At 35.9% G+C, this 57671-nt stretch carries 60 protein-coding genes and 1 pseudogene (1 of these 61 running past the window's edge); 59 read left to right on the forward strand and 2 right to left on the reverse strand.

Features of this window, described 5'->3' with window-relative positions:
* Positions 1-582: 582 nt before the first annotated feature.
* From ACQKN4_RS15265 to ACQKN4_RS15365, 21 genes are all read left to right on the forward strand, one after another.
* On the forward strand, positions 583-1509 hold the full coding sequence (locus ACQKN4_RS15265; protein ID WP_427484089.1) for a serine/threonine protein kinase: 927 nt from the start codon (positions 583-585) through the stop codon (positions 1507-1509).
* Positions 1510-2047: 538 nt separating this feature from the next.
* The gene (locus ACQKN4_RS15270) at positions 2048-4216 is read left to right on the forward strand and encodes a transcriptional regulator (RefSeq protein ID WP_079562898.1); all 2169 of its coding nucleotides are present in this window, start codon (positions 2048-2050) and stop codon (positions 4214-4216) included.
* 229 nt (positions 4217-4445) lie between these two features.
* Entirely contained in the window at positions 4446-4871 is a 426-nt protein-coding gene (locus tag ACQKN4_RS15275) for a membrane-associated protease 1 (RefSeq protein WP_079562899.1), read from the forward strand.
* Between the two features lie 92 nt (positions 4872-4963).
* Entirely contained in the window at positions 4964-5398 is a 435-nt protein-coding gene (locus ACQKN4_RS15280; protein WP_079562900.1) for a J domain-containing protein, read from the forward strand.
* A 37-nt stretch (positions 5399-5435) separates the two neighbouring features.
* The gene (locus ACQKN4_RS15285; protein WP_427484090.1) at positions 5436-5993 is read left to right on the forward strand and encodes an FHA domain-containing protein; all 558 of its coding nucleotides are present in this window, start codon (positions 5436-5438) and stop codon (positions 5991-5993) included.
* Between the two features lie 40 nt (positions 5994-6033).
* A complete protein-coding gene (locus ACQKN4_RS15290) occupies positions 6034-6561 on the forward strand; it encodes an FHA domain-containing protein (protein WP_079562902.1) in 528 nt (175 codons plus the stop codon).
* Between the two features lie 6 nt (positions 6562-6567).
* Positions 6568-7407, forward strand: coding sequence for a PP2C family protein-serine/threonine phosphatase (locus tag ACQKN4_RS15295; protein WP_079562903.1), 840 nt, complete (start codon positions 6568-6570; stop codon positions 7405-7407).
* Between the two features lie 49 nt (positions 7408-7456).
* Positions 7457-9103, forward strand: coding sequence for a serine/threonine protein phosphatase (locus ACQKN4_RS15300; protein ID WP_427484091.1), 1647 nt, complete (start codon positions 7457-7459; stop codon positions 9101-9103).
* Position 9104: 1 nt separating this feature from the next.
* On the forward strand, positions 9105-10382 hold the full coding sequence (locus ACQKN4_RS15305; RefSeq protein WP_427484092.1) for a normocyte-binding protein: 1278 nt from the start codon (positions 9105-9107) through the stop codon (positions 10380-10382).
* The gene (locus ACQKN4_RS15310) at positions 10373-11068 is read left to right on the forward strand and encodes an iron-dependent peroxidase (RefSeq protein WP_427484093.1); all 696 of its coding nucleotides are present in this window, start codon (positions 10373-10375) and stop codon (positions 11066-11068) included. Before ACQKN4_RS15305 ends, ACQKN4_RS15310 begins: the two co-directional genes overlap by 10 nt.
* A gap of 23 nt (positions 11069-11091) precedes the next feature.
* On the forward strand, positions 11092-13740 hold the full coding sequence (locus ACQKN4_RS15315; protein ID WP_427484094.1) for a molecular chaperone: 2649 nt from the start codon (positions 11092-11094) through the stop codon (positions 13738-13740).
* Positions 13741-13774: 34 nt separating this feature from the next.
* The gene (locus ACQKN4_RS15320; protein WP_427484095.1) at positions 13775-14548 is read left to right on the forward strand and encodes a DNA and RNA helicase; all 774 of its coding nucleotides are present in this window, start codon (positions 13775-13777) and stop codon (positions 14546-14548) included.
* A gap of 292 nt (positions 14549-14840) precedes the next feature.
* Entirely contained in the window at positions 14841-15485 is a 645-nt protein-coding gene (locus ACQKN4_RS15325) for a hypothetical protein (RefSeq protein ID WP_427484096.1), read from the forward strand.
* Positions 15482-17017: a phage baseplate assembly protein V gene (locus ACQKN4_RS15330; protein WP_427484097.1), complete on the forward strand. Its 1536-nt coding sequence runs from the start codon at positions 15482-15484 to the stop codon at positions 17015-17017. Before ACQKN4_RS15325 ends, ACQKN4_RS15330 begins: the two co-directional genes overlap by 4 nt.
* 15 nt (positions 17018-17032) lie before the next feature.
* Positions 17033-18130, forward strand: coding sequence for a pentapeptide repeat-containing protein (locus ACQKN4_RS15335; RefSeq protein WP_427484098.1), 1098 nt, complete (start codon positions 17033-17035; stop codon positions 18128-18130).
* Between the two features lie 39 nt (positions 18131-18169).
* A complete protein-coding gene (locus ACQKN4_RS15340) occupies positions 18170-18667 on the forward strand; it encodes a hypothetical protein (RefSeq protein ID WP_079562910.1) in 498 nt (165 codons plus the stop codon).
* A gap of 79 nt (positions 18668-18746) precedes the next feature.
* On the forward strand, positions 18747-19145 hold the full coding sequence (locus ACQKN4_RS15345) for a DUF4280 domain-containing protein (protein WP_427484099.1): 399 nt from the start codon (positions 18747-18749) through the stop codon (positions 19143-19145).
* 30 nt (positions 19146-19175) lie between these two features.
* On the forward strand, positions 19176-24725 hold the full coding sequence (locus tag ACQKN4_RS15350; RefSeq protein ID WP_427484100.1) for a DUF6531 domain-containing protein: 5550 nt from the start codon (positions 19176-19178) through the stop codon (positions 24723-24725).
* A gap of 38 nt (positions 24726-24763) precedes the next feature.
* Positions 24764-25204 carry a hypothetical protein gene (locus ACQKN4_RS15355; RefSeq protein WP_427484101.1) on the forward strand — a complete coding sequence of 147 codons (441 nt, stop codon included), beginning with the start codon at positions 24764-24766 and terminating at the stop codon, positions 25202-25204.
* Between the two features lie 265 nt (positions 25205-25469).
* Entirely contained in the window at positions 25470-27497 is a 2028-nt protein-coding gene (locus tag ACQKN4_RS15360; protein ID WP_427484102.1) for an RHS repeat-associated core domain-containing protein, read from the forward strand.
* A 4-nt stretch (positions 27498-27501) separates the two neighbouring features.
* The gene (locus ACQKN4_RS15365; protein WP_427484103.1) at positions 27502-28128 is read left to right on the forward strand and encodes an Imm43 family immunity protein; all 627 of its coding nucleotides are present in this window, start codon (positions 27502-27504) and stop codon (positions 28126-28128) included.
* A 185-nt stretch (positions 28129-28313) separates the two neighbouring features.
* On the opposite strand, the pseudogene ACQKN4_RS15370 reads toward ACQKN4_RS15365, so the two are convergent.
* Positions 28314-28514 (reverse strand): annotated as a pseudogene (locus ACQKN4_RS15370) (IS3 family transposase); the annotation flags it as partial.
* A gap of 1084 nt (positions 28515-29598) precedes the next feature.
* Between ACQKN4_RS15370 and ACQKN4_RS15375 the strand changes: the two are divergent.
* Both ACQKN4_RS15375 and ACQKN4_RS15380 read left to right on the forward strand, forming a co-directional pair.
* The gene (locus tag ACQKN4_RS15375; RefSeq protein WP_427484165.1) at positions 29599-30531 is read left to right on the forward strand and encodes an RHS repeat domain-containing protein; all 933 of its coding nucleotides are present in this window, start codon (positions 29599-29601) and stop codon (positions 30529-30531) included.
* Positions 30531-31127, forward strand: coding sequence for a hypothetical protein (locus tag ACQKN4_RS15380; RefSeq protein ID WP_427484104.1), 597 nt, complete (start codon positions 30531-30533; stop codon positions 31125-31127). Before ACQKN4_RS15375 ends, ACQKN4_RS15380 begins: the two co-directional genes overlap by 1 nt.
* Positions 31128-31688: 561 nt before the next feature.
* Here ACQKN4_RS15380 and ACQKN4_RS15385 read toward each other — a convergent pair.
* Positions 31689-31895 (reverse strand): hypothetical protein, encoded by a 207-nt coding sequence (locus tag ACQKN4_RS15385; protein ID WP_427484105.1) that lies wholly within the window; start codon positions 31893-31895, stop codon positions 31689-31691.
* A 12-nt stretch (positions 31896-31907) separates the two neighbouring features.
* Between ACQKN4_RS15385 and ACQKN4_RS15390 the strand changes: the two genes are divergently transcribed.
* The 36 genes from ACQKN4_RS15390 to ACQKN4_RS15565 form a co-directional block, all read left to right on the forward strand.
* Positions 31908-32990 (forward strand): RHS repeat domain-containing protein, encoded by a 1083-nt coding sequence (locus ACQKN4_RS15390; RefSeq protein WP_427484106.1) that lies wholly within the window; start codon positions 31908-31910, stop codon positions 32988-32990.
* Between the two features lie 118 nt (positions 32991-33108).
* Positions 33109-33621 carry a HEAT repeat domain-containing protein gene (locus tag ACQKN4_RS15395; RefSeq protein ID WP_427484107.1) on the forward strand — a complete coding sequence of 171 codons (513 nt, stop codon included), beginning with the start codon at positions 33109-33111 and terminating at the stop codon, positions 33619-33621.
* Between the two features lie 435 nt (positions 33622-34056).
* On the forward strand, positions 34057-35238 hold the full coding sequence (locus tag ACQKN4_RS15400; RefSeq protein ID WP_427484108.1) for an RHS repeat domain-containing protein: 1182 nt from the start codon (positions 34057-34059) through the stop codon (positions 35236-35238).
* A 356-nt stretch (positions 35239-35594) separates the two neighbouring features.
* Complete coding sequence (locus ACQKN4_RS15405) at positions 35595-35915, forward strand: hypothetical protein (RefSeq protein ID WP_427484109.1); 321 nt, start codon at positions 35595-35597, stop codon at positions 35913-35915.
* 27 nt (positions 35916-35942) lie between these two features.
* The gene (locus ACQKN4_RS15410; protein ID WP_427484110.1) at positions 35943-36203 is read left to right on the forward strand and encodes a hypothetical protein; all 261 of its coding nucleotides are present in this window, start codon (positions 35943-35945) and stop codon (positions 36201-36203) included.
* Positions 36204-36553: 350 nt separating this feature from the next.
* Positions 36554-37756 carry an RHS repeat domain-containing protein gene (locus ACQKN4_RS15415; RefSeq protein WP_427484111.1) on the forward strand — a complete coding sequence of 401 codons (1203 nt, stop codon included), beginning with the start codon at positions 36554-36556 and terminating at the stop codon, positions 37754-37756.
* Complete coding sequence (locus ACQKN4_RS15420) at positions 37734-37928, forward strand: hypothetical protein (RefSeq protein ID WP_427484112.1); 195 nt, start codon at positions 37734-37736, stop codon at positions 37926-37928. The genes ACQKN4_RS15415 and ACQKN4_RS15420 overlap by 23 nt, the downstream gene beginning before the upstream one ends.
* Before the next feature lie 6 nt (positions 37929-37934).
* Positions 37935-38192: a hypothetical protein gene (locus tag ACQKN4_RS15425; RefSeq protein ID WP_427484113.1), complete on the forward strand. Its 258-nt coding sequence runs from the start codon at positions 37935-37937 to the stop codon at positions 38190-38192.
* 522 nt (positions 38193-38714) lie between these two features.
* Positions 38715-38969, forward strand: a complete 255-nt coding sequence (locus tag ACQKN4_RS15430) for a DUF7660 family protein (protein WP_427484114.1) — start codon at positions 38715-38717, stop codon at positions 38967-38969.
* Positions 38970-39567: 598 nt separating this feature from the next.
* Positions 39568-39993 carry a hypothetical protein gene (locus ACQKN4_RS15435; RefSeq protein WP_427484115.1) on the forward strand — a complete coding sequence of 142 codons (426 nt, stop codon included), beginning with the start codon at positions 39568-39570 and terminating at the stop codon, positions 39991-39993.
* Between the two features lie 36 nt (positions 39994-40029).
* On the forward strand, positions 40030-40566 hold the full coding sequence (locus tag ACQKN4_RS15440) for an RNA 2'-phosphotransferase (protein ID WP_427484116.1): 537 nt from the start codon (positions 40030-40032) through the stop codon (positions 40564-40566).
* Positions 40567-40742: 176 nt separating this feature from the next.
* Positions 40743-40988 carry a hypothetical protein gene (locus tag ACQKN4_RS15445; RefSeq protein ID WP_427484117.1) on the forward strand — a complete coding sequence of 82 codons (246 nt, stop codon included), beginning with the start codon at positions 40743-40745 and terminating at the stop codon, positions 40986-40988.
* A 45-nt stretch (positions 40989-41033) separates the two neighbouring features.
* On the forward strand, positions 41034-41819 hold the full coding sequence (locus ACQKN4_RS15450) for an RHS repeat domain-containing protein (protein ID WP_427484118.1): 786 nt from the start codon (positions 41034-41036) through the stop codon (positions 41817-41819).
* A 208-nt stretch (positions 41820-42027) separates the two neighbouring features.
* Complete coding sequence (locus ACQKN4_RS15455) at positions 42028-42801, forward strand: macro domain-containing protein (RefSeq protein WP_427484119.1); 774 nt, start codon at positions 42028-42030, stop codon at positions 42799-42801.
* A 421-nt stretch (positions 42802-43222) separates the two neighbouring features.
* A complete protein-coding gene (locus tag ACQKN4_RS15460; protein ID WP_427484120.1) occupies positions 43223-43861 on the forward strand; it encodes a hypothetical protein in 639 nt (212 codons plus the stop codon).
* Between the two features lie 15 nt (positions 43862-43876).
* Positions 43877-44899: a hypothetical protein gene (locus tag ACQKN4_RS15465; RefSeq protein WP_427484121.1), complete on the forward strand. Its 1023-nt coding sequence runs from the start codon at positions 43877-43879 to the stop codon at positions 44897-44899.
* Positions 44893-46149, forward strand: a complete 1257-nt coding sequence (locus ACQKN4_RS15470; RefSeq protein ID WP_427484122.1) for an HNH/endonuclease VII fold putative polymorphic toxin — start codon at positions 44893-44895, stop codon at positions 46147-46149. Before ACQKN4_RS15465 ends, ACQKN4_RS15470 begins: the two co-directional genes overlap by 7 nt.
* Complete coding sequence (locus ACQKN4_RS15475; protein WP_427484123.1) at positions 46150-46542, forward strand: hypothetical protein; 393 nt, start codon at positions 46150-46152, stop codon at positions 46540-46542.
* A 319-nt stretch (positions 46543-46861) separates the two neighbouring features.
* Positions 46862-47134, forward strand: a complete 273-nt coding sequence (locus ACQKN4_RS15480) for a hypothetical protein (RefSeq protein ID WP_079562917.1) — start codon at positions 46862-46864, stop codon at positions 47132-47134.
* Positions 47131-47412: a hypothetical protein gene (locus ACQKN4_RS15485; protein ID WP_427484124.1), complete on the forward strand. Its 282-nt coding sequence runs from the start codon at positions 47131-47133 to the stop codon at positions 47410-47412. The genes ACQKN4_RS15480 and ACQKN4_RS15485 overlap by 4 nt, the downstream gene beginning before the upstream one ends.
* Positions 47413-47772: 360 nt before the next feature.
* Positions 47773-48102, forward strand: a complete 330-nt coding sequence (locus tag ACQKN4_RS15490) for a hypothetical protein (RefSeq protein WP_427484125.1) — start codon at positions 47773-47775, stop codon at positions 48100-48102.
* 175 nt (positions 48103-48277) lie between these two features.
* Positions 48278-48985, forward strand: a complete 708-nt coding sequence (locus ACQKN4_RS15495; RefSeq protein WP_427484126.1) for an RHS repeat domain-containing protein — start codon at positions 48278-48280, stop codon at positions 48983-48985.
* Between the two features lie 10 nt (positions 48986-48995).
* Positions 48996-49415: a hypothetical protein gene (locus ACQKN4_RS15500; protein ID WP_197143624.1), complete on the forward strand. Its 420-nt coding sequence runs from the start codon at positions 48996-48998 to the stop codon at positions 49413-49415.
* 147 nt (positions 49416-49562) lie between these two features.
* A complete protein-coding gene (locus ACQKN4_RS15505; RefSeq protein ID WP_427484166.1) occupies positions 49563-49643 on the forward strand; it encodes an RHS repeat-associated core domain-containing protein in 81 nt (26 codons plus the stop codon).
* A 267-nt stretch (positions 49644-49910) separates the two neighbouring features.
* Positions 49911-50213, forward strand: coding sequence for a hypothetical protein (locus ACQKN4_RS15510; protein WP_427484127.1), 303 nt, complete (start codon positions 49911-49913; stop codon positions 50211-50213).
* A gap of 234 nt (positions 50214-50447) precedes the next feature.
* Entirely contained in the window at positions 50448-50798 is a 351-nt protein-coding gene (locus ACQKN4_RS15515) for an RHS repeat domain-containing protein (RefSeq protein WP_427484128.1), read from the forward strand.
* On the forward strand, positions 50735-50971 hold the full coding sequence (locus tag ACQKN4_RS15520; RefSeq protein WP_427484129.1) for a hypothetical protein: 237 nt from the start codon (positions 50735-50737) through the stop codon (positions 50969-50971). Before ACQKN4_RS15515 ends, ACQKN4_RS15520 begins: the two co-directional genes overlap by 64 nt.
* Complete coding sequence (locus ACQKN4_RS15525) at positions 50949-51194, forward strand: hypothetical protein (protein ID WP_427484130.1); 246 nt, start codon at positions 50949-50951, stop codon at positions 51192-51194. Before ACQKN4_RS15520 ends, ACQKN4_RS15525 begins: the two co-directional genes overlap by 23 nt.
* Before the next feature lie 11 nt (positions 51195-51205).
* Entirely contained in the window at positions 51206-51523 is a 318-nt protein-coding gene (locus ACQKN4_RS15530) for a hypothetical protein (protein WP_427484131.1), read from the forward strand.
* Between the two features lie 146 nt (positions 51524-51669).
* On the forward strand, positions 51670-52248 hold the full coding sequence (locus tag ACQKN4_RS15535) for an imm11 family protein (RefSeq protein ID WP_427484132.1): 579 nt from the start codon (positions 51670-51672) through the stop codon (positions 52246-52248).
* 278 nt (positions 52249-52526) lie between these two features.
* Entirely contained in the window at positions 52527-53567 is a 1041-nt protein-coding gene (locus ACQKN4_RS15540) for a CAP domain-containing protein (protein WP_427484133.1), read from the forward strand.
* A 360-nt stretch (positions 53568-53927) separates the two neighbouring features.
* Positions 53928-54335 carry an immunity 22 family protein gene (locus ACQKN4_RS15545; protein ID WP_427484134.1) on the forward strand — a complete coding sequence of 136 codons (408 nt, stop codon included), beginning with the start codon at positions 53928-53930 and terminating at the stop codon, positions 54333-54335.
* A 281-nt stretch (positions 54336-54616) separates the two neighbouring features.
* Positions 54617-54898, forward strand: coding sequence for a hypothetical protein (locus ACQKN4_RS15550; protein WP_427484135.1), 282 nt, complete (start codon positions 54617-54619; stop codon positions 54896-54898).
* A 218-nt stretch (positions 54899-55116) separates the two neighbouring features.
* A complete protein-coding gene (locus ACQKN4_RS15555) occupies positions 55117-55476 on the forward strand; it encodes a hypothetical protein (protein WP_427108132.1) in 360 nt (119 codons plus the stop codon).
* 587 nt (positions 55477-56063) lie between these two features.
* Positions 56064-56726, forward strand: coding sequence for a hypothetical protein (locus tag ACQKN4_RS15560; RefSeq protein WP_427484136.1), 663 nt, complete (start codon positions 56064-56066; stop codon positions 56724-56726).
* A 341-nt stretch (positions 56727-57067) separates the two neighbouring features.
* Positions 57068-57671, forward strand: partial view of a hypothetical protein gene (locus ACQKN4_RS15565; protein ID WP_427484137.1) — the 5' portion only. It continues 263 nt past the right edge of the window; 604 of the gene's 867 nt are visible here — the first part of the coding sequence; it begins with the start codon at positions 57068-57070; its stop codon lies beyond the right edge, outside the window.

Consider the following 57671-nt stretch of genomic DNA (forward strand, 5'->3'; position numbering starts at 1 on the left):
ATTAGGGCGTTTCCTGTTCAAAATTGAACAAGAAGCGCCCTATCTTTCTCTATAACGAATTTATTTATAAAAAACGCAAGTTTTTCAGTGCCCTCATAATATATCGGGCTCATGCCTCTTCATTTTGCCTTAAAAAGGATAGGACCACAAGAGTGCCACATAGAACCGTCAAAGTGCCGGATAGGATAATCGCCAAAGCGATGAATAGAACCATCAAAGTCCTGAGAAGAAACAAGCATATCGCCGACTTCAAATTTTGCCAAACCTCAGCATTTGATGTAGAACTACTTAAGAGAACTATTTATAATAAAGGTGTATATTGATATACTTACATTAATTTGTATTTTAGTTAAAATAATGGTCATAACCAAAAATTGCGGATGACATTTGTTAAAACTTATGCCATTTATCTTTTATTAGTAGAAGACTCCTATCTCTAAAGTGGTGAGATGTGCGGATGCGGTCCCCTATCAGTGGGTGTCCAAACACCCACTAAATGACAGGCGAAATCAACCACAAGTTATGGTGATGATGTAACAGAGTGTTCGGAGTTTATGTGTTGAAAGGGATGATTGATCGAAAATGCAAGCGACGACTCAAGTTGAATTGAGCTTACCGATAAACAGTGTTTTGAAAGATACATATAAAATTAAAGAAATACTTGCAACTAGTAAATTGTCTTTAGTTTATATCGTGGAGAATATCAATGAAGGGAATCAGCTAATTATTAAAGAGTTCTTTCCAAATGACATAGCTTTACGGGATTTAGATAATAAAACAGTCGTTAATCGTTTGCCTTCAACAAAGCAGATATTCGAGGATTTAAAAGCTATTTTTCTAAATGAAGCATGTATTTTGCAGCAAATAAATCATCACAATGTCGTCAAATACATAGACCATTTTGAGGAAAATGAATCGATTTATATCGTGATGGAGTATTATGAAGGAACTTTATTAGATAAATATTTAAAAGATTTTCCAATTGAAGATAGGGAGCATGTGTACACGAGTATATTCCTTCCTCTAATTGGTGCTTTAAGCTATTTACATAAAAAAGACATACTCCATCGTGATATTAAACCAAGTAATATAATAGTAGATTCTGAAGGTAATCCATATTTACTAGATTTTGGTTCGGCTATTTTTAATAAAACTGCCGAGAATCATCAAATATTCACTAGCCCAGGGTATTCTCCTTTAGAGCAATACTCGAATAAATCTGAGCAAGGTGTATATACAGATATTTATAGTTTAGCAGCAACATTTTATTATTCTTTAACAAATATTATCCCAATGGATAGCTCACAACGCATTATCGAGGACAAAATTGAGAATGTGAGAAAATATAATGAGAAAGTGAGTATTGTTTTATCTCGAACTATTATGTGGGGGCTGGCAGTGCAGGCAAAAAAACGATGCTCTTCACTTAAGTATTTAGAACTTGCTGTTATTATTGAAAATACTGCCAATAGGATAAAAAGCTATTTTAAACACGGTAGTTCGAAATAACTAGCCTATTTAGAATTGTGATTCTATATAACTATTTTTGATTTAAAATTCATATCTTTTCAACAGCTTATAGACTAGGAGTTTCTACTCAATAAGCTGTTTTTTTTAGTAAAAATAAAGAAAAAATACATTTATTTCTATAAAAAATATCATAAATTTTAACATGTTTATTTTTTACTAAATATACATTTATGGAAATTATTTAACATAATATCCTAATGTAAATATTGACAATAAAAATAAATGTTGTATAGTTACTTGTGATACATAATGTCATCAGTGAAGTGCGCATGTAAAAGAATTATCAGTAATTCTAGATATGAGTGCATGTTGTAAATAAATAATTACATACATACTCATATAGAAAAAAAACTACTGATTTTTTCGTTCGAAATTACCATTTTATTACTTAATAGTATCATATTAGGTTGTTTTGTGAATTACGATCATATTTTATTTGCTAATCACTAATTGACTATGCTTACTCGAAATCTGTTACAAAAAGGAGGGATGGCTGTATAATCATACGGCCGACTGAATGGAGATTATTAGTCAAACGAACAGAACCATGCTCTTTGAGGAAATTAATCCGGAAAAAATGGATTTAATTACGCTTGTTGGAGATGTAAAAGGAATTGACAGTCTTAGTGATGAAAAAATCAAAGAGATTAATGAAAATCTTCTTGTCAAAAGCTTCGACGAGTTTTTAGATAAGTTTTCTCCGACGGTTTACTCATTCTACAATGCTGCTAACCAAAAGGTTATGTATACATTAAAAAAACCTGAAGGAATTCAAGATGACTGTATTTCTGAAATAGCAATTGACCAAAATAATGATTTTTTAAAGATGTTATTTACCCTCATTGATACGAAAAGAAGTCAGGGCATTGCGAACGTTGACTTTAAGTTTGAAAATTTGCTCGATATGATCTCTCCTAAAAAGGTTATGGACGACATTCGACAAGTCCGAAAAGAAATCCATTATCTATATGGTGAATATGACAAATTAGATGAAGGCGATCCAAAAAAATTGGATACAGGGGACAAGCTAAACCTGATGTTTGAAGTGGCAAGTAGAAATTACAACAATGTCATGGCGATGCTTCCTTTAGCAATTGAAGATATTAAAACGAGACTATTGTTAGGTGCTAATCAGGATGAAGACGAGTCCGAAAAATTACAAATTGGGACACTTTCTATTGGCGACAGTGGTGAATTAAAAATCATTGAGGCACCACAAAATAATAGCTCGGAACTGATGGTTATTGAAGAAAATAGTAACTATGGTTTAAGCACAGTTTTTGAAGAGGACTATGAGGCGATTACAGAATCACCATCCTCTTATGTCAAAGATTTAGTCGTAAGAACGTTCTCTCCATTGCCAGCTGTGAGAGCTGAATTGGATGTAGAGACAGAGGTACAAAACTACAATACTTACTTAGAATTCTATAAGGATGCTAAGGATGAATTTGTAAAAACAGTGAAGCCATTAGTTGAAAAACTATTAGGCGTAAAAATGTACTTTGATCAGTATGCAACTAAAAACAAAGGTATGCAGCCCTCGTTACTTGTAACGAACACAAAGTTAGATATGCTCGTTAAAAGTAATAATCTACCACGATTACGCACGTATTTAAACACGGTTAACTCCAAAAATGACTTTACAGATACGGTATGGTATGGAATTGTCCCTGCACTAGAACTAGAAGCTTCCGGAAAAATGAAAGTAAGTAGAGCTAGATTTAAAGGGAACGATAAGGTTGCCAAGCAAGATGGCAATACAATGGAATCGTTATCCATCCTTCTTGATACTGTGAAAGATTATAAAATACAGATTTTCTTCAACTTCATGGCAGAAGAAGAAACGACATTCAATGGAATTGCTACTGCAGGTATTGATCGCTTGATCGATAAATGCTCAGTGCTTATTCGAAAAGATTATAGTGAGTTTGCTATACCATGTTTACCAAACTTCACTATTATTCCTAAAGATAAATCAGGTGTAATCATTGATACAAGAATGCAGACAACAGAAAATGGAGCTCGATTATCTAAAGAAAAAGAGGATATTTTAAAACTTTGGATAGAGGGCGTTTATGTTGGTGCTAGCTATGTAGCGGCAGGTATTGTCTCAGCTTATCAATGTCCGGAATATTTGAAAGACTCTTTCAAAAACGTTCAGAGAAATAATCCTGGCGTACGCTTCGATATTGAAGCTGGTGATAACTCACTAAGAGCCGTTACAACGATGGCAAAAGAAATCTCAGGATTTACTAATAATATTAAAGATGCCATTAACAGCAGAAGTTTTGGCTTTGTATTCTCATCAGAAAATGCACAGCTTCAAGATAAAGACATTAAACGAATTACAGTGTATAAAGCTAGAAGTTTAGCGATGGAGGAAGATGGATTCGATTCAATCTACAAAACTCAAGTGAGTACGTATATTGAGAGAATTTTACGATTCCAATCTGGTGACTTTAAACACGAAAATATCGTTCGATTCTTTAGTAATAATCCAAGTAGTCAAAAAAGTAAATGGATTAATGATAAAGGCTATGTAAACTCCATTATTCACGATGGAGATGACATCGGCTACATTATCGATGAAAAAACAAGCACTTGTCAGATTGACCTAGTGTTTAACGGTAATGTGAAGAATCTTGAAGTTATGATTACAAAGGCAAGTAGTGCTGTTAAGGCCTAACAAGTTTACACATACACTAAAAATTTTTTTAAGTCGTATGTTTAAGATTTTTTCATAAATCTTTTAACATAAATAGAATCCTCCATTAATTGTAAGGTGAAAACATTACATATTTCTCCATGCTTCATGTATTTGCATTAGGCATAGAGGAATGTATACAACAAGTTATACATTTTCACCCAAAACGATTTTTTGAGACGATTCAAACAAATTTCAGGAGGTAATGAGAATGGGTTTTGTATTAAAAGTAGAAGGATCAGAAGCAATTGAATTAGGGTTAGATAGCATTATGACTGTGGAGTATGAAACAGATACACCAAATGACTCTAACGCACGTTCTACAGATGTAGGAGCAACTTTAAAAGTAAAAGGTAAAATTCTTACTGCAACTGATGGTGATAATTCTGATGACACGATGAAATTAGGATTATGGTCATTAGTACCAGCTGAAAAAGCTGACTGTTACCGTAAAGTAACGTTAGAAGTTATTTCTGCTGATCAAGTAGTAAGAAAAATTCACTTCCCAAATGCTTTCGTTGTTGACTATTCAGAAAAGTATGGTGACACAGAAGGTATTGGTGAATTCTACTTATTCATTAAGCAAAAGAAAGACAAAACAGACTTGGCGAAAATCGAAGGCGGCTACGCTGTTTAAGATTGCTGCTTGATAGCTACTCCACATTATCTAAGGGACTTTCATAGTTCCTTAGATAATTTTGAATAATCCTAATATTGGGGATGAAAAATATGAAAACGCATTATGAAACTTTAGGTGTTAGTAGAGACGCCACGCAAGCACAAATAAAACTAGCTTACAGAAAACTATCAAAAAAACATCATCCAGACGTGAGCGGTGGAAATAAAGAATCAGAAAAGATTTTTTTAGAAGTGACAGAGGCATACAAAGTATTAAAGGATCCAGCTTCAAGAGAAGCATATGATGCTCGACTAGATGGAGCTAGTCAAAGTTGGGGCAGTGGACAGACATCTGAAAAACAGTCTTCACGCCCACAGTCTACTGAAAAAAAGCCAGATTTTAATATGAGCAATATTGAAAAGAACTTTGAGCATTTTTTTGGTTTTAATCCTAAAACAAAGGAAACGGGATCGACCCTTAATAAGAATGCAAAGAAGAATCCACTAGATACAACTGATTTATTTGAACGTTTTTTTAACAAGTAAACGAAGCCATAGCTAGTATGGAGGAGTGTGATACCCAATGGATGCATACACTGAAAATGCAAAGAAACAAAAGGTTATAAAAATTATCGATATTATTATTGTCATAATCACCTTCTTTTTCATTCTATACGTATTTGTCATGAATCAGGATTTTATTTTAAAAACAATTATTGGACTAATGCTAGGCATACTAGCAATAATTTATGGCTCTATAAAGTATGAAGCTAGAGATGAAAATAACAATGTGACAAACAAGAAAATTCGAAAATTAGTTCTCCTCAATGATCGAGGAGCTGAAATAGATGAATGGGAAATCGGTGATTCAACGTCATTACTTATTGGGAAAAGTTCCGCTGACAATAAGGCAGATATCGATTTAAATGGTACTGAATATGAATCGCTTATCAACTATGAACATGCCGTATTAAATAATGTTTCAGGAGTATGGTACATAGAGGATATTGATTCGGTAAATGGTGTTGGTATAAAAAAAGCTCATAAGCGCGTTAAAAACAGAATAAAACACGAAAATCCTTACCCAATAGGTAATGGAGACACGATATACATAGCCAATACACGGATTTTAGTGAAATAGAGACAAGTAAATTCGTAAAAATAGACGGGGGATAGCGAAAATGAGTTTGATTAGATGCACAAATGGTCACATGTTTAGTTCCAGAAGACATAGAAATGTATGTCCGTATTGCAACGTAATGGTAGAACAGGAGCAAAGGCCAAGTAGCCAGCAAACAGCTGTAGCAGAGTTAGATGATAAAACAATGCCATACCTTGGAGAAATGGATGGAATTGATCCAGTAACAGGATGGCTTGTTTGTATTGAAGGACCTCAAATGGGTCGAGACTATCGAATTTTATCGGAAAAAAACTTTATTGGTAGAGCTGAGGATATGCACATTCGTATTGTTGGAGACAATTCGATTTCTCAACGTAACCATGCTGTGATTGTCTATGATCCTAAAAAAAGGAATTTCTATCTTCTTCCTGGAGATGCATCAGGCTTAGCTTATCTTAACAATGAAGCGGTTTATACGCCAACAGAGCTAGCAGCGTATGATGTAATTCAGTTAGGCGGAAGTATGTTTCTCTTTATTCCCTTATGTGGTGTTCATTTTGAATGGGAAAACAACAACAGTGAGGGATGATGACGGATGGATCAGAAACTACTGCCATACATAATTGCACTTATTTTTATCGTTGTACTCTTTGCATTATTAATTGTTAGAAACATGCTTGCGCAACAAAATGAAAAAACAAAAATAGCAATCGGAAATGGTCAAACGATTGGCAGACGTGATGAGCAGGATGATTATTTCTCTACAGCAGAAACGAAAGATGGAACAATCGCTGTACTAGCAGATGGCATCAGTGGTTTAGCAAACGGTAGGATGGCAAGTACGGTTGCTGTCAATACATTTATTGAAGAATTTAAAAAGCTTAGCGGTCTAAATGCCCTAGAAAAATTTTTTAAGGAGGCCGCTTTTGCAAGTAATCATATGATTGTCGAAAATTTAAATGGCTCGAACGGTGGTACTACATTAGTGGCAGCCGTTATTGATGATAACGGATTTCTTCATTGGGGAGCCGTTGGAGATAGTGTCATTACCATTTTCCGCAATGGAGAATTTAAGGCCATCAATCAAAAGCATATTTTTGAATCAGTGTTAACTGAGCGATATATATCTGGTGAAATATCTCAGCTTGAGGTGCAGGAAAATCCTTTGAAAAAGAGACTTATCAATTATTTAGGGTATGAAGGCTTTAAAAATATGGATATCGGAAAAAGTCCGATTCAGCTAAATAGAGGGGATAAAGTATGTCTATTTAGTGATGGCGTCTATGATACTTTAACAGAGGTTGAAATGGAGAAAATTCTCTCTCAGCAAGCTACTCCCTATGATATTGCTCAAGACATGATAAAAGCCGTTGAACAAAAACGCTTAAAAAATCAAGATAATGCAACCATTGTTATTTTAGAAAAAACATGGTAATTATTTTACATGTGTCTTTAAATGAGTCAGTAAATGAGGAGGAGTAATCATGAGAAAGGAAAATAGCAACTTTAAAACAAGCTTTTTATCCGAAGCGGGCTCATTTTTGCAAAATAAAGATTACTTTGCCTATACAGAGCTGGACGATGTTGCCTGCTGGGTAGCTGTAAAAGGGTTAGATTCTGATCAGGAAATTAGTAGTGCAGAGCTTGCTGTAAAGGCAATTTTAGAAAAATTCATGGAAAAGCCATCCATGTCCAGACGGAAAATTAAACATTACTTAAAATATGCACAAGATATTCTTCAAGCTCAAAGCTTAAGGGTGAGATTGAAGGCTAGTATTGTCATTGTCGTCTCGGATTACTCAAAGATGATTGTTGCCGTTGCAGGAAATTCGAGATTATATCATTTCCGTAATGGGACTTTAACGTTTAAAAGCACGGATCAAAGCTTAGCACAAGAGCTAGTGAATGATAGGAACCGTTCGCTCGATATTAGCCAGCACGAGGAAAGAACCAATTTACTAAACTATTTGGGCAAACCAAAAGAGTTCCAGCCTTTTGTTTCAAAGAAAATGAAGTTAATGGATGACGATGTACTAGTGCTTTGTACAGCCGGCTTTTGGGAAGATGTCAATGAAATTGAAATGGCAGATGCGTTGGAAGATGCAAAAGAGCCTGAGAAATACATTGATGTATTAGAAGAGGTCCTGTTAAGCAGGCAAAAGAAAGTGGTCAATAATTACACAGTCGCCGCTATATTTGCTAACAAGGTTTACCAGGAAACAAATAAGAAAAAAATGAAATACATCAAAATGATTGTAGCTGCATTAATCCTAGCTTTGGTCGTAGGTGGAGGCACGATTTTTTATCAGGCAAAGCAAGCTAAAAAAATGGCTGAATTAACCGTTGAGATGAAAGATCATGAAAAGAGCGGAAACCAGTATTTTCAAGATGGAACTTATGATAAGGCACTGCTGGAATATAGTGAGGGCAGAAATGCTGCTAAAAAATTGAAGGATCCAATACATAGAAATGTACTAGCGAGAAAATTAAGAGTTACCGATCTGATTATCAGTGGAGATAAAGCAGCAGAAGAAGGTAAATTTAACGATGCCCTTGAGCAATATGAAAAGGCTAAAAAAGAAGGAAAGCTTATAAAAGACTTTGGGAAAGCAGTAGTTGAACAAAGAATCGCTAATATGGATACCATTGTACAAATTGCTGAAGCTGTGAAAGATGGAGATTTCCGATTTGAGGCAGAGGATTACAATGGAGCTCTTGAAACGTATCAAAAGGCAAGAAAAAAAGCGCTGACAATTGCCTTTACTGGCGAACCTGAAATAAAGACAAAAATAGAAGAAACAGAGGCTAAAATTGCTGAATTGAAAAAGGCCCAGAAAGAATTAAAGGCAGAAGGCTTAGAAAAAAGCGGAGATCAGAGCTATGCACGCCAAGAGTTTGGGAAAGCAATTGAATATTATACACTTGCACAGGAAATTTATCAGGAGACAGAGTTGCTGTCCAAGGTTTTAGGTCTTGAGCGAAAGGTTATGAACGCCAATGATAAATTAAATCCACCTCCTCAAGCACCAGCCGCCGATACAGCGCCACCTGATCAGGCAGCCCCGCCTACGAATGGAGGGACAGCTGCTAGTGAGCCATCTGATGCTGAAGTGATGAAAGAGGGAAAATAAATTGATAAAAGAGCTCATGATTGAACGGTTACGCAAAATAGAGGATTTAGAGCAACGTCAACTGCTAAAGGATATTGTAAGTGGCGTTTTTGTAAATTTAATCGACTATCAGGATGAAATGAACAAAAGGCTTGAAGACCGCGTATTCAATGAAATAGATGATGCTGAGAATAGGTTTGATATTTATGTGACGTTAAGTTCTAGGGAGGATGTTGACCCTATTCATGAATGCTTATTCCCGATGCGACCAGCTGATTTAGAAAGTAAATCAATCAATAAAAAAAAACTGCTTGAATCATTTAAAAACAATGAACCTGCAGTGCTGTTCACCTTATTTTTAGCGTGTGATTCCATGCAAATTCAACAGTTACTTGCTGAGCAGCGACGCTTTAATGGAAGGCTAGTAACGACAGAAGGACAAGTAGAGATTAAAGTCAGCCTTACTCAAAATCTGGACTATTTACAAGAGATAAACAAGCTATATCCGCTCTTCCAAATAAACGGCTTACCATGGAAAACTATTAATCATCCATTCGTCTATAAATTTTTTAATGTCAATTTAGTAGATTGCCCATCTTTAGATGAGAATGCTGAAATTACTGAAATAATCGTTGATTTAGAAGAGTATGAGGACAAAAAACGCCTAAATATCGTTCCGCTATGGAATATTGAACGCCATGAGGTCAAAAATGTCGGGTTTCCCGTCCCTGCTATCGATAAGGTGAATTTTGAACATGTACTTTCCGTACGTAAAATCGGAAACGAGCATGGCTATCTTGTTGAGGCCGAAGAGGATAATGTTCGTTACGTTAAACGCTCAGACAATGAATTAACCATTGTTTCACCCCAGGATAAGTCAGGGGTATGGCAGCTTATCAAAATTGCAAAGATGGAAGATGAGAAGATCGGGAAATTAAATTACGAGCTTGTATCAAATCGAAGAATCGAGCATTTTATACACAAATTCGCTAACAAATATACGGCTACTGTTAAAACGAAGGGTGAAATTACTCGTATGATTAACTCCTTTGAGGCAGCTAATCAATTTGAGCTTGTAGATGTCGAAATAGTGGAATCTTTCTCGGGAACAAGCTTTACGCACTCCGCGAACACGTTCTTAACGGAAATGATAGGAGAAAATAATCATAGAAAAACGATGCTATTAAAGTTTAAGGCGAAAGAGGAGAGAAACTTTATCGCAAACGATATTTTAAGCTTCCTCGTATCAGAAGTGCAACGACATTTCTTCGAATATGAATGTGTAGGTGTGTGGCTATGAACTATATTTGGGATTTGCTCATTAAAGCTGAGGATGAAGGACTTTCTAAAAAGGATATTTATTTTCACCTTGCCGAAGCCTATTCACCTTATATGGAACTAAGTCCACAACTATTAAATACACAGTATGTTGACCAGCACGTTGAAGTAAATCCGTATTATCGCTATTACGGAATTTTTAATGGTCTTTTCCATCCTGATAATAATTCAGATATAGAGTTTAGGGATTATCTTTTAGATACAGGATTGCATTTCTTAGCTGAAATTGATCGTATGCAGGGCATGAATAAGAGAGAGTTCTATATTCGCTTTATCTTACGGGAAATCGAGGCCGATGTATTTGGTAAATTGGTGCGGGACAATATTCACGCCTTTACGAAAAAGGAGCAAGAAATAGTTGCACTCAATATGATAAGACTGTACAGGACTGGTGAAGAGATTTACTTATTAAAGGATACGCTGAAAAGGCTCTTTAAAAATTGCATGATTTATGTAAAATCGGAGGACCAGGATGAGCTGCTTTTATACATCCGTCAAAAGCAGACAGAACAGAATGAGCGAAAGGTACAGCTTGTACAAGAAATTTTTCTGCCAATAGGCTTTCATATGGAGGTTTATTGGCAATATCATTTTGGCATTATTGATGCTGAGGAAACGATGAAGCTAGATCGAATAGCTCTTTACTAAATAGGGGAAGAGGAGGGATTCCAATGACAACTAAATATTCATATAAACTGTATGCCAATAAGCGTAATACAGAAAAGAAATATATGACCTATACACGAGTAGAACTAATGGAAATGACAACCTTCCAGCTTAGAAATATTTGCTATAAGGAAAAGCTTGTGACTGGGCTTATTAATACACTGACAAGAGACGAGTTAATCGACAAAATTTTAAGATACCGTGGCTCTGAAGAAAACCCTCTTATTAGAGAAAAAAAGGATGGGGGCTTTGAACGAGTAGAAGCGGCCATGCAAGAGTATTTAAAAACACCGATGTCTGACAATGGTGACATTAAAATTCCTGCCAAAATGAGCTTATATAGCGGAATGAAGATTGATAAACCCGATCAGTATTTCTTGGAAACAGGCGGTTTTCTTGTTGAATCTAACGTACTGCTAGTCAATGAGCAGCTGGAACTTTGCGGCATTCTTAATATCCTTAAAGACGACGAAGTCCCAAATCAATACTATTTCGCTGCTGACCAAGCAATTGGAATTCGGAAGACAAACAATAAAAACTACAGCTTTATTTTTTTAAGAAAGCAAGATTCTGAGTATATCTATAAGACGTATTATCAGGAGACCCCACTTCCGCCAACAAATCTTCATTATTACAAAGTTCCAATACCAGATTTAGAGATGAAACAGCTGGAAACAACGAATGCCATTCTTGCGATTGACTTTGGTACAACAAATACAACGGCTGGAGTTTATTTAGAGAGTGATTATGTGTCCTCTCCTTGCAGTCATGATTTATTAAATGACAGAATTCAGCTAAATAGCATCAATTTTGTGCAATTTCCAGACCCACTTCATCAAAACGAATGGATCGAAGTAGTGCCGACGGTCATGACTGTCGCAGATTGCTCAAATGCAGACCAAGTAAACTATCACTACGGCTATGAAGCGTTAAAAATGATGAAGAAAAATAGCTATACATCATTGGCTACGAAATTCCAAGGTATTAAGCGATGGGTTAGTAACTATGCCAAGCTGGAAGAGGTGATGGATGCTAACGGGAATACTGCACTTGTTCCACGAAGCCAAATTTTAAGAGAGTTTATGCTTTATATTATTCGAATGGCGGAGCATCAATTTAAATGTCGCTTCAAGCATTTACATATTTCCAGTCCTGTGAAGCTGAAAACACAATTTTTAGATATGTTTCGTGCGATTTTACCTGAATACCAAATCGAAACTGAGCATGCTCTCGATGAAGGGATGTCGGTTCTTTATAATACAATCGCCAATCAAATAGAGAACGATAGTTTTCTCGATGGCAAGGAATATAAAGCGCTTGTGATCGATTGTGGAGGCGGAACAACAGACCTTTCTTCTTGTAAGTTTCGCATAGAGGACGGCCATATTTCTTACAAAATTGATATTCATACTACCTATGAAAATGGAGATACGAATTTTGGTGGCAACAATATTACGTATCGTATTTTCCAATTTATGAAAATCGTTTTTGCCAACTATTATAGTCGAGGAAAAAATGATTATGATATCGATGCATTAATCGATATTCCTGGTAAGGATATTTATCGATATGTAGACGATCATGGCGTAGAAGCGGTGTACGAGCAATTCGAAAAAGCCTTTGTAGATGCCGAATTTATTATCCCTACACGCTTTAAGGAATATGAAAATCGCACACGTGATGAATACCTACGTGTACGCAATAATTACTATTTCTTATGGGAAATGGCAGAAGAGATGAAGAAGGAATTTTTCCGCAAAACAGGTATATTAAGAAGTCGTTTCTATGCGGATAACGATATGCAGCACGATAGTGATTTAAATGTCACAGCAGTAGATCGCTGGTGCCTGTCGTTGGTAGAAAACAATCAATTTAAAGAAGTTTATGACTTCCCAAACGTCTTTTTCAACATTAAAGAAATCAATCATCTCATAAAGGCAGATATTTATGATATCGTGCGAGAGTTTTTAGAGGAGTTTTATGAGAGTGGCATCCTGAGTGACTATTCCATCATTAAGTTGACGGGACAATCCTGTAAAATAGACGCATTTCGCGAGGCTTTAAAGGAATTTGTACCAGGACGCAGCATTGAGTTTAGACAAAAGGCTGAAAATATCGGTAAAGTTCCAGAGTTAAAGCTTGCTTGTTTAAGGGGAGCGCTTCGTTATTTAAATGCCAAGAAAATCGGCATGATTGAAACAGAAGTGACGAACCATGCACCAGTTGTCCCTTATGCTGTCAGTGCCTTTACACATAATCGTCAGGAAAAATTACTGATTAGTAGCTTAGAAAGATTGAATCAAATTCACGGTACGATTTCTCGTCCATGGGGAGTAAAAGAGGTGGAGTTCTTCCTCACAGGCAACGACGATCACTCATCGTTTAAATACACTTACTTAAATCGTCAGGAAGATTATGCACCTGTTCTTTATGAGAATATTGCCATGCACTATCAAGATAAAATTCCGCAAGACGAGACGGATTCCATCACGAATGGAGAAGTGAAGTTCTTTGTCTTTGCAGGCGAAGATAATTGGGGCTTCCATGTAGTTCCAGTAGCGAGAAAAGACGAACAGTTGTTTATCGGAAGCAAGGAATTCTTTGCCTTTGAAACCGATTTGTCTGAGCTGGATTTCTTTGATGGATTAAAGTAAACAGTGAAAAACAAGAAAAGAGGTGGGTGACAGCTTGTTTGCCAATCAATTTCCACATTTTCAAAAGGGCCGCATTTTAAAGCGAGAAATGCTAGAAAATTTGCGAGATTTCCCAAGAGAATTTTTAGATTTATATTTCCAAGATTATTCTAATGGCATTATTGCTGGTGCCAATATTATCGTAGCAGATAAAAGCCTCATAATAGCGAAAGGCATTATTAAGCATAACGGAAAGCTCTATATGCTACATAGTAGCTACGAGCTTCCTTATGAGGCAACAGGAAGCGAAACGATTCTAAAAGTACGATTTGCTGAAGAAGTGAATGAATTAGATTTTAGAAATTTCACAACAGAAATAGTCCTAGATGATTCATTAGAGCTTGCGAATAATGAGCTAGAGTTGGCGCGCTTTAAATTAAAATCGGGTGCAAAACTTCGTTCGGAGTATATTGATTTTTTCGATATTGCGACTGAATACAATACGGTTAATTATCTTCACAGCCAGTATGCAGGTTTTCAAAAAAGCACTTACCATCCAATCATTTTGCACTATTTTGCACGAGAGCTGTTAAAAAATCGCCCAGCGAATCCATACGATATAGCTTTTGCTTTTGAGTGCATAAATCAGGAACGGGTTCAACGAGATGCAATCGATTTTTATATTTGCAATCGACTAGAGCTAGACTACCAAACATTTTCTAATAGTCAAATTCATAAATACTTGAACCGTATTTTATTGGAATCAAAACGAGGTGGTCGTATGACAGGTCACAGTCAAGGGCGACCAAAGCGCATGATTGTTGACTAGCTGATAGTCTACTGATGAAGAAATGTTCAAGAATGGACAACGTGAAATAGCTCAAAAGGAAGCGGTTTTATAAGAAAGATAAACATCGTATGAGGAGCATTCCCTAGGACTTTGTAATATAGATGAGCAGGAAATACCGGTCATTGATTCAGCATGTCATGGAAGGAAAGATTTCGTTTCGTATGCCGAAGCTATTTTCAATCATGTCAGCTGAGTTAGCCTTAATAGGAAAGCAAAAAATGACAAGGCTATGAGATAGAGAAAAAAGAATCGAAACAAAGGAGCGAAAAAAATGAATTTCATGGATGAAGAAGTAATCGAGATGACGAAACATGCAAGGCAGAAGAAACGAATGGAGAACATCGAAAACCAATTATTAAATACTGATATTGTGAAAGCGATTAATGATGGTCAGCTCATAATTGAAGATGAAACGATTGAGTTTAAAGAAATGAGTTTTTATGAGGATCAAATCCGGATGTGTATGCCTGCAACCTTTGACGTGATGGAGCCTGAATTAATGGATATTAAATATCCATCCAGTCGTAGACCCGATTATATTTATACAAGCGAAAGTACGTCCATCAATGTCACGCTGAAAATCATGGAACAACAGGTAAAAGAAGAGGAATTAGAAGACTTCACAGAGGCCATGAGGAACATCCTTCAAAAAACGCAGCCAACTACAAAAATGTTGGATACCGCCATGATTGAAGTTAACGGTCTACAAATTGGTTACTTTGACTTCATTTCGCCAGCACTAGATAACAAGATTTATAATTTAATGTTTTTGTTTATAGTAGGCGAGAATGTGACGATGGGCTCGGTTAATTGTTTGAAAAAAGAGATGGATATTTGGAAGCCCATTGCTTACGGCATGATGGAATCTATCGTTGTTGAAAACAAATTATTAGATGGGGAAGGTGTTGTCGAATGAGTAAGGAAACGGCCTTGACGTATAAAGATATCATCGTGATGCCCTATAATATTCGCGTCGATCAAATCGAAATTACGCAACAAATGAATGAGCATGCTACATTGCATTTAACGGGTGTGATTCCAGATGAATTCGAAGATTCCTATGTATATATGACGGATGCAGAAACGGCTATTGAAGTCGTGCAAATCGGCAGTGGTGGACAAACTATTCCGATCTTTAATGGGCTGGCATTAGATGTACAAGTAAAATCAGTTTTGGGCACCTATTATTTGGAGGTTAAAGCAGTTTCGCATACGTATTTGTTGGATGTGAAGAAGAAAAATCAAACTTATCAAAATGCGAGTATGCCCTATAGTGAATTAATTAATGCATGTATTGCTGATCAAAAAGGTGCAGATTTCATGGATTATGCCTCAAAGGGCTCTACTATTGCGCGCTTTACGATGCAATATATAGAGACAGATTGGGAGTTTCTTAAACGAATGGCATCACGATTCCATACAGGTCTGGTGCCAGATACGGTTCACCCAGCCGCAAAGTTTTACTTCGGCGTACCGTTTCAAGCCGGGGGCACGCAGAAAATGGAGGCCATCAATTATCGAGTTAAAAAGGCGATTGGTAATTTCCTAGTGTCCAGTAAAAATCATCTAGACGGTATTACTGATAGTGACTACATGTACTATGAAGTAGAATCGTTCCAATCATTCAAAATCGGCAATGAAGTTACATTCCAATCAAAAAAATTGTATGTCTATAAAATCTACTCAACTTTAAAAGATGGCTTGTTCAAGCATATTTATACGTTAACACCTCAGAACGGCTTCAGTGTCCACACTACTTATAATCAAGCTATTATTGGTGCCTCCATTCAAGGGAAAGTAATTGATGTTGCGGGGGACAAAATTCGTATTCATGTTGATTTCGATGAGGGTCAAGAAAAAGACACAGCTTATTGGTTTCCATATTCAACGATCTATGCATCAGAAGATAATACAGGATGGTACTTCATGCCGGAGCTATCTGATAACGTTAGAATCTATTTCCCAGGCAATCGTGAGGATGAAGGGATTGCGATTAGTTCCGTATCAAAAGCACCACCACAATCTGGTTCGATGTTAGCAGCGACGAATCCGCCTAGTCCAGGAGGCGGTGGAAGTGCCAGTGCTAGTGGCGGTGGTGGAGGTGGCGGGTCAAGACCTGCACCACCAGAGGATAGTCGCCAAGACCCAGCGCGGATGGCCGATCCAGATGTCAAAACACTCAGAACGAAGCACGGTAAACAAATTCTACTTGCACCGGATCGGATTGTCATATCTGGTGGAGGATTAATGATTTCGCTTATGGATGATAATGGGATCTCCATCATAAGTGATAAAAATATTACCTTGCAAGCAACAGATAAAGTCGCCATCAATGCGAAGCAAATTATGATTAATGCGACCGAGAAAATAGAGATGACTTGTAAAGACAGTTCAATCAAGATGGAAGACAAAATGGAGATTAAAGGAACAGAAGTACGAGCAAATTAATGAGGATGTGGACGCATGAAACGAGAAGAAGCATTACAGCATTTTATGGATGAATGCGTGTCAGTTCATGTCAGCCGATTGCAAGAGAAGGTTGATCGACAGTTTCGCCAAGAGAAGGAAGTCTTACTAAAACCAATCATTCACTCGCTTGAACAATTGTTTGCAAATATTGGAAATCGGCAGGGGCAAGGGAAGTTGGCACCAGTTGCCTTTATTCATTTTTCATTGTTACGAACATCGTTACTAGATAACAAGTGTACGTATTTGCTAGAAGCGTATGGAGAAAAATGGTACTACGATTGGGGAGAATGTACGGCACAGTATGAAGCGGAATGGCTTAGTGAGGCGATTATAGATCTACACAAAACGCTTGAAAAAGAAAGAAAACCATATCTCGCTATCCAAGCAGCTGACGTTCGAGGAATTATTCAACAAACTGTGATTCTGTTTCATCAGTATATCATTCAATTGGTACGCTATCTTTTTCGCTATCAACAAGAAAGCGTACCTGAAATAGACTTCCAGCGAGCTGCGTGCTTGCGATTTCGTGTCGGTGAATATAAAGGATTTAGTGAAGATGTTGCGATGTTCGACGAACGGGAACGGGTGGAACAGAATCTTCTCTCGTGGTTAGGGAAAAACGAGATGGATAAATCATATACGTTTGAAAATTTCTCAAGCCTACAGTTACAGCAAAAACTTTTCGACCAAATGGACTTTTCTTATGCGAATTTCAATGGCAGTGACTTAGAAGGGGCTTCAATGAAACAAAGTGTTTGCGTCGGTACTAGTTTTGTAGATTGTAGCTTAGCGAATGTTGATTTTTCATACGCAGCCATTCAAGATGCAGATTTTCGAAATGCCAATTTAGCAGGCGCTAATTTTACACATGCACAAGGAAAAACGCTAATGCTTCCCGATGACGAAGTTGCCTGTTACCTAGGCACTGATTTCAGTCATGCGAATTTGGAAAATGCAAAATTTGAGTTTGCGCAGATTGCAGGCGCTAATTTTACAGGTGCTAATTTAAAAGGAGCTACCTTTTTTAAACGCGATCAAGAGAAGTGTCTATTTAGCCCAGACCAGATAAATGACATTCATTGGATTCATTAACTTTGAAATCGATAGAAATGATAGTTACAGGAGGAAAAGATGGAGTATTTTATTGTTCGGCAAGATCAAAGCATTACAAATCCAATTATTCCTTTCAAAACAGACCTCGATGATAACTTTGTCTGTTCATCTGTATTCGGGGAAGTAATAGAAAAAGAGAACGCGGTATATCTCGATTATTTAGAGAAGCCTCGAAGAATCGTGTCGGATGATTTAAAAGGGTTATTAGTGAAATATGAGGATAACTTAGAATTTACAGCCATTGTCTTTACAGATGTGAAGAAAGGAACACAGCGTGTGCATTGGCTTATGGACATTGTAAAGAAGAACTGTATTTCCGATGAGACGGCTTATTATCCAGATGGACAAATAAAGGAGCTCGTAATTGACCCGAAGAAAGTGGAACTGGATTGTATTTTTCAAGTCGACGGCAAAAAGGAATCATTCACCATCGTCAATTTAGATGTGGCAGAAAGTATGCTACGACGACCATATCTCGGGATTCAGCTGCAACGAGTAAAACTACAAAGTCGATAGATCATTCTAATAAATCATTCCAAAACACTGTCGTAGTTTGAAACAGTGTTCAATCGATAGCCGAAAGGAAGGATAGTTAATGGCTCAAGTTGTAGAAAGTTTGGAAACAGAAGGTTCAGAACAGGAGCAATTTAGTTATGTCGTACATGGAGCAATCATTTCATGTGAACATGGTAGCCATCTCAATTATTTAAATTTGCCGCAAGACCATGGCGTTTATATTAAAGAGAAAGCCGTAATGAATATAGGGGATCGAAACCCTGACAACATTCCAACCTTTGGTGTTTGTTTACAGTTGCAAAAGCCATGTACACCAACATGCTCCATTGATTGGATGGAAGGCATGGAAAATGTCAATATCGAGGGGAAGCAAGCGTTATTAAGCCGCTGCCATACCCAATGCTCAGCAGGTGGGGGCAAAATTGAAATTATTCATGACGGTCAAGAGGAAGTAGAAATACCGAAACAAGGCTTTTAAAGGTCGAGGTTGATTGAAAGGAGGTAAGTAATGAAATCGCTAGAAGAAAAGGAAATACACACGGTTAGTACGTATGAGGATCTTGTGCTCGAGTGGCCTTATCCACTTATACATTTAGATAAACTAACTATCAAACATAAGGCCAATGACCATGCGAGGTTGTACTTTACGGGAATGATTGCTGAAGAGCAAGCGCAAAAGTATATTCAGCGGGTCAATCAAACAGATGAAGTTGTTGTGAAATTTGGGCGAGACAGTGCCATTTTGTTCTCAGGAAGAATTGATAATGCGGAGTTGCAGGCATCACAAGGGGTGCACTATGTCTCCGTTGAGGCTGTATCATTTACAGCAAATATGGATATTGCAAAGCGCTCACGTTCTTTTCAAGATGTGAATATGACGTACGTGCAGTTAATAAAAAATATCGTAAGCGCCTATCCTAATGGGGATTACATCGACCAAGCTTCTAACGGCCATGCCATTGGTAGTATTGCGATTCAATATTTAGAAACAGATTGGGAATTCATTAAAAGAATGGCCTCCCGTTTGCACGCTGTTGTTTTTCCTGATTTAAAAGGAAAGGGTGCTCGATTTTGGCTTGGTACACCTCAAAGCAGGAAAAGTATAACGATCGACCATCTGCCATCTATATTACGTATGGACGTCGATGCGTATCGGTTGATTACTGAAAACGATGGTACGGATGTGAGTGAAGCCGATTATACTTTTTGTGAGTTTGAAAGCACAGAGGCCCATGAGTTGGGCACGTTGGTGCAATTCAAAGGAAGCTCCTATATCGTAACGGCTAGGGAAACCCAACTTGATGATGGTGTGTTGAAGTTTCAATATACTGCCCAACCAGAGAAAAGTATTCGTCAGCGATTAGCACGCAATTTAGACCTCATTGGTGCAGCATTTACAGGAAAGATCATTGATGTTACGCAAAACACCGTTAAAATTCATTTAGATATAGATAAAAGCCAAGATCAAGGAAAAGCACATTGGTTTGCTTATTCAGCAGATGCCAATGGTGTTATGTATTTAATGCCTCAAACAGGTGCACGTGCTCAATTGCATTTTCCAAGTGCAGTTGAAGAAGAAGCCATCGTTATCAGCTCGGTGCGTGTTAATCCAGCCACACCAGAGGGCGGGCAAAAACAGACGAAGAAAATGGCGGACAGTACCGTTAAATCATTGGCGACCAATGTTGGGAAAGATGTGACATTAGGTGTCGGGGATATTACCTTTAGTGCAGTAGATGGAGTATTGGACTTAAAGATGGATGATGGAGATGGCGTAACATTTCAAAGTAACAGTACCATCATGCTTGCGGCTGATGAAACACTTGAAATAAGTGGGATGAAAGAGCTAGCCGTAGAGGCAGAAGAATGGATTGCGATATCAGCGAAGGAACAAAGCCATGTAATGATGGCCGCTGATACTCAATTAATTAGTACGCTCATTGAGCAAGAAGGGATAGAGAAGCAAAGCCAGCCACCGAAATTAAATGAAGAAGCCATCGAAGCTATGAGTAAAGTAGACTTAATTTTCCCACAAAAGGCAGAAGAAAAGAAAGAGAAAAAAGGTTGGTTTAGTAGTTTAGTAGATGGCGTAAGTGCAGCATTGGATGTTGCTGGATTTATTCCTGTTATCGGTACATTTGCAGATATTGCGAATGCTGGAATTAGCTTGGCAAGAGGGAATTACATGGATGCAGCCATGAACTTAGTAGGTGCGGTCCCATTAGTTGGTGATGCCGCCAAGGCAGCCTACAAGGTCAAAAAAGGGGCAAAGCTCTTAGATAAAGCTGCTGATGCTAGAAAAGGAGCTGATAAGGTAATAGATGCTTCAAAAGCTGTAGCAAAAGGGATGAAGGCAGCTTATCCGAAAATATCTAAAACGTTAGATGCAGTAAAGGGACTAGCGGAACTAGCTAACAAAGCATCTAAGGCTGTGAAGACGGCCGCAGATAAAGTCATTTCGTCGATGGATGAATTGCTCGCTGCGTCGAAGGCATTAGACGGAATGAAAGCTATGGCCAAAGCAGGGCTAACGAAATTTAATCATGGGGTATTAAAGAAATTTAATTGTACACAAGGGTTAAGTAAAAAATTCTGTAAAAGAGGTTTTGAACCCGTTGATTTAATTACAGGGCGTATGATTTATGAAGGCGTCGACTTTGAACTACCTGGACCTATCCCCCTCTCATGGGAACGCGCTTGGTACAGTGATAGTAGTCGGATTGGCTTAACAGGTCATGGTATGCACTTTACATACGATCTAGCCTTAGAGATTTTTGAAGAAGAAGACCTGATTGGGATTGTTGTGACGGATGGTCGCGCAGTCGGGTTTCCAATTTTACCAATAAACTTGCCGTATTTTAACAAACGAGAAAGAATGACTTTAACAAATACAGGCGAGGAGTATCATTTATTTGAGCATGATACACGATTGATTTATGTATTTGAACAAACAACAGAGACGAAATACCGATTAAAAGAAGTAAGAAATGAGCAAGCCCATCATATTCAATTTGGTTATAGCCTTAAAGGCTTCTTATCTCAAGTAACCGACAGCGTTGGAAGAGTGCTCGAAGTTACGACCAATGAGGTAGGTAGAATGACAGAAGTCGCCTTAAGTAACCAGATGAGTCGTGAAGTCTTAGTTCGCTATGATTACAATGATGGTCAAGATTTAATCGAAATCCAAGATGCATTAGGGCAAAGTACACATATAGTATATGTTAATCACTTAATGGTGCAAAAAACGGATCGCAATAAAAATAGCTTCTTCTGGCGCTACGATGGACCAACTACAGGTGCACGAGTCATCAAAACATGGGGAGATGGCAATGTTCTTGCAGGGGAGCTTTCGTATCATGATGGCTATAATGAAATTACGAATAGCTTAGGCCATAAGAGTTATTACTATTTTAGCGAAGATAACCTCTGTAAGAAAATTGTTTACCCAGATGGTGGTGAAGTAAGCTATGAATATAATGAGGACTTTGAATTACTGCAAACAGTAGATGAAGATGATCGTGTCATGTCATATAGCTATGATGAGTGGGCAAATCCAATGACGATTACTCTTGCAGATCGTAGTACATTATCCTATCAGTATGATGAGAAGGATAGGATAATTCAGGCAGTTAACGCAGAGGGCGGAAGTCGTCGGTGGATTTATAATGAAGATAGCACATTACAGGCAAATATTTTAGAAAATGGCACAAAGACGGAATTTTCTTATAATGATAAATGTTTAATAGAAACGGTAACAAATGCACAAGGCCATGTGGTAAGCTTAGCTTATGATGCTGATTTAAACTTAAGTCGAGTGACGTTGCCTGACGGGACGAGTTCGACCTGGAAATATGACCGTCGCGGTAATTGTACAACAGCGACCAATCCACTAGGGGTCACAGAGAAATTCCGTTATGATAATTTGAATCGTCTTTTACGGGTAAAACTTTCAGATGGTAACGACATTCAATTGAAGTACAATGCCTACGATGATGTCGTTTTTGCGAAAGATAACCATACGCAAGTAGCCTTTGATTACACCATTCTAGGCAGTTTAATATCCCGAGAACAAGGTGGGAAGAAAGTCAAATTCACCTATGATACAGAAGAGCAGTTAAACGCTGTGATCAACGAAAGAGGCGAAACGTATCAGTTTGAACGCGATATGAAAGGCAATATCATTAAGGAAATTGGCTTTGATGAGATGGAAAGAACGTATGAGCGAAGTCTGGCAGGATTGGTTCAGAGGATTCAACGACCTGGTGATCGTTGGACAGCATATCAACATGACAATTTAGGAAATGTCATTCGAGCCGATTATTATGATGACACTTGGGAAACGTTTAGCTATGACAAAAATGGTTCGTTAATTGAGACTGAAAATGAGCATGTGACCGTAAAGATAGAGCGAGACCTATCTGGACAAGTGATCAAGGAATGGCAGAATGACCATTGGATTGCGAGTAGCTATGATGAATTTGGCAATCGTTCACAAATTACGAGTAGCTTAGGTGCAAAAATCAATGTCGCTCGTAATGAAATGGGCAATGTGTCACAAATCACGGCTTCTCGTTTAGAGCAAGAACAGTGGATAGCATCAATGTATTACAATGAACTCGGTCAAGAAATCGAGAGAATCTTACCAGGGGATGTCAACAGTAAATGGCAGTATGATGTAGCAGGTAGACCAACACACCATCGAATAAGTAGTCAAAACCGCGATACACGAAGACGAGTATATAATTGGGACGTCAACCATCGATTACGAAGCATGATGAACGAGTTAACCGGTGTAAAAGTTACTTATGGTTACGATGAATTCAGTAACCTCGTTTGGTCCAATCAAGGCGGTCAATTTGATTTCTTACACCGCAGTGTTGACGATGTCGGGAATTTGTATGAAACAAAAGAAAAGACAGATCGTGTTTATGGCGCCGGAAGCAGATTACTTGAAACGGAAGAGGCAACATTCTCTTATGATGAGGAAGGTAATCTGGTTCAAAAAGTCGAAAAGAATGGTGATACGTGGAAGTACGAATATAACGGAAATGGCATGATGGCGAAGGTAGTTAGACCAGATAAGACAGAAGTTACTTTCAAGTATGATTCGCTAGGTAGACGAATAGAGAAGTGTTCAGAAGAAAAGATGACAAGTTTTATTTGGGATGGGAATAATATCCTACACGAGTATTTCTCGCAGAATGATTCAGATAAATTTAAAAATCTAGTTGAGAGCTCTTCAAAGAATAATTCTGAAATACCAGATAATCTAGTCACATGGGTATTTAATGATGGGTTCGTACCTTCAGCTAAAATCACGAATGAAGGTAATTACAGTATTATTAGTGACTATCTAGGAACGCCTGTAGAAGCCTATGATGAACAAGGTAATAGGGTCTGGTTAGCCGAACTTGATATTTATGGTAGAATGAAAGAATTTACAGGTGAAAGAGATTTTATTCCATTCCGTTATCAAGGGCAGTATGAAGATGTAGAAATAGGATTGCATTATAATCGATTCCGATACTATGACCCTGAACAAGGGAACTATACTCAAATTGACCCGGTTGGACTTGCTGGAGGAAATCCTACTTTATATGGGTATGTGCAAGATCCAAATATTTTGTTTGATATCTTTGGGTTAAGTATATTTAGTGGGGTTACTTGGCAAGCTCCTAATCATGGAACTGGTTATAATTACACAGTTTATCAACAAAAAATTGATTGGGATTTACCAATAAATACAAAAGGAGGAGGTACAGAGACTAATTTAGATAGAGCACTAAGAGGACATGCACCGTTTATAGTAAAAGATGGGAAGTATTCAAAAATAAACTTACATCACTCGAAACAAAATGGTCTTGGGGCTTTGTTTGAATTAACAAGCTCTACTCATCAAAAGTTTTATGGTAGTAACGCCTTACACCCACACCTACCAAATGCACATCCTGATTATCCTGTAAATAGGGAACTGTTTGGTCTTGATAGAGAAGCTTACTGGATGGACAGGGCAAAAGCAGAGATTAATTCTAGAAATATGAAAGTACCATGTCGTTAAGATCACATTTAATTCGTTATTTAAAGGAGAAGGGTCCAATGCTGACAGAAAAAATAAAAGTTTGGCTTAAAAACAAAGATTGGTATACTGAAGAAGATTTTAATGATAAGAAAAAGTTTATTAAAGTTCTTGAAGATTTAAATATCAGGAAGGATTTGCCTATATTTGACTTTTTTACACATTCAACAGATCCCTCTTATAAAGGTCGTTTATTTGAATTAAACAATATTTGTTGGGCTTCAGTGTATTCTGACTATGAAAGTAACATAAATATGACGTGGAATATACTAAAATTACCAAAAGAGTATATTCCATTAGATGATTTTGAGGCAGAAGGAGGGTTCTTTTATAATAGAGAAACTGGAGAAATTCTTGAACTCGAAATAGGTGAAAAATTGATTAATTTTTTAGAAGGTAAACTAAAACCACAATGGAAAGACTTCAATGTATTTTTAGAATGGTATTTCAAAATAGAATAAAAGAGGGGATGGGAGATTAATTATTATCTATCTCGCATTACTCACAAAAATATGTAAAGAGGGGCCTTTTAAGCCCTTTCTTTACATATTTTTTGCGTTAGAAATGGAATTGTTTTTTTCTGTATTTAGTGTATAACCTATTCATCAGGTGAGTAGTACTGTTTCGTCTTACATGTGCAAATCTATCAGATGGTAATGTTGAAGAGATCTTTTTTGCTAAAGATAACCATACGCAGTAGCCTTTGATTACACCATTCTTGGCAGTTTGATATCCCGAGAACAAGGTGGGAAGAAAGTCAATTTCACCTATGATACAGAAGAGCAGTTAAACGCTGTCATCAACGAAAGAGGCGAAACGTATCAGTTTGAACGTGATGCGAAAGGGAATATCATCAAGGAAATTGGCTTTGATGAGGTTGAAAGAACGTATGAGCGAAGTCCAGCAGGATTGGTTCAAAGGATTCAACGTCCAGGTAATCGTTGGACAGCGTATCAGCATGACGGCCTAGGAAATATAATACGTGCTGATTATTACGATGACACTTGGGAAACGTTTGGCTATAACAAAAATGGTTCGTTAATTGAGACTGAAAATGAACATGTGACTGTAAAGTTTGAGCGAGACCAATCTGGACAAGTAATCAAGGAGTGGCAAAATGACCATTGGATTGGAAGTAGCTATGATGAAATAGGTAATCGCTCACAAATTACAAGTAGCTTAGGTGCAAACATCGATGTCGCTCGTAATGAAATTGGAAATGTGTCGCAAATTACAGCTTCTCGCTCAGCTCAAGACCATTGGACAGCAACGATTCAGTACAATGCTCTTGGACAAGAGATTGAGAAAATCCTACCAGGGGATGTCGTTAGTAAATGGAAATATGATGTAACTGGTAGACCGACACAGCATCGAATATGTAGTCAAAATCGTCAAACACGAAGACGAGTGTACAATTGGGATGCCAATAATCGCTTACGAAGCAAGGTAAATGAGTTAACGGGTGTACAAATGACCTATGGTTACGATGAATTCAGTAACCTAGTTTGGTCCAATCAGGGCGGTCAATTTGACTTCTTACACCGCAGTGTCGATGATGTCGGGAATCTGTATGAAACAAAAGAAAAGACAGATCGTGTCTATGGTGTCGGAAGTAGATTGCTTGAAACGAAAGAGGCAACATTCTCTTATGATGATGAAGGTAATCTGATTCAGAAAGTTGAAAGAACTGGTGATGCGTGGGAGTACGAATACGATGGTAATGGGATGATGTCAAAGGTTGTGTTCTTATCAAAGAACAATTCAACTTTAAACAAAGTGATTATTTTCAAATACGATCCACTTGGTAGACGTGTGGAAAAAAATTGTGAAGGAAAAGCGACTCACTTTGTCTGGGATGGCAATACGACTTTACATGAGTGGGTAGTAAAGGCAAGTACGATAAGTACCCAAGATGCGAATACAAACCAACAGGGAAATCTCGTAACATGGGTGTATGAAGATAATTCACTTACACCATCAGCTAAAATTACCAATGAAGGTAACTTTAGTATTATCAGTGATTATCAAGGTACTCCTGTAGAGGCGTACGATGAGGAAGGAAACCAAGTCTGGTCTATAGAACTTAACATCTATGGACAAGGTAAGGAACTTACAGGATATAAAGGTTTCATTCCATTCCGTTTTCAGGGACAGTATATGGATGAGGAAACAGACTTGTACTACAACCGATTCCGATATTACTCGCCGAACGAAGGGATTTATATCCAACAAGACCCTATAGGACTTGCAGGAAACAATCCTACACTATATGGATATGTAAGTGATACGAATAGTTGTATTGATCCATTTGGATTATCGAGAGCGCCAAGTACAATACTCTCAGGTAATGTTCAAAAAGGTTTTAAAGGGAGAAACTTTACAGGTTTTCAGGTTCATCATGTGATTCCGACAAATGTTTGGAAGCAATATCAAACATTTTTCAATGATATTGGTATTGGAGGTTTAAGAGATCAAGCTTTTAATGGTATGATGATTCCTAGTAATCCGGATACTTTAAAAGGTAGTACATTTGATTTTATTCATAATACTTCTCATAGTGCTTATAATAAGAATGTAATGAACAGAGTAGCCAATATATATGAAGAATTTGATGATGGTTTTATAAATGAAAAACAAGCTAGAACACAAGTACGTAAACTGCAAATGCAACTTAAAAATCAACTGCAAACAGGACATTTTAGTAAAGATTATGTACCATCAAAAAAATATCCAACTTGTAAACGATTGGGGTAATTTTATGAAATATTTTATGTTAGTCAATGATAGTGCAAATTCCCCCATCTATTTAGATGGTGTTTTGCACGAAAGCTATACTGATGAGAAATATGACGAAGGAATGAGCTATAATTGGAATCGACCTTTTATTGAACAAATGGATTTCCCAAAAGAACTTTGGTTAATAACGAGAAGCAAAGTTCAATTTGACTACTACGAAAATTTCTTTGGTCATGTAATCTCTGAAAAATTTTTATCTTCAATGGATCAAGTAAATATATTACAGGATTATGGTATAGCTAATTTACATGTTGTTAGTACAAAAGGTAAACCAAAAGTAAAAGATTTATTTTTCTTTATTAAATGTATTAAAAGACATTCATTAGTTGATTATGATAAATCTGAGTACCTTACAAGAGAAGTTCCAAATAATGCAAAATTAAAAGTTGGTGGAAGTTTCGTTGATAAGTATATAAAGTTGGTGTTAAAAGACACTGATCTTGATTTATTTCAATTAAGCGATTTAAAACTGGGAAGGTACCTGTTTTGTTCAGAGAGATTTAAATCATTGTGTGAAAAAGATAATCTTAAAGGGATTCAATTTATGGACTTAGATTCAGTGCCTAACTATCTACAATCTATATTGTAAATAAACACTATTTTTTATTATTTCGATTCGGAAAATAGAAATTATTGATATAAGCAAGCTATAAAACGGTCTGCATTATATTGAATTATTCGATAGCGACTTTTAGTTCAGTAAGCATAGCAAAAGAATAGTAAAATTCCCCATGGTAATGAAGTGACCTTCAAATGTTAGACAGAGTTATTTCATTATGCAGAGGTTTGGGCATGAGTTCGATATTTTGTATCGGACTCATGTCTTTTAACGTGGCCCTTAATTCGTTTTGTATTCTAATATGTTATGTATTTTTCTAATTCAATTTTAAAATGTGCTACACTTTCAAGCTTTGTAAGGTATAGAAATTCTAACTTCAAAATGCCAAAGAAATTAGATGGTAACGACGTACAATTGAAGTACAATGCCTATGAAGATATTGTTTTTGCGAAAGATAACCATACGCAAGTAGCCTTTGATTACACCATTCTCGGCAGCTTGAAGGCTCGAGAACAAGGTGGGAAGAAAGTCAATTTCACCTATGATACAGAGGAACAGTTAACCGCTGTCATCAATGAAAAAGGCGAAGCGTATCAGTTTGAACGCGATACGAAAGGAAATATCATCAAAGAAATCGGCTTTGATGAGATGGAAAAAACGTATGAGCGAAGTCTGGTAGGATTAGTTCAGAAAATTCAACGTCCAGGTGATCGTTGGACAGCGTATCAACATGATAATTTAGGAAATGTCATTCGATCTGAATACTATGATGGTACCTGGGAAACATTTGCCTATGACAAAAATGGTTCGTTAATTCAGACTGAAAATGAGCATGTGGCCGTAAAGCTGGAACGAGACCCATCTGGCCAAATAATCAATGAATGGCAGAACGACGATTGGATTGCGAGTAGCTATGATGAATTAGGCAACCGCTCACAGATTACAAGTAGCTTAGGCGCAAAAATCGATGTTGCTCGTAATGAAATGGGAAATGTGTCACACATCACAGCCTCTCGCTCAGAGCAAGAACATTGGACAGCATCCATGCAGTACAATGAACTCGGCCAAGAGATTGAGAGAATCTTACCAGGGGATGTCATCAGCAAATGGCAGTATGATGTAGTAGGTAGACCAATACATCATCGAATAAGTAGTCAAAATCGCGATACACGAAGACGAGTGTATAATTGGGATGTCAATCATCAATTACGAAGCATGGTAAACGAGTTAACAGGTGTAAAAGTTACCTATGGTTACGATGAATTTAGTAACCTCGTCTGGTCCAATCAAGGCGGTCAATTTGATTTCTTACACCGGAGTGTCGATGATGTCGGGAATTTGTATGAAACGAAAGAAAAGACAGATCGTGTTTATGGTGCCGGAAGTAGATTACTTGAAACGAAAGAGGCTACATTCTCTTATGATGATGAAGGTAACCTTGTTCAGAAGGTTGATAAGAATGGTGATACTTGGAAGTACGAATACTATGGCAATGGCATGATGGCAAAGGTCATCAAACCAGACAAGACAGAAGTTACTTTCAAGTATGACTCGCTAGGTAGACGGATAGAGAAGTGTTCTAACGAGAAAACAATTAGATTCGTGTGGGACGGAAATAATATTCTACATGAGTTTTCAGAGAATGATTCGGAAAAACTTGAAAATGATAATCTGGTCACATGGGTGTTTAATGATGGATTCATACCTTCAGCTAAAATCACGAGTGAAGGTAACTACAGTATTATTAGTGACTATCTAGGAACGCCTGTAGAAGCCTATGATGATGATGGTAAAAAGGTTTGGTCAGCTGAGCTTGATATTTATGGACGAGTAGTGGAGTTTACTGGTGAGCAGGATTTCATTCTGTTTAGGTATCAAGGGCAGTATGAAGATGTTGAAACAGGATTGTATTACAATCGATTCCGTTATTACTCACCAAGCGAGGGGATGTATACACAACCTGATCCAATTGGGCTTGAAGGTGGAAATCCTACTTTGTATGGGTATGTAAGTAACCCTATTATGCAATTAGATCCACTAGGGCTAATGGCATTTTGGAAAGAGCTAAAACATAACGGAATGGGACATCATACGGTTCCGAGATCCCATGCAAATCAACATGGTTTTCCAAATCTAGGTACAAAAAAAGATTCGCCTTCATGGTTTCCTTACAAAATCGAAGGCTCGGATGAGTTACACAAACAATTCCATGATGCATTAAAAGACCAAGGAATTCCATTTAATAGACCTTTTAATGGTTCTTCTGCTGACTTAATTTACAAAACAAATGAAGCATACAAGGGTTTTTCACAAAAGGGGTTTGTAATGATTCCTAGGACTGGTGAAATAATTGCAGAAAATGTTACAGTTCGTGAAGGGTTCCATGAATCTATGAAATGGGATATAAAGAAAAATAGTGGGGGTTGTAATTAATGGTGATAAAAAAATTAAAATTGATGTTATATGCTCCTGGGTTAGTAATATTTGATCCTCTAACTTTAAATAATTTTTTGGAGAAAAATAACATTTCGAGGAATGATTTGCTGGGTTTTTTTAGTGAAAATGAAAAAATAGGCCAAGAGGTTATATCTAAAGGTTGCATTATTCCAATATACGAAATTCCTGAACTTGATGATCACTATCAAATATTAATTAACTCTAATCAGGATAATTCTTTGATCCCTAAAGAAAATCACATCTTTACAACAAATCCATTTCCTCTACATGTTACTAGCGGAAATATTATTATATCAGATATTTCTGCTATAATTGATTGGGATAAAAATTATTACTTAAACTATGAAGAGATAAAAGATGAAAGCTACGACAATTGTAATAGTGTCCAGATGTCAAAGAACTATTACTCAGTTAGAATAACAGGTTACTGCGGGAATAATTTGAAATCAAATAAAGAGTTTGGCTATATTTTAAATTTTAGTGCTACTGAAAAGCTACCACATTTTGATTTTACAAAGAGTATCGATGAATATAATTTTGTAGTTGACCCTGAGAATCGAATGATTGAATGATACTACTTTTTTGATTAGGGCATATAAAGTGGAAAGATAAAGGGAGTAATGTTTGTCAAAGTGGGAAGTACCCAAACAAGCAGAATTCGTCGAAATGTGGAGTATTATTTAATAGACAATTCACTGTGATTTAAGATTAGTATTTATAATCAACTTTCTCTAAAAAAGGAATTTAATGTATTGCCTTACAGTACGAAGTTAAAACAGTTCAGTACTACAGCCTATTCTGTATATTTACTTAGCGTTAAAAGATTATTTATAGATACAAAAACATATGTAAAGAGGACGTCATAAGCCCTTTTTTACATATGTTTTTTTGTTTAAACATTTACTTTCTTCATCTGAGGGACAGGTTATTTGTAAAAAGAAATCAAAACTACTAGAAGTTTATGGATCATCATTAGTAATACGACATTGAAATGCATGATGTTGCCTCACACATAGGTTGAGGTTATTTCTTGATAATTTGAAAATTTTATAGTATTTTTAGGCAGCCTTTCATAGATTACGAGTAGCCTATGTGCAAAAATCGATGTTGTTCGTAATGACATTTTTGACTATTTATTCGATGGTGTGTTGGTCTACCCGTCGTATCATACTGCCATTTGCTGATGACATCCCCGGTAAGATTCTTTCAATCTCTTGACCGAGTTCATTGTACTGCATTGATGCTGTCCAATGTTCTTGCTCTGAGCGAAAGGCTGTACTTTGTACACATTTCCCAATCGTGATAAACGGAGACGCGTGTATAATTGGGACGTCAATCATCGCTTACAAAGCATGGTAAACGAGTTAACAGGTGTAAAAGTTACCTATGGTTACGATGAATTCAGTAACCTCGTCTGGTCCAACCAAGGAGGTCAATTTGACTTCTTACACCGCAGTGTCGATGATGTCGGGAATCTGTATGAAACGAAAGAAAAGACAGAACGTGTCTATGGTGTCGGAAGTAAATTGCTTGAAACGAAAGAGGCAACAATCTCTTATGATGATGAAGGTAATCTCGTTCAGAAAGTTGAGAAGAACGGTGATACGTGGAAGTATGAATATAACGGTAATGGAATGATGTCGAAAGTCATCAAACCAGACAAGACAGAAGTTACTTTTAAGTATGACTCGCTAGGCAGACGAATAGAGAAGTGTTCTGACGAGAAAACAACAAGTTTCGTCTGGGATGGAAATACTATTCTACATGAGTGTTTCTCAGAGAATGATTCCGCTGAATTAGAAAATGATAATCTAGTCACATGGGTATTTAAAGATGGGTTTGTACCTTCAGCGAAAATTACGAGTGAAAGTAATTACAGCATTATTAGTGACTATCTTGGGACGCCCGTAGAAGCTTATGATGAAGATGGTAAAATGGTTTGGTCAGCTGAGCTTGATATTTATGGTAGAGTGAATGAATTTACAGGTGAGAAAGACTTTATTCCATTCCGTTATCAAGGGCAGTATGAAGATGTAGAAATAGGATTGTATTATAATCGATTCCGGTACTACGACCCAGAACAAGGGAACTATACTCAAATAGATCCAATAGGACTTGCGGGGAACAACCCTACACTTTATGGGTATGTGAGTAATCCAAATAGTTGGATAGATCCTTTTGGTTTAATTGAAACTTACTATAGAACGATGAGTCAAGAACATTATGAAAGTCTTCAAAAGACTAAGAAAGTATCTGCCACATCCGAAACATTTATTTCCCCAACGAAATCATTTTCAGAGGATTATAAGGGAGTAACAGTTAAATTAGAAGTTAATGACGGAATTACTGCAAAATTAGAACAAATTGGAGTAAAAGATTCATCCAAACGGACAAGGGTTAAGTATCCGGAAATGCCAGGTGTTAGCAAGGGTTAGGCTGAGAGAACGCTTTGTTTAAGGCAGAAGGAAATCAAATTAACATAGGACTTGGAAAAGGAAAGGCGTTAGAAACGTTCAATGAAAATATTTCAAGCTTTGAAAAGGTGGGATGTAGATGATAAGTAACACTCAAAGAGAACTAGTAAAAAAATTAATGGATGACTTGATTTCGAAAAATGAATTTGTGCAAGCTTTTTTCGAAAACGCTTCAGTTCATTCTGATTATTTATTGGAACTACTCGAAGAAGTCTATATGGAAAAAAACGCAGATGATCTAGAAGATATAATGTACGTAGGTTTTGTGTTCAATCTATTTACAATAAAGTATACGAGTATTCTATGCAAATTAATCGAAGAAGATTGGCATATTTCACATGAAGATATTGCTTCGCTATTTCAAAAATTGAAACCAATAGATGCTTGTGAGTCGTTGTATATTGCTGCAAATCATAGACTTGAATATTTAGAATATGATGAGGCATATGCACTTGCCGTAAAATGTATATGGGCATTGGGAACAATTAATACAGACCTCTCAATAGAAAAGCTTAAATTATTAGCTACCTCATCAAACGAGATAATCAGAGAGAGTGCGATTAATCAACTTTCTCAAACTGGTAACTTATAAAAAATTGTTTCATCGGTAGTTGAACGGTTATAGAAAACGAGACAAAAAAATTAAGGTTACTTTATTCAAATGCGATTGTGCAGACTGAATAAAGTAATCTTTATAATGTTTTTCTACTTGTAAAAACATTATTTGAGAGTACTCGTCTTTCCGTAGCTGTCAACTTAAGAAAGTGTGTACTCCTTTTAAAAAGTTGGTATAGATAAATACCAATTTTTTTGAAAGGAGTATTTTTTTTTATGACGATAGCCCAAAATGTCAGTTACTCCGAAAGTTATTTGATTTCATTATTCTAAAAGAGTTGATATTACAGAGTCTTATTACAGCTAGTGATTTTCAAGGAAGGTGTAAAAAACCATGTCGATAAAAATCATTATTTGACCTAATATCTGTTTGGGAAAATACAAAGGACCCTATTGGGATTGCAAAGTCTTCATGGAGTGGCAAAATGACCATTGGATTGCGAGTACCTATGATGAATTAGGCAACCGTTCACAGATTACAAGTAGCTTAGGCGCAAAAATCGATGTCGCTCGTAATGAAATGGGCAATGTGTCACAAATAACGGCTTCTCGCTCAGAGCAAGCACATTGGACAGCATCAATGCAGTACAATGAACTTGGCCAAGAAATTGAGAGGATCTTACCGGGAGATGTCATCAGCAAATGGCAGTATGACGTTACAGGTAGACCAACACACCACCGAATAAGTAGTCAAAACCGTGATACAAGAAGACGAGCGTATAATTGGGAAGTCAATCATCGCTTACGAAGTATGGTAAACGAGTTAACGGGTGTAAAAGTTACCTATGGCTACGATGAATTCAGTAACCTCGTCTGGTCCAATCAAGGCGGTCAATTTGACTTCTTACACCGTAGTGTCGATGATGTTGGGAATTTGTATGAAACGAAAGAAAAGACAGATCGTGTCTATGGTGCCGGAAGCAGATTGCTTGAAACAAAAGATGCAACATTCTCTTATGATGATGAAGGTAATCTTGTTCAGAAGATTGAGAAGAACGGTGATATGTGGAAATACGAGTACTGTGGAAATGGAATGATGTCGAAGGTTGTTAGACCAGACAAAACAGAAATTCATTTTATGTACGACCCACTCGGACGACGAATAGCCAAAGTGAGTGAATGTAAAGAAACAAAATTCATATGGGATGGGAACATCATTTTACACGAATGGAAAATCACTAAAGAAAGCGGCTTGTCCCAACCGACAAATGAAGACCTAACAACATGGATATTCAATACAGACACATTCATCCCAACAGCCAAACTAACAAGTTCAGGTAGTTACAGTATTATAACCGATCACTTAGGCACACCAGTAAGTGCCTATGACGAACAAGGAAAAGAAATCTGGCTATGTGAACTGGACATCTATGGCAGAGAAAAACCAGAACTAGACCAATACAAACAAGCAAAAGAGTTCACATGCGCAAAAGACTTCATCCCGTTTAGATATCAAGGACAGTACGAAGATATTGAAACAGGATTATATTACAACCGATTCAGGTACTACGATCCCGTACCAGGGATATATACCCAACAAGACCCAATAGGGCTTGCAGGGAATAATCCCACGCTTTATGCTTATGTAGCATGATCCGAATATTTGGATTGATGTATTTGGATTAAATTCAGCATCTCTTCTAAAACAACTTAGGGGAAAAAGTGTTTCTCAACTTGAAAAAATATTAACAAATTCAGGGTTTAATCAGACCAGAGTAACTTCAACAGGAAATCAAACATGGAATCATACTGATGGTTCTAAAGTAATGATACATCCCTATGGAGATGTAAGGACTGGTCCATATAAAACAGGAAACAATGGACATGTTCATAAATATGACCCTAGTGGTAGTGCATTAAATGACAAGGGATTAATAAGTACTAACCCAAATGAAACACATATTGGTATTAAAAACCCAAAAGACTTGCCTGAGGTAAGAGGAAGAAATCATGGAGAAGGGTGTAGATAATATGGGTATTGAATACAGAATAGTTCTCGAAGAAAACGAAAAAATAGATTTGGTAATCGAGAATATATTCTCTGTCCTTAAATCTAATGAAATATATAAAGATGTAATCATGGATCAAAAAGTAATAGTATTTCCATATGACGATGTTAATTGGGGTAGATGGTGTACTATAGAAAATTACAAGGATGAAATATACATCTGGACTATTGGTAACAGGAGAGTTCAAGAAAGTGAGTTAATTGAGGAAGTTTGTAAAGTGATTGTAAGCCTAAGTTTACAATATGAGGTGGAAGAGGTTTAGTAAAGGATGAACTAAAATTAATTCGAAATGATTTATTATTTAATAGAAAAATATGGTGATGTAACGAGATGGGAAATTGAAATATTTAAAATAGGAAATGATTTTGACTATTTTGATTTGACTTTTCTTGATGAAAAAGATGTGAGACTTTTTTCAACTTTTAAAGTTGAGAAAATTACTTCTGAATGGAAAGAAGATATTTTTGCTCTATCAAAATATAAATTACAAAAAAATGAGCGTTTAGATTTTGATTCACGTTGTTTTGGCATGCCCTTTTGTCCGCTGTGACAGAAGGGCTTTTTTTATGTGCACGGCATGTGCAGCAAACGCCACATTTTTAGGATTCAATATAGGATGTCGCCCTAGTATGAGCGAATGGCTGGGGTGGTTCAGAGAATCCAAAGTCCGGGCGATCGTCAGACAGCCTACCAGCATGACAATTTAGGAAATGTCATTCGGGCTGATTATTATGATGACACATGGTAAACGTTTGTTTATGACAAAAATGGATTGTTAATGGAGACTGAGAATGAGCATGTGACCGTAAAGCTAGAGCGAGACTCATCTGGACAAGTCATCAGGGAGTGGCAGAATGACCATTGGATTGTGAGTAGTTATGATGATTTAGGCAATGAAATGTGTTGCAAATTACGGCTTCTTGTTTAGAGCAAGCCCATTGGACAGCATCAAGGCAGTACAATGAACTCGGCCAAGAGATTGAGAGAATTTTACCAGGGGATATCATAAGCAAATGGCAGTATGATGTAGCAGGTAGACCAACACACCACCGCATAGATAGTAAAAACCGCGATACACGAAGACGAGTATATAATTGGGATGTCAATCATCGATTACGAAGCATGGTAAACGAGTTAACGGGTGTAAAAGTTACTTATGGTTACGATGAATTCAGTAACCTCGTTTGGTCCAAGCAAGGTGGTCAATTTGACTTCTTACATCGTAGTGTTGATGATGTTGGGAAATTGTATGAAACGAAAGAAATGACAGATCGTGTCTATGGTGCCGGCAGCAGATTGCTTGAAACGAGAAAGGCCAAATTCTCTTATGATGAGGAAGGAAATCTCGTTCAGAAAGTTGAAAAGAATGGTGATATGTGGAAGTACGAGTACTATGGCAATGGCATGATATCGAAGGTCATCAAACCAGATAATACAGAAGTTACTTTCAAGTATGACTTACTAGGTAGACGAATAGAGAAGAGTTCTGACGAGAAAACAATGAGATTCGTGTGGGATGGGAATACAATCTTACATGAGTATTCCTCAGAGAATGATTCAATTGAATTAGAAAATGATAATCTAGTCACATGGGTATTTAAAAATGGGTTTATACCTTCAGCTAAAATTACGAGTAAAGGTAACTACAGCATTATTAGTGATTCTCTTGGAACGCCTGTCGAAGCTTATGATCAAGAAGGCAATAATGTTTGGTCAACTAAGCTTGATATTTATGGTAAAATTACAGAATTTACAGGTGAAAAAGATTTCATTCCATTCCGCTATCAAGGGCAGTATGAAGATATTGAAACAGGATTGTATTTTAACCGATTCCGATACTTTTCACCAAATGAAGGAGTTTATACACAGTCAGACCCGATTGGGCTTGCTGGGGGAAATCCCACTTTGTATGGCTATGTAAAAGATTCAAATAGAATGATCGATCCTTTTGGATTAAATGAATGTGAGATTGACAAGCCAGATTGGAGTCGAACAAGGCACTATGGTTACACTACTCAACAGCATGTAGAACTACATAACGTTGATGATTTAACTAAACCGAAGCACGGCGTATTTTCGGATGATGAGTTTTACTCAAACTAATGATGCTTGGACAAATAAAGGATCCCCTGTTACTCAACCGAACGGGAATGATAAATATGTAATTCCTTCTTCAGAAGGTGGATTTAGAGGATCAGGTGATGTTTTAAATAACGTTCCGATTATTACAGAAGGTGGAACAAATAAAATTGTTACCGAATTTCCTTCAAAATAACTAACTATGAAAGAAGAGAGTAAAATGAAAAATGAATATAAAGTTGATTGGTGCCCATTGTGTGATCAAGGCTGGGTTATAATTGTAAAAGATATTCAAACATCAAATCTGTATTTGTGTTGTAAAGAATGTGAATCAGAATGGAAAAGTCCATATGAAATAACTCAGGAACAATGTTTGCCATTTAACACATATGCAAAATATGATTTTCCAACTGGAGATGAGGTGATTAGTTATGGCTGGGCTGAATTTATCAAAACCTAAAGGTGTAAGGAAAATCTTAGTGAGTAGTATTCAGTGAACTTCATAATTAATAGAAATATTTCCGAGAAAATATAATTTTAGAACCTACGTATGAAGAAGTACAAAACCCTTTTTACGTAGGTTTTTTTAAGTCAGGGACTGCTTTTTCTGTCTATGTGATGGTGGTTATAATCAAAAGACTTACCTATCGTAAGCGGGAGAAATCATAGAGAAGGGTGTAGAAAATACGGGGATTGAATACAGAGTAGGCTTGAAGATAATGAAAAAATAGATTTGGTAATCGAGAAGATATTTTCTGTCCTTAAGTCTAATGAAAAATAAAAAGATGTAATTATAAATCAAAAAGTAATATTGATGAAATCCCAGTAAACTGGGCCAAGAGAAGTGAAATAAAGCATCAGTGGTTTAAAATGTCAACAAAAGTTGGAGGAACATCAATTGTTTTAAAGATGGATGATGGAACCAAATCGGTAATTTGTAGAAAAAAATAAAGTCGATAGTAGGTCGAAAGGTGTGAATTGTATGGATTGGTATGACATAATTGAAAACGTTTCTAATAAGCAACAGTTCTTAAATTTTGTAAATTTATTATCAGCCGATTTTTTAAAAAATAGAGATGAATGGGAGAATAAATCTATAGATGAATTTCTTCTAGGCATTGAGGGCTGGGTGGAAAGTATGGAAGGTTTTTTTGAAAATTCTGGTTTAGAAACACCCGAAAATATTAATTGGAATTTTTTATCGATGGTGTTATATGTGGGTAAGATTTATGAATAAAAGTCCACTCTAAAAAAGAGTGTGATTATACGAAATTTGTATGTTGAGAGGCTTTAAAATGATGAGTGTGGTGTAAAGAATATTTCAAAATTATGATCCTAGCATCGGAATGTATACGCAAATAGACCCTATAGGGCTTACAGGGGGCAATCCTACATTCTATGACTATGTGAAAAGATCCGAATAAGTTTTTCGATCCGTTTGGGTTGGAGATTGATGATCCATTTAAAATATTCTATAGTCGAAATAATATTGGTGCAAATTTTTGCTATAAGTCTAGTCCTAATGTTTTGATTTAACAGTTAAAGAATAACCCAAACTATTATAAACAGGTAGAACCAGTAAGACTTGTGAAATTAACAGATCTTCCGCCGAAAGTTCAAGATAGATTATTAAAACAAGGTGCAGGAGTGAATGATGTTTTCTCAGTAGATAATAGAAGACTACATGCTGCTAGAGAGGCTAATTCAAAGGTGAATCCCGTTTAGGCGACTAAAGAAAATCTAGGGAATATGAATTTAAATAAACGATTTAGCACTAAAACAGCCGGTAGGACAATTGAAATTCGTTGCCCTTAGGTAAAGAAATGGAGGGCATTATGAAAACCAAATTTATAGATACAACAGTTGGTGTAATAGATGCTAGAGATGCTTTGACTTTAAAAAAGTTTATTATTGATCGATTTCCAAGAGAAGTTGAAATTTCGTTAAATTTAGCGACAGCGTTGGCATCCAATATTTCGACAGAAGAACGATACATTGATATTTCTTTCAATTTTAAAAATGTAGTCAAGTTTGGCCTTTGTGCTCTTGATTATTTTAACGAAAATTTATTGGATACGTGTTTTTGTGAAGTGATTGATTCCGACTTTTTGAATCAGCAAGAGTCACTGGTTGAAAAGGGATATAAGCATTATTTTCTTGAATGTTATGATGAAGTTTTTGAGGTTGTGGCTCAAGAATACAATCTTATTTTGCCAGAGGGACTTAGAATAGCTGATGAAAAAATAGATAAAAGCATTTGAAGTTTGAATTTAAGGATTCAAGGAGCTGTAAGGTAAATGAATTACGATAAACTTAGTAAAGAGGTGGCATATGCTTTACGGCATTCTCCAGGGGAGTATGAATTAGAGTTAGATGCTAAAGGATGGGTTTCAGTTGATAAATTGTTAGAATCATTAAGAAGGTCTGATAAATGGTCACACATTGAGATTGATGATTTGAAAAAAATGATTGAGAAGTCAGAAAAGAAGCGTTTCGAAATTATAGATGATAAAATAAGAGCATTTTATGGGCATTCGATTCCTATGAAAATTCAAAAAAAGGAAATGAAGCCACCTAGCACACTATATCATGGAACTAGTCGCCGTTTTTTTGAGTCGATAATGAAGAATGGCTTGGTTCCTAAAACAAGGCAATATGTTCATTTATCTGAAGACATCCATACTGCTATCTTAGTAGGTAAAAGGAGAGACACTGACCCTATAGTTTTAAAAATCAATTCGGAAGATGCATATAAAAATGGTGTGAAATTTTATTTTGCGCATGAAATGATATGGTTAGCAGATGCTATACCGTATGATTTTATCAGTCAATAAAATTATTTAACAGCACAGAAATCTACATCATGGAGAGGCGTATCTTGATAGTAGAAATATGAAACACATGTATATGGTATTATTCCATTTACATGTGTTTTTCCTTGTTTTGATTTACTTTTATCCCTCCCTATTTCGGAACGATTACTGTAATAATTGTTAAATTGTGTATAATAGTGACCGTTAAACAAGTAAAAAATAGTCAAAACCGCGATACACGAAGAAGAGTATATAATTGGGATGTCAATCATCGCTTACGAAGCATGGTCAACGAGTTAACAGGTGTAAAAGTTACCTATGGTTACGATGAATTCAGTAACCTCGTTTGGTCCAATCAAGGCGGTCAATTTGACTTCTTACACCGCAGTGTTGATGATGTCGGGAATTTGTATGAAACAAAAGAAAAGACAGATCGTGTCTAGGTGCCGGCAGCAGATTGCTTGAAACGAGCGAGGCTACATTCTCTTATGATGATGAAGCTGATTCAGAAAGTTGAGAAGAATGGAGATACGTGGAAGTACGAATATAACGGCAATGGCATGATGTCGAAAGTCATTAAGCCAGACGAGATAGAAGTTACTTTCAAGTATGACTCGCTAGGTAGACGAATAGAGAAGTGTTCTGACGAGAAAACAATGAAATTCGTATGGGATGGGAATACTATCCTACATGAGTATTTCTCAGAGAACGATTCAGTTGAATTAGAAAATGATAGTCTAGTCACATGGGTGTTTAATGGTGGGTTCGTACCTTCAGCTAAAATCACGAGTGAAGGTAACTACAGTATTATTAGTAACTATTTAGGAACGCCTGTTGAAGCTTTTGATGAAGAAGGTAATAAGGTTTGGTCAGCTGAGCTTGATATTTATGGTAAAGCTACAGAATTTAAAGGTGAAAAAGATTTCATTCCATTCCGTTATCAAGGGCAGTATGAAGATGTAGAAATAGGATTGTATTATAATCGATTCCGATACTACGACCCGGAACAAGGGAATTATACTCAAATTGACCCGATTGGGCTTGCAGGGAATAATCCGACACTGTATGGATATGTGAATGATCCTAATATTTGGGTAGATCCATATGGATTAACTCGTAGTACTCTAACTCATTATACCAATGAAAAAGGATTAAAAGGAATTTTAGAAAGTAATGCTATTCGACCATCAATTGGTGAAAAAAATGCTCGGTTTGGTCCTGGTCAGTATTTTACTGATATATCCCCTGATCAAATAGGAAGTAGAACTTTATAGGGCTTATCTGAAGCTGATATAAAGGCAGGTAAAATATCACAAGGACAATTAGCTGCAAATATTTATGGTGATGCTAGAAAACTAAATAGTGTATCTCATTTTGTGGAAATTGAGGTTGCAGGTTTAAATGTACGTGAACCTAGACCAGGGACCTTTATTATTGATGGAGTTACGGATTTGGATATTTCAAAAAGGGTGGTAAATAGCGGTGGAACAGTATGTAAAACCTGATGAAAGCTTATTATATTACAAATGTGATAATGTTGATTTTGCAAAAGGTAACGGGCAATTATTTACAGAATTTGAGAATGGATTTGCAACTAGGCAGATTAACATAATCAATAACGATATGTATATTTCTTCATCGTTGAACGATTGGAACGAAAATATTGGTTTTTTATTGTACGATGGACATATCGATAGCTTAGATTTAAGCGATAGTGTACCTATTAATAGAGTAGAATTTGAAAGTAAGTGGAAGGAGGCAATTTTAGTTGATATTAACAAATCTCAAATAAGTTACTTAAAAGGTGATGCTTCACTCCCTTTAGAAGAAAATACACTAATTCTTCATGTTGTTAACATATTGGGATTATGGGGAAAAGGTTTTGTTCTATCTCTATCAAAGCAATTTCCTTCTGCAAAGAAAGAATATTTAAAATGGTCTAAGGACAAAGAAACATTTAGGTTAGGAGAAGTTCAGTTTGTATGTGTTAGGCAACAGAAACCTATTTTTATTGCAAACATGCTTGCACAAAAAGGTGTAAGGAAAAATTACAAAGATAGTACAACTTATATTGATTATGATGCACTTCGATTATGCTTAAAAAAAGTTGCAAGATTTTCATTAATAAATAGATTATCCATACAGATGCCTAAAATTGGTTCAGGATTAGCAGGAGGAGACTGGAGAGAGATTGAAAAAATAATAAATGAGGAATTGATTTATAATAAAATAAAATGTAGTGTCTTTGAATTGTAAAAAGAAACAAAAATTGGCGAATAAAGAGTATAGTAAACTATTGCTAACTATATTTACAACAAGTCCTTATATTCTTTAATTGATTTGAAGCTCTTTTGGATAAATTAATAAGTGGCGATAATTCCGTTAAATAAGGGGTTATTGCCACTTTTTTTTATATTTTATTAACAAGTAACTCAATATTTTGCAGAAGGATTTAGATAAATTTGAAACTCTAGTTGGTGTTCACAGTATAGCTTCGAAATACCATATAATCTAGTCATATCAATATTTAATGATGGTTCATACCTTCAGCTAAAATTAAGTAAAAAATGAACAAGAGCATCATATTTAATTTGCGTATAACCTTAAAGGCCTCTTATCCCAAGTAACCGACAGTGTGGGTAGAGTGCTCGAGGTGACGACCAATGAGGTAGGCAGAATGACAGAGGTTGCTTTACGCAACCAGGTGAGTCGTGAAGTCTTAGTTCGCTATGATTACAATGATGGACAAGATTTAATCGAAATCCAAGATGCATTAGGGCAAAGTACGCATATTAAATATGTTAATCATTTAATGATGCAAAAAATTGACCGTAATAAAAATAGCTTCTTCTGGCGCTATGATGGGCCAACTACAGGTGCAAGAGTCATCAAAACATGGGGAGATGGCAATGTCCTTGCAGGGGAGCTTTCTTATCACGAGGGCTATAACGAAATTACGAATAGCTTAGGCCATAAGAGTTATTATTATTTTAACGAAGATAACCTCTGTACGAAAATTGTTCATCCAGATGGTAGTGAAGTTAGCTATCAATATAATGAGGACTTTGAATTACTCCAAGAAATAGATGAAGATGGTCGTGTGACGACATATAGCTATGATAAATGGGCTAATCCAGTAACGATTACTCTTGCAGATGGTAGTATCTTATCCTCTCGGTACGATGAGAAGGATAGGCTGATTCAGGCAGTAAACGCAGAGGGTGGAAGCCGTCAGTGGATTTATAATGAAAATGGGACATTACAGGCAAATATTTTAGAAGATGGAGCAAAAACTGAATTTTCATATAATGAATAATGTTTAATTAAAACGGTGACAAATGCGCAAGGTCATGTGATAAGCTTAGCTTATGATGCTGATCTGAACTTATGTAAAGTGACATTGCCAGACAGGACGAGCTCGACATGGGCGTATGACCGTCGTGGTAATTGTACAACAACGATCAATCCGCTAGGGGCTACAGAGAAGTTCGTATATGATAACTTGAATCGCCTAGTACGTGCAAATCTATCAGATGGTAACGACGTTCAGTTGAAGTACAACGCCTATGAAGATGTTGTTTTTGCGAAAGATAACCGTACGCAGGTAGCCTTTGATTACACCATCCTTGGCAGCTTAATAACTCGAGAACAAGGTGGGAAGAAAGTCAAATTCACCTATGATACAGAAGAGAAGCTAACCGCTGTCATCAACGAAAAAGGCGAAGCGTATCAGTTTGAACGAGATACGAAAGGGAATATCATTAAGGAAATCGGCTTTGATGAGATGGAAAGAACGTATGAGCGAAGTCTGGCAGGATTGGTTCAGAGAATTCAACGACCGGGTGATCGTTGGACAGCCTACCAGCATGACGGTCTAGGGAAAGTTATTCGAGCTGACTATTATGATGACACTTGGGCAACGTTTGGCTATGACAAAGATGGTTCTTTAATTGAGACAGAAAATGAGCATGTGACCATAAAGCTGGAACGTGACTCATCTGGCCAGGTAATCAAGGAGTGGCAAAATGCCCATTGGATTGCGAGTAGCTATGATGTATTAGGCAGTCGTTCACAGATTACGAGTAGCTTAGGCGCAAAAATCGATGTCGCTCGCAATGAAATGGGAGATGTGTCACAAATCACAGCCTCTCGCTCAGAGCAGGTCCATTGGTCAGCATCCATGCAGTATAATGAACTCGGTCAAGAAATTGAGAGAATCTTACCTGGAGATGTCATTAGCAAATGGCAGTATGATGCAGCGGGTAGACCAACACACCAACGAGTAGTCAAAACCGTGACACACGGAGACGAGTATATAACTGGGATGTCAATCAACGATTACGAAGCATGGTAAACGAGTTAACAGGTGTAAAAGTTACCTATGGTTACGATGAATTCAGTAATCTCGTCTGGTCCAATCAAGGCGGTCAATTTGACTTCTTATACCGCAGTGTCGATGATGTCGGTAATTTATATGAAACAAAAGAAAAGACAGATCGTGTATATGGAGCCGGAAGTAGATTGCTTGAAACTAGAGAGGCAACCTACTCTTATGATGATGAAGGTAATCTGATTCAGAAGGTTGAGAAGAACGGTGATACGTGGAAGTACGAATATAACGGCAATGGCATGATGACGAAGGTAGTATCGTTTTCGCAGAGAAAATCAGAATCAAAAGAGATTGCCTTTAAATACGACCCAATGGGCAGACGAGTTGAAAAGAGTTGTGATGGAAAAACCGCTCATTTTGTGTGGGATGGAAATACGATTCTCCATGAATGGGAAACCACAAGTGAAAGCCACTCATTACAGCCTGAAAATGAAAATCTAATAACATGGGTCTATGATGACAATTCGTTTACACCATCAGCCAAAATCACTAGTGAAGGCAACTATAGCATTATTAGTGACCATCTAGGAACGCCGGTAGAAGCTTATGATGATCATGGGGAGAAAGTCTGGTCGATAGAACTTGATATCTATGGCAGAGTAAAAGAATTCAATGATAAAAAAATAGGTGACTATATTTGTGAAGAAGAATTCTCAATCGACTTTATACCATTTAGGTTTCAAGGGCAATATGCAGATGAGGAGATAGGTCTTTACTATAATCGGTTCCGTTATTATGACCCAAGCATAGGCAAGTACACGCAACAGGATCCAATTGGGCTTGAAGGTAGAAATCCAACGCTATATGGCTATGTGGCTGATCCAAATAGTTGGATTGATCCTTTTGGGTTACGATGTGAACAAAAAAATAAAAAAACTACTTATGAAGGAACTAGTCGTAGAGATGCTTTTAGACAAGCCAAAAGAGATGCAGGTGTTCCTATGAACCAGCAACCACAACAGGTCAGTAGAACTCCCCTTTTGGATGGTAGTGGAAATAAAATCATGCAAAACGGTCAACCAGTACAAACAAGACAATATCACTTTACCGACACAGATGGAAACCTTAGAGTTATTCAAGAACATAGTCTGGGGCATACAAAAGCAACACCTGGGCATGGCCTAGAACCCCATTTTAATGTTAGACCCCCAGATAATTTGAATACAGGTTCAGTTGGTGGCACTCACGGTCATTACAATTTTGGGGGTAATTAAATGGATATACTAGAGTTAATTAATACTAATGTTTTTCTAAAGAGATTGTTTCCTAATGGATTAACAGAAGCTGTTTATATAGGGCAAATTGGTTTCGATGTTGAAGGGAGAATGTCCGTAAATATTCATACGAAACAAAAACCCGCAATAGAAGTTGCTAAATGGGGTAATTGGGGTGTCGACTATAATGTTATAGTAATTAAATTAAATGGATTGTGTCGAGATTCAGCTAGTCTAATAAACTGGAAAAATGCTGGATATGGAAAATTAACTATTGTCAAAAATATAGAAACGTTTATTATTTCTCAACAGGGTACTAATTGGAGCATTGAACTTGAATGTGATGCATTAATTTTCAATGAATGTTCTATCTATATTGATGGAGCAGAATAAAGAATAACAAAAAGAGCAGAAAATATCTGGATACAAGTTAATCTGCTCATTTGAATGTAACCGATTTAAATTATCATAGATATAACCCACTTCATTGGTAACTAGCTTTTGGAGTGGGTTTCTTGTGCAAGAAAAGGGAAAACGATATGTTGTCTTTGATAGAATGTGGATGCCTCCCTTTTTTTAGTGGAAGTCGATTGACATTCTTATTAAACAATAAAATGTCGTGTTGAAGGCTTTGCCTTCAAGCTGTTACACCACGGACACCAGCTAATTTTTTGATATTTTAGATTTTGGTTGAAGACCTTCTGAAAATGGAATGTCAGGAAAGTGGTTTGCGGATAGTTTTGATGATGCTATTACATTCGGTCAGCGAATGGGGCATGGTGTAGACCCTAAATTTTATGTAGTTGAGGTTGATATTCCAGATAATATTGTAGATAAAGCGTTTAGAGCGTCAGGTAAACATGATGGAATAGGAGCAGCCTTTTACTTTGAAGTTGCAGATTTAAACCATAATTCTGTTACTGTAAAGAGCCGTAACTCTGTGCGAGCTGATAAAAGTCTGAATACACTAGGAGGATGCAAATGAAAAAAGCAATAATATATTGGTTTTCAGAAACGGAAGGAGGAAGAAAGGCTCCTCCAAAAGGAACAGAGTATTATCCAACTACAGAGATACTAGATGACGGCAATATATGGAGTTTAGCTATTAAATTTGATAGGACGAATCCAACGCAAAATAAAATGATAGATAACTGTGAAGTCTGTTTTTTATTTGATAATGCACCACAACACTTACTAAGTAGTAATACGGAACTTATCATTTGTGAAGGACCTCATAAAGTAGGTAAAATGATAATCAAGTAAGATATAATCTCCCTGTCAAAGCGAATATAATTGGTATTACAACCAGCGATGACTAAAAAAGAATTTGATATTTGGGATACCGCAAAGTAATAAGTTTACTACATCCTGTTATTATTTATCACTTGATATAAATGATTGTTATATACCGAAGCATATGTAAAGAAGACATCAGTATGTTCTTTCTTTACATATGTTTTTTTGTTAGATTGGAATTGTTTTTTCGTGTATTGATGTATTGTTTTCTTGATACAAGAGCAGTACGATGCGACAGGTAGATCAATACACCATCGAAAAATTAGTTAAAGGCGCGATACACGAAGACGAGTGTATAATTGGGATGTTAATCATCGATTACGAAGCATGGTAAACGAGTTAACAGGTGTAAAAGTTACCTATGGTTACGATGAATTCAGTAACCTCGTCTGGTCCAATCAAGGCGGTCAACTTGACTTCTTACACCGTAGTGTCGATGATGTCGGGAATTTGTATGAAACAAAAGAAAAGACAGATCGTGTATATGGTGCCGAAAGTAGATTACTTGAAACGAGAGAGGTAACATTCTCTTATGATGATGAAGGTAATCTTGTTCAGAAGATTGAGAAGAATGGTGGTACATGGAATTACGAGTATTATGGCAATGGGATGATGTCAAAGGTCATCAGACAAGGCAGAAGTTACTTTCAAGTATGATTCACTAGGTAGACGAGTAGAGAAGTGTTCTGACGAGAGAACTCTGAGATTCGTATGGGATGGGAATACTATCCTGCATGAGTATTTCTCGAAGGATAATTCAGATAAATTTGAAAACCTAGAGGAGTATTCTTCGCAGAGTAAATCCGAAATACCAGACAATCTAGTTACATGGGTGTTTAATGATGGGTTCGTACCTTCAGCAAAAATCACAAATGATGGTAATTACAGTATTATTAGTGATTATCTAGGAACGCCTGTTGAAGCCTTTGATGAAGAAGGTAATAAGGTTTGGTCAGCTGAGCTTAATATATTCGGTAGGGTAAAAGAATTTACAGATGTAGAAGATTTTATCCCATTTAGGTATCAAGGGCAGTATGAAGATGTTGAAACAGGATTATATTATAATCGATTCCGTTACTACTCATCAGTTGAGGGTATATATACTCAGGTCGATCCGATTGGGTTGACTGGTGAGAATCCTACACTATACGGATATGTGAAAGATCCTAACACATGGATTGATGTGTTTGGGTTGGAAACCATATTTGTAAATCCAAATGACATTAATTTCTCACAAAGGACTGTATCAGAAGTAAGGGTATTTGATGCATCTAAGTATACACCATTAAATGTTATCAAAGTTGATGGACAACTGGTATCTTACGACAATATAAGATTACTCTCTGCTCAAAATGCAGGAATAGAAAAACTTGAAGTTAATGTTGTAAAAGCAGAAGACATACATCCTGATTCTACAAAAGGGAAGACTTGGGGACAGAAATTCAAAGAACGGTTTAACGACATAAGGAACAAAAAAGCAGGTGGAATTGTTCCTGATAAAGGATTGAAAGAGAAACCTATAGTTCCTTGTAAAAAATAAAGGAGATTTTATGAGTATAAATAAGTTGATTGAAAATTTTGAGTGTCCATTAATTAATGCTTTTTTCTTTTCTAATGAAGATATACTAGTTTTAGATAATAACAACGAATGGATAAGAGTGTTATGCAAATCGACAATTGAAAGTTTTTTCAAGTACAATGATGGAGATTCCGTATGTCATTTTGATATATTGAAAAAGTATGAAACAGATGATTTTATTGTAAGCATTGGAGAAGGTAGTTTTGGAGGAGACGGTATTGTTCAATTGAATGATAAAACAGGAAAATTAATTTGGTTCTTATTTTTAGATAATAGTAATCCTTTTATAAAAGCAGAATTAGAAAATGATTCTATTCAAGTAACAAGTACAAAGGGTATTAAAATTAAAATTCCAATACGTAACCCTGAAAAAATCTCCATTGTAAAATAAATTGATATGAAATACCCTAGTTGTCGACTTTAATTCTAACTATCTAGGTGTTCCAAGCTTGCCTATGACAGTCAAGGCAAGCTTGTATGGTCAATGGAGCTGGATATGTATGGAAAGGTTAGAGAACTAACTGAAGAGTAGGATTTTATTCCATTTAGATTTCCGGGTCAATACCATGATTTTGAAACGGGATTATACAATAATCGCTTTCGCTATTATGACCCATAAATGGGTATGTACACTCAACAAGACCCGATTGGATTAGCTAGAAATAATCCTACTTTGTACGGGTATGTTGGTGATGTAAATGAACTTTAAGATAACACTTAATAACAACATAAAATTAGGGGAACTTGACACTGAAGATTGTACAATTTCAGATGCTATTGATAGTACGTTTACAAATTTAGAATATTTCATATTGAAATGGAATAACTCTTTTTTTCAACTAAACTATCGATTAGATATAGCAGATAGTATCTAAGATATATCAAGATGTTAGAATCAATTAAACGCAAGGAAAGACACCATAAAATAATATTCCCTAGTCAGCATTTTTTTGAATCATGGGAATTGCACACAATCGATGGGGTTACATGTATTAAATGGAATGTTGATGAAATAACTGATGTTGTAACTATTGAATCTATTTTGTATATAAAAGAATGGTTAAAATTATTACAACAGAGCCATGATTGTGTATTATTAGTAGCATATAACAATGAGAACTTAGAAGACTTCTATTTGTTAGAAAACCTAGAGAGATTTTCTTATATAATCAAAACATCAGGACTGTAAAAATCTCGTTATATACTTATAGAAGTTAACAAAGATTCTGAACATATGTAAAGAAGGAGGATACCATAAATCCTTTCTTTGCATATGTTTTTTTGTTAGAAAAGGAATTGTTTTATCGTGTATTTAGTGTAAACTCTCATCTGATGGTGGTATTTGTAACTTATTTTGTAGATCCAAAAACAGGTTTAAGTTGCCGAAAGTAATCGAACTCTTGCTGCATTGTCACTTGCAGGAATGAAGCCAACAGTTTTCACATGGATATTTAATGATGGGTTCGTACCTTCAGCTAAAATTACGAGTGAAGGTAACTACAGCATTATTAGTGATTATCTTGGAACGCCTGTTGTAGCCTATAATGAAAAAGGAAATAAGGTTTGGTCAGCTGAGCTTGATATTTATGGTGAAATTACAGAATTTAAAGGTGAAAAAGATTTCATTCCATTCCGTTATCAAGGGCAGTATGAAGACGTGGAAATCGGATTTATTACAACAGATTCCGGTACTACTCTTCAAATGAGGGGATGTATTTACAACAAGATCCTATTGGACTTGAGGGTGGAAATCCAACTTTGTATGGGTATGTAAGCGATCCGAATAGTTGGATTGATCCGTTTGGATTGAAAAAGCAAAGTTGTGGAAATTGGAAACAACGAAGAACATTCCAAGAGGGTGATTCTGGATTAAAGGATCATGCAAGTCGACACTCAAATTTGTCTCCCGAGGATTATTTAAAACGTGGTCAAAAAAAATATATCTGATGGTGTTCATGTTAAAGGTGGGGGCAAACGTCAAAACGCTGATTACTATATTAGGAAGTTAGGAGAAAACGAATACAGTATTACAATTACTAATAAAAAAGGAGAAATCTTATCCATAGATACATGGTCAAAAGAAGGCTCCCGAATTACTGCAGAAAAGATTGAAGATATGCTAAGTAAGGGTGGAAATACTTTGAACAAAAATTTCTGGGATCTATTTTAAAAGGGAGAACTATGTCAATTAAACATTTAGAAATGTTAGAGAATCAGCTAATTCAAAAAGGGTGGACGGTTTCAAATGCCTATTCGGATCAATTGTATTATGTAACAAATGATTTTACGATTTATTGGAAGGTCGCAAGAGATATAAACAAAGAAGCTATTACTTTAATTTTCCCTATTCATGGTGAATTCGGTAAAAGGAGTACTGATTTGAATGATATTTTCTATTGTGAAGAAAGTCGGAGCGGCAAGATACTTTACTTTAAAAAAGTTAAGAGTAAAGAGTGGACTGAAAATCTTAAAGAGTGGATAAGTCGTCTTATGCAGTAGTAAAGTTTATTTACCTTAGTGAAAATAGGACAGAAAGAGAAATGGACTGCTCAACAGTATCATGATTCTATGCAATCAGTAATAAACGAACTAAGACAGGATTTGAGAAAAGGTAAAATAAGAATACATTGTGAAGGGTGATATTTATGAGTTACTATCAGTTATCTAGCAATTACAGACGCGATGTTTTTTTTTCTTATACTAAAAAGAACACATATAATCGGTTTGACTTAGCGGAAGGTATTGTCTATCCTTTGGATGAGAAACTTTTTTATTCAGTAGATAAATTTGATACTTATTTAAACAAGTACGATATTTTGCCAACAATAGGGGGAGTATTGGTAAGTTTAAAATTTAAAAAGATGATAGAAGGATTAGGTTCAGATTGTCAGTTCATTCCTGCAGTTATAACGTCCACAAAGACGGACGAAATCAATGAATCGTTTTTTGTCATGAATGTATTAAATGTAGTACCTTGTTTAGATATGGAGAATTCAGAATATAGACCATTATTAAAGTCTATGCCTGATGGACCAATCGATATATTATCTATAAAATATGTACAAAATTCTCTAAACGGGCATCATATTGTAAGAATGAGAGAATATACAGAAAATATCACCGTTGATGATATATTTATAAAAGCATGTAAAGAAGAAAAGATAAAGGGAGTAATGTTTGTTAAAGAGGGAAGTACCCAACGACCGGAATTTGTCGAAATATAAACTATGATTTAATGGCCCAACCTCCTTTGAATTTAAATGGTGTTTATAACCAACAATCTCTGAAAAAGAGAATTTGATATAGTTGATATCGAGCAGTACGAAGATGTAAAAACAGGACTGTACAGTACAGTACTTTAGCCTGTTCTGTATTATTCACTTGGTGATATAAGATTGTTTAAGAACATATGTAAAGGGGAGGTCATAAGCTCTTTCTTTACATATGTTTTTTATTTAAAAATTTACTATCTTCATCTAAGGGCCATGAGCCGTACTACAACGTGCTTTCACAAACAGATTACTGGTGGACAAACGTTAAAAATGCAAATTTATATATTACACGTGATGACGTTGCACGATTTATTTTATATGCGACGACAAACAATACCCAAAGCGGTGATGCTGCCTTTCTTCTGCTAAAAGATTTAAAAATTACAACAGCCGCTACTTACGAACAATTTGGTGCAGATAATAATTTAACGAGAGCAGAAGCAACAAGCTTTTTACATCGCTTGTATACCAACTTTATTACGCTCAAACCAACATTTGCTCAGCAAACAGATCCAACACTTGAAACAATTCAATTAACAGATTCCATTCGCTTAGAATATACAAAAGATGAAACAATGTTTGTTTATGATCATAATCAACTAACCGCAATGGTTTATGGTAAAAATGGTAAACAGCTTGGCAATGTCACAGTCGGGGAAATACTAAATGAAGCGACATTGAACTGTCCATATGGTCTGACAACGGCTGGATATCAAAATAATAATATTACATGCCAAGTGACACCTGTAAGCAAGTATGTTTATTTTGTTGATCGTTTAGATGCAGACAGAGTCCTATTTGCTATTGACATATTTAAAGATGGTGCAGCTGCTCTGTTTAACTATACTAAGGATTTTAATTCGTTAAATTTAGATGAGATAAGAAAATTAAATGTCATTTTAACAAATCAAACTCGCGCGAAGTTTAACGTAGCTCCAGTAAGACTTGATACAGTGCTGACTGATGCTGCACAATACCATGCAACAGATATGGCAACTAACGCTTTTTTTAGTCATACTAATTTAACTGGGCAGTCACCAAGTGATCGTGTGAAAATGATGGGATATCATTATCCATATGCAGCAGAGATTATCTTTTATGGACCCAAAAATACATTTGAAGTACATGCTGGCTGGATGAATAGCTCGGGGCATCGAAAGATTATAATCAGTCAGGATTATACGGTGATTGGTACAGGTATTGCGGCACAAAAAGATGTAGCAGACAACGTAAAAACACTTTATTACACAGATAATTTTACAAAGAAATAACCTGATCAAACGTCGTGCGAGACATTAAATCTTACGCGGCGATTTTTGCATTGTTATGAATGTAATCGTCAAATAACGCCACTAATTTTCCAATGGGCGCTATTGTTATGCTATCTGGGGTCCCGACAGAAAAATATGAATTTACAATGTTAAGGAAATAATGGTTAAAATGTATTTTTTGAAGATATATTTGATGGAGATGGAAATATTATATCAGGTAAACATCACAGTAGTAGTGCAAGTAAGAGATTCCAAGACATGTAAATTAAACAGTTAAAGAGTGATAAGACGAAGGAAGAAGCACTTGGAATAATCAATAAAAATCATGATCATCATATGAAGATGAGGTGTAAATAACAAATGAATTATGGAGAACAAAACACATCTAAAGTGCATATTTGGGTAGGAATTAATTTTGAGAAGGATTATGAGGAGTACTTTGAATTAGACTATAGAGAAGATGTAGAAATAGGAGATTTAGATTATAAAATCTGTGGTTTTTGTAAAGATATAGGGGAAGTATTTTACGATGAGGACTGGATTGGATATACCCAGCACTCACAAGAGATGGACTTAGATATTCTGATAAATCAAGATGAATTATCAGTTACGGAAGAAACTATAACAAAAATTAGAGAGATTTGTATAAAGAAGGGCGTTGAAAAGGCGAATGCAGTGTTTTGGTATTATGATGGTGATATTATGATAAAAGAAAAAGAAAAGCTTTATAATGAGTTAACTTATATTGGAATATTTGGTGCTATTTAGTATTTAAGTCGGAATAAAGCGAAAATAATCAAAATAATTGGGTTATACGGTAAGTGGGAAATAGTATGACGGATTTCTACATTAACTATCAGAAAACTTGCAATGAGGTATTAAATACATACGTGAAAAGACATTTTATGTGTCAGATTGTAAAAAAGGCTTTTTGAGAATGAATGTTCCATACCCAAAGGCTTTTATTACTTTATTTAAAAAAGTTTTAAGAGTAAAAAGTGAACTGAAAATCTTAAAGGATGGGTAAGTATTCTATTAGGAGGATGTAAATGAAGAAAGCGATAATTTATTGGTTTTCAGAAGCGGAAGGAGGAAGAAAAGCTCCTCCAACAGGAACAGAGTATTATCCGACTACAGAAATACTAGAAGATGGCAAGGTGTGGAGTTTAGGTATTAAATTCGATAGGACAAATCCGACGCAAAATAAAATGATAGATAACTGTGAAGTTTGTTTTTTATTTGATCATGCACCACAACGCTTACTAAGTAGTAATGAGGAACTTATCATATGTGAAGGACCTCATAAAGTAGGTAAGATGGTAATCAAGTAATATATAATCCTTCCTGTCAAATAAACATTGAGTGTTTCATGTCTATTTGCTACATGAGTTTATGTGTTAGAAAAAGAACTGTTTTATCTTGTGTATATACTACACACTCTCCTTCCAATTTGTGAACGATTGCCTAATTCATCATAGCTACTTGCAATCTAAGTTAAATACCTAAAAGTGCCTATACTATTCATAAAAAGGGAAGGTGTCGTTAAATTATGAGAATAGATTATCGAAGTGAAATCGACAAAATTAGAGATTCTTTAAAGAACTACTACAAAAACTACTACAATGAGCAATTCAAAACTGAAGAGGAAGATTACATTGAAAACAAAAAGACTAAAGAACAAATAAAAAAATTAATAATTCAAGTATATAATGATAGTACTCTGTCTGAAGCAGACAAAGGGTATATAATAAAATTAGCGGTAGAACTTCTGGCAAAAAATACAGGTTGTGCAGAAGACTTAGATATTGCTGAAGATATTCTTGATTGTCTTTTTAATGATATGAAAATACTAAGTCAGGATAATATTGATAATTTTTACGAGCAATTTTCATGCGGAAGATGGTATTAAGGACTGGATCATTCTAAAAAAAGAAGTCTTGAGTTTAGAAAAGTAAAAATAAAGCCTATGTACAAATAGAAAATAGACTCGCCATTACTTTTCATGACATAACGAGTCTATTTTCTATTATTTTGTTTTAGTGATGAGAATTAAGAACAAGGAGATTGCGATTATTGTAAGAGCGAAAATATCAACATTATTAACATATACGAACTAACAGATGATTTTGAAAAAGTAATGGATTGTTATCAAGTAACAGAACCATATCATAATTTTCATCCTGAAGTTTATTACAGGTACTAAAGACCCGAGAATGAAATCACTTGTTGCATAAATTCAAGCAAATGGAATTGAATCGCATGGAAAATATAATGGAATTTGGTTACTGACACGAGAATAATGATAAAGTAATAGGTGGAGCAGATACTTCTCATCAACAAGATGATCTACATAGAAAAGATTACAAATACGAACTATTCGATAGATTAGATAATAAGGAAAAGTTTGAGAATGAACTGAAGAAAAATAAAGAAGGAACTAAATAAAGGACGGACTTGGGGAACAAAAATAATTAAAGAATTAGGGGAGTGTATAAGATGATAGAAAAAGATTACGAGATGATTGTAAAAATATTCGAGGAATATCGTTCCTCATATAATGTGTTGCATCATCAAGTTGAAGACGTTGAAAATGAAACGATTATTTGGAGCAATTCTTATCTAGAAATATACCCATATCAATATGAATTAGATCAATTACCAAAACCAAAAATTTATAAAAAGGAACCGAAATCTAAGGAAGGAATTATAGTGAATAAGTTGAAAAACAATGAACTGTATTTTTCTTATGACGCTGAAAATAAGGGGTGGGGGAGTTCTTTTATAATAAATGAAACTGAAAAGAAAATCTGTCTTAGATTTCGTAGTAATAGGGCTGGTGAAATGGTTTTAAGCCAAGTACATTGTATAATATATGAAGGATCAGTGATAGAAAAAATATTATTCTACAAAAGGGACGATGATAGGAACAAAGAAACGTTTATGGTTGACAGATATTCTTATAATGACAATTTGACTGCTCATACTATTATTAGAGATGGTTTCTTTGAAGAAAAAATAAAAATTTTACCCACAAGGACATTTAGATTTGAGTATGAAAATGGAGATGTACGTATTTACTCGAAACAATTGAAAAAAAATCTAAAAGTTGTTGAAGATCTATTATATACCTCTAGAAAGTCAAAAAAAAATAAACAGTGAAATCAGAGACAGGTAATGCGAAACGAAAATAGGGAAATAAGGTTATAATTCTAGAAATTATAATTATCGGATGCAGTGCGATGGGATTCCAATACTCCATGTAGAGAAGAATAAACTTTCTTTTCTACATGGTTTTTTTGTTAGAAATGGAACAGGTTTAATTCATGTATTTCGTGAACACCACACCATCATTCCGAGAGTAAGTGTAAAAATGGGTATTTTTGGTCTTTGGATTGCGATAAAATAAGAGAAGTATTGGAATACGCAGGAGGCAATGTATCTATAGCCAATGTAGAATAAAAAGATTTTCAAGATAACAAATTGTAGATGAGGTAGAAGATATGAGAAGAGAGTTAAAAATATTACCTAAAATAGGAATAAACGAAGTAGAGCTATCTATGACATCTTCAGACTTACACAATATCATAGGTGAATTGGATACGAAAAATGTCAATGGAAAAGAATTTTTTCAATATCAAGATGATTTTATATTTCATTTTGTAGATGATGTTTTAGTAAGTATTTCTGTAAATAATCCTAAGAGTTTTTTCTTGAATACACAAAAAATTGATTTAATGAATGAATCAAAGCAATTTTTAAGCAAAGAAAATCCGTATTTTGTTGATGGATGTTATATATTTCCTCAGTACAACATGTCAATTTACGGTTTAGATTTTCCTAATGATAGAGTTCAATTAACAATTTGTTCAGATAACCAAAAAAATATTTACGAGAAAGATATAAAAGTAGGTTTTCCATTTAGAGGTATTGAAAATCAGCTTATAAACTTAAAGTATGAAATTACTCCGTATCAATCTGTAGGCTTATTGACATTCGGCATGCAACCGAGTGAAATTGAAAAAATATTGGGAACTCCTTTGAAAATAGGCAAGAATAACAAAAGGGGTATAACTACAGAAAACAGGGCGAATAGTCAAGCGATGT

The organism is Lysinibacillus sp. NPDC093692, assembly GCF_050280125.1.
In the GTDB taxonomy this organism is placed as follows: domain Bacteria; phylum Bacillota; class Bacilli; order Bacillales_A; family Planococcaceae; genus Lysinibacillus.

Excerpts from the sequence above, each read along its gene's own strand:
- ACQKN4_RS15265 (WP_427484089.1), top strand. The coding sequence starts at position 583 with ATGCAAGCGACGACTCAAGTTGAATTGAGCTTACCGATAAACAGTGTT.
- ACQKN4_RS15270 (WP_079562898.1), top strand. The coding sequence starts at position 2,048 with ATGGAGATTATTAGTCAAACGAACAGAACCATGCTCTTTGAGGAAATT.
- ACQKN4_RS15275 (WP_079562899.1), top strand. The coding sequence starts at position 4,446 with ATGGGTTTTGTATTAAAAGTAGAAGGATCAGAAGCAATTGAATTAGGG.
- ACQKN4_RS15280 (WP_079562900.1), top strand. The coding sequence starts at position 4,964 with ATGAAAACGCATTATGAAACTTTAGGTGTTAGTAGAGACGCCACGCAA.
- ACQKN4_RS15285 (WP_427484090.1), top strand. The coding sequence starts at position 5,436 with ATGGATGCATACACTGAAAATGCAAAGAAACAAAAGGTTATAAAAATT.
- ACQKN4_RS15290 (WP_079562902.1), top strand. The coding sequence starts at position 6,034 with ATGAGTTTGATTAGATGCACAAATGGTCACATGTTTAGTTCCAGAAGA.
- ACQKN4_RS15295 (WP_079562903.1), top strand. The coding sequence starts at position 6,568 with ATGGATCAGAAACTACTGCCATACATAATTGCACTTATTTTTATCGTT.
- ACQKN4_RS15300 (WP_427484091.1), top strand. The coding sequence starts at position 7,457 with ATGAGAAAGGAAAATAGCAACTTTAAAACAAGCTTTTTATCCGAAGCG.
- ACQKN4_RS15315 (WP_427484094.1), top strand. The coding sequence starts at position 11,092 with ATGACAACTAAATATTCATATAAACTGTATGCCAATAAGCGTAATACA.
- ACQKN4_RS15325 (WP_427484096.1), top strand. The coding sequence starts at position 14,841 with ATGAATTTCATGGATGAAGAAGTAATCGAGATGACGAAACATGCAAGG.
- ACQKN4_RS15330 (WP_427484097.1), top strand. The coding sequence starts at position 15,482 with ATGAGTAAGGAAACGGCCTTGACGTATAAAGATATCATCGTGATGCCC.
- ACQKN4_RS15335 (WP_427484098.1), top strand. The coding sequence starts at position 17,033 with ATGAAACGAGAAGAAGCATTACAGCATTTTATGGATGAATGCGTGTCA.
- ACQKN4_RS15340 (WP_079562910.1), top strand. The coding sequence starts at position 18,170 with ATGGAGTATTTTATTGTTCGGCAAGATCAAAGCATTACAAATCCAATT.
- ACQKN4_RS15345 (WP_427484099.1), top strand. The coding sequence starts at position 18,747 with ATGGCTCAAGTTGTAGAAAGTTTGGAAACAGAAGGTTCAGAACAGGAG.
- ACQKN4_RS15350 (WP_427484100.1), top strand. The coding sequence starts at position 19,176 with ATGAAATCGCTAGAAGAAAAGGAAATACACACGGTTAGTACGTATGAG.
- ACQKN4_RS15355 (WP_427484101.1), top strand. The coding sequence starts at position 24,764 with ATGCTGACAGAAAAAATAAAAGTTTGGCTTAAAAACAAAGATTGGTAT.
- ACQKN4_RS15365 (WP_427484103.1), top strand. The coding sequence starts at position 27,502 with ATGAAATATTTTATGTTAGTCAATGATAGTGCAAATTCCCCCATCTAT.
- ACQKN4_RS15375 (WP_427484165.1), top strand. The coding sequence starts at position 29,599 with ATGGCAAAGGTCATCAAACCAGACAAGACAGAAGTTACTTTCAAGTAT.
- ACQKN4_RS15380 (WP_427484104.1), top strand. The coding sequence starts at position 30,531 with ATGGTGATAAAAAAATTAAAATTGATGTTATATGCTCCTGGGTTAGTA.
- ACQKN4_RS15385 (WP_427484105.1), bottom strand. The coding sequence starts at position 31,895 with ATGATTGACGTCCCAATTATACACGCGTCTCCGTTTATCACGATTGGG.
- ACQKN4_RS15390 (WP_427484106.1), top strand. The coding sequence starts at position 31,908 with ATGGTAAACGAGTTAACAGGTGTAAAAGTTACCTATGGTTACGATGAA.
- ACQKN4_RS15395 (WP_427484107.1), top strand. The coding sequence starts at position 33,109 with ATGATAAGTAACACTCAAAGAGAACTAGTAAAAAAATTAATGGATGAC.
- ACQKN4_RS15400 (WP_427484108.1), top strand. The coding sequence starts at position 34,057 with ATGGAGTGGCAAAATGACCATTGGATTGCGAGTACCTATGATGAATTA.
- ACQKN4_RS15405 (WP_427484109.1), top strand. The coding sequence starts at position 35,595 with ATGGAGAAGGGTGTAGATAATATGGGTATTGAATACAGAATAGTTCTC.
- ACQKN4_RS15410 (WP_427484110.1), top strand. The coding sequence starts at position 35,943 with ATGATTTATTATTTAATAGAAAAATATGGTGATGTAACGAGATGGGAA.
- ACQKN4_RS15420 (WP_427484112.1), top strand. The coding sequence starts at position 37,734 with ATGATGAGTTTTACTCAAACTAATGATGCTTGGACAAATAAAGGATCC.
- ACQKN4_RS15425 (WP_427484113.1), top strand. The coding sequence starts at position 37,935 with ATGAAAGAAGAGAGTAAAATGAAAAATGAATATAAAGTTGATTGGTGC.
- ACQKN4_RS15430 (WP_427484114.1), top strand. The coding sequence starts at position 38,715 with ATGGATTGGTATGACATAATTGAAAACGTTTCTAATAAGCAACAGTTC.
- ACQKN4_RS15435 (WP_427484115.1), top strand. The coding sequence starts at position 39,568 with ATGAAAACCAAATTTATAGATACAACAGTTGGTGTAATAGATGCTAGA.
- ACQKN4_RS15440 (WP_427484116.1), top strand. The coding sequence starts at position 40,030 with ATGAATTACGATAAACTTAGTAAAGAGGTGGCATATGCTTTACGGCAT.
- ACQKN4_RS15450 (WP_427484118.1), top strand. The coding sequence starts at position 41,034 with ATGATGATGAAGCTGATTCAGAAAGTTGAGAAGAATGGAGATACGTGG.
- ACQKN4_RS15460 (WP_427484120.1), top strand. The coding sequence starts at position 43,223 with ATGACAGAGGTTGCTTTACGCAACCAGGTGAGTCGTGAAGTCTTAGTT.
- ACQKN4_RS15470 (WP_427484122.1), top strand. The coding sequence starts at position 44,893 with ATGGTAAACGAGTTAACAGGTGTAAAAGTTACCTATGGTTACGATGAA.
- ACQKN4_RS15475 (WP_427484123.1), top strand. The coding sequence starts at position 46,150 with ATGGATATACTAGAGTTAATTAATACTAATGTTTTTCTAAAGAGATTG.
- ACQKN4_RS15480 (WP_079562917.1), top strand. The coding sequence starts at position 46,862 with ATGTCAGGAAAGTGGTTTGCGGATAGTTTTGATGATGCTATTACATTC.
- ACQKN4_RS15485 (WP_427484124.1), top strand. The coding sequence starts at position 47,131 with ATGAAAAAAGCAATAATATATTGGTTTTCAGAAACGGAAGGAGGAAGA.
- ACQKN4_RS15490 (WP_427484125.1), top strand. The coding sequence starts at position 47,773 with ATGGTAAACGAGTTAACAGGTGTAAAAGTTACCTATGGTTACGATGAA.
- ACQKN4_RS15500 (WP_197143624.1), top strand. The coding sequence starts at position 48,996 with ATGAGTATAAATAAGTTGATTGAAAATTTTGAGTGTCCATTAATTAAT.
- ACQKN4_RS15510 (WP_427484127.1), top strand. The coding sequence starts at position 49,911 with ATGTTAGAATCAATTAAACGCAAGGAAAGACACCATAAAATAATATTC.
- ACQKN4_RS15515 (WP_427484128.1), top strand. The coding sequence starts at position 50,448 with ATGAAGCCAACAGTTTTCACATGGATATTTAATGATGGGTTCGTACCT.
- ACQKN4_RS15520 (WP_427484129.1), top strand. The coding sequence starts at position 50,735 with ATGTATTTACAACAAGATCCTATTGGACTTGAGGGTGGAAATCCAACT.
- ACQKN4_RS15530 (WP_427484131.1), top strand. The coding sequence starts at position 51,206 with ATGTCAATTAAACATTTAGAAATGTTAGAGAATCAGCTAATTCAAAAA.
- ACQKN4_RS15535 (WP_427484132.1), top strand. The coding sequence starts at position 51,670 with ATGAGTTACTATCAGTTATCTAGCAATTACAGACGCGATGTTTTTTTT.
- ACQKN4_RS15545 (WP_427484134.1), top strand. The coding sequence starts at position 53,928 with ATGAATTATGGAGAACAAAACACATCTAAAGTGCATATTTGGGTAGGA.
- ACQKN4_RS15550 (WP_427484135.1), top strand. The coding sequence starts at position 54,617 with ATGAAGAAAGCGATAATTTATTGGTTTTCAGAAGCGGAAGGAGGAAGA.
- ACQKN4_RS15555 (WP_427108132.1), top strand. The coding sequence starts at position 55,117 with ATGAGAATAGATTATCGAAGTGAAATCGACAAAATTAGAGATTCTTTA.
- ACQKN4_RS15560 (WP_427484136.1), top strand. The coding sequence starts at position 56,064 with ATGATAGAAAAAGATTACGAGATGATTGTAAAAATATTCGAGGAATAT.